50 protein-coding genes, 3 tRNA genes and 1 pseudogene (1 of these 54 running past the window's edge) are annotated in these 56,570 nt (G+C 70.0%); 32 read left to right on the top strand and 22 right to left on the bottom strand.

The window, feature by feature from the left end; all coding sequences use genetic code 11:
* The 6 genes and pseudogenes from KRR26_RS21760 to KRR26_RS21735 all read left to right on the top strand — a co-directional run.
* Positions 1–39 carry the 3' end of an MFS transporter gene (locus tag KRR26_RS21760; protein ID WP_120201036.1) on the top strand. Its footprint begins 1,419 nt before the window's first position, so only the last 39 of its 1,458 coding nucleotides appear in the window; its start codon lies beyond the left edge, outside the window; it ends in the stop codon at positions 37–39.
* 84 nt (positions 40–123) lie between these two features.
* Complete coding sequence (locus KRR26_RS21755) at positions 124–1,683, top strand: hypothetical protein (RefSeq protein ID WP_120202238.1); 1,560 nt, start codon at positions 124–126, stop codon at positions 1,681–1,683.
* A 52-nt stretch (positions 1,684–1,735) separates the two neighbouring features.
* Positions 1,736–2,485, top strand: a complete 750-nt coding sequence (locus tag KRR26_RS21750; protein WP_120202236.1) for an HAD family hydrolase — start codon at positions 1,736–1,738, stop codon at positions 2,483–2,485.
* Positions 2,486–2,625: 140 nt separating this feature from the next.
* On the top strand, positions 2,626–3,750 hold the full coding sequence (gene pdhA / locus KRR26_RS21745; RefSeq protein ID WP_217080709.1) for a pyruvate dehydrogenase (acetyl-transferring) E1 component subunit alpha: 1,125 nt from the start codon (positions 2,626–2,628) through the stop codon (positions 3,748–3,750).
* A gap of 33 nt (positions 3,751–3,783) precedes the next feature.
* Positions 3,784–4,788 (top strand): annotated as a pseudogene (locus KRR26_RS21740) (pyruvate dehydrogenase complex E1 component subunit beta); the annotation flags it as partial.
* A gap of 5 nt (positions 4,789–4,793) precedes the next feature.
* Positions 4,794–6,359 carry a pyruvate dehydrogenase complex dihydrolipoamide acetyltransferase gene (locus tag KRR26_RS21735; RefSeq protein ID WP_217080708.1) on the top strand — a complete coding sequence of 522 codons (1,566 nt, stop codon included), beginning with the start codon at positions 4,794–4,796 and terminating at the stop codon, positions 6,357–6,359.
* Between the two features lie 22 nt (positions 6,360–6,381).
* Here the strand turns inward: KRR26_RS21735 and KRR26_RS21730 are convergent, their stop codons facing one another.
* A complete protein-coding gene (locus tag KRR26_RS21730; RefSeq protein WP_120201029.1) occupies positions 6,382–6,600 on the bottom strand; it encodes a hypothetical protein in 219 nt (72 codons plus the stop codon).
* A gap of 181 nt (positions 6,601–6,781) precedes the next feature.
* On the opposite strand from KRR26_RS21730, the gene KRR26_RS21725 reads away from it, so the two are divergent.
* Positions 6,782–7,039: a DUF2795 domain-containing protein gene (locus tag KRR26_RS21725; RefSeq protein ID WP_120201027.1), complete on the top strand. Its 258-nt coding sequence runs from the start codon at positions 6,782–6,784 to the stop codon at positions 7,037–7,039.
* 159 nt (positions 7,040–7,198) lie between these two features.
* Positions 7,199–8,356, top strand: a complete 1,158-nt coding sequence (locus KRR26_RS21720) for a sensor histidine kinase (protein ID WP_120201025.1) — start codon at positions 7,199–7,201, stop codon at positions 8,354–8,356.
* Here the strand turns inward: KRR26_RS21720 and KRR26_RS21715 are convergent.
* Positions 8,328–8,903, bottom strand: coding sequence for a hypothetical protein (locus tag KRR26_RS21715; RefSeq protein ID WP_328707185.1), 576 nt, complete (start codon positions 8,901–8,903; stop codon positions 8,328–8,330). The two genes, KRR26_RS21720 and KRR26_RS21715, sit on opposite strands and share 29 nt — an antisense overlap.
* A gap of 72 nt (positions 8,904–8,975) precedes the next feature.
* Here KRR26_RS21715 and KRR26_RS21710 point away from each other — a divergent pair, with 72 nt between their 5' ends.
* Positions 8,976–9,944, top strand: a complete 969-nt coding sequence (locus KRR26_RS21710) for a response regulator (protein WP_199723632.1) — start codon at positions 8,976–8,978, stop codon at positions 9,942–9,944.
* Between the two features lie 67 nt (positions 9,945–10,011).
* Here KRR26_RS21710 and KRR26_RS21705 read toward each other — a convergent pair.
* The 5 genes from KRR26_RS21705 to gltX all read right to left on the bottom strand — a co-directional run bounded on the left by KRR26_RS21705 (position 10,012) and on the right by gltX (position 12,357).
* Positions 10,012–10,083: transfer RNA gene (locus tag KRR26_RS21705), tRNA-Glu, on the bottom strand.
* 72 nt (positions 10,084–10,155) lie between these two features.
* Positions 10,156–10,227 (bottom strand) — tRNA-Glu (locus tag KRR26_RS21700).
* A 75-nt stretch (positions 10,228–10,302) separates the two neighbouring features.
* Positions 10,303–10,373 (bottom strand) — tRNA-Gln (locus tag KRR26_RS21695).
* Between the two features lie 53 nt (positions 10,374–10,426).
* Positions 10,427–10,840: a hypothetical protein gene (locus KRR26_RS21690; protein ID WP_120201019.1), complete on the bottom strand. Its 414-nt coding sequence runs from the start codon at positions 10,838–10,840 to the stop codon at positions 10,427–10,429.
* Between the two features lie 77 nt (positions 10,841–10,917).
* A complete protein-coding gene (gene gltX, locus KRR26_RS21685) occupies positions 10,918–12,357 on the bottom strand; it encodes a glutamate--tRNA ligase (protein WP_217080706.1) in 1,440 nt (479 codons plus the stop codon).
* A gap of 111 nt (positions 12,358–12,468) precedes the next feature.
* On the opposite strand from gltX, the gene KRR26_RS21680 reads away from it, so the two are divergent.
* The 4 genes from KRR26_RS21680 to KRR26_RS21665 are packed head-to-tail and all read left to right on the top strand — an operon-like array spanning position 12,469 to position 15,603.
* Complete coding sequence (locus tag KRR26_RS21680) at positions 12,469–13,029, top strand: hypothetical protein (protein ID WP_120201017.1); 561 nt, start codon at positions 12,469–12,471, stop codon at positions 13,027–13,029.
* Entirely contained in the window at positions 13,029–13,907 is an 879-nt protein-coding gene (locus KRR26_RS21675; RefSeq protein WP_120201015.1) for a myxosortase-dependent metalloprotease, MXAN_2677/MXAN_2678 family, read from the top strand. The genes KRR26_RS21680 and KRR26_RS21675 overlap by 1 nt, the downstream gene beginning before the upstream one ends.
* On the top strand, positions 13,904–14,839 hold the full coding sequence (locus tag KRR26_RS21670) for a myxosortase-dependent metalloprotease, MXAN_2677/MXAN_2678 family (RefSeq protein ID WP_233576479.1): 936 nt from the start codon (positions 13,904–13,906) through the stop codon (positions 14,837–14,839). The genes KRR26_RS21675 and KRR26_RS21670 overlap by 4 nt, the downstream gene beginning before the upstream one ends.
* Positions 14,840–14,895: 56 nt before the next feature.
* Positions 14,896–15,603: an HAD family hydrolase gene (locus tag KRR26_RS21665; RefSeq protein WP_217080705.1), complete on the top strand. Its 708-nt coding sequence runs from the start codon at positions 14,896–14,898 to the stop codon at positions 15,601–15,603.
* 44 nt (positions 15,604–15,647) lie between these two features.
* Here the strand turns inward: KRR26_RS21665 and KRR26_RS21660 are convergent, their stop codons facing one another.
* A complete protein-coding gene (locus tag KRR26_RS21660) occupies positions 15,648–17,717 on the bottom strand; it encodes a protein kinase domain-containing protein (RefSeq protein ID WP_120201011.1) in 2,070 nt (689 codons plus the stop codon).
* A gap of 239 nt (positions 17,718–17,956) precedes the next feature.
* Between KRR26_RS21660 and KRR26_RS21655 the strand changes: the two genes are divergently transcribed.
* The 7 genes from KRR26_RS21655 to KRR26_RS21625 all read left to right on the top strand — a co-directional run bounded on the left by KRR26_RS21655 (position 17,957) and on the right by KRR26_RS21625 (position 25,760).
* Positions 17,957–18,520 (top strand): chemotaxis protein CheW, encoded by a 564-nt coding sequence (locus KRR26_RS21655; protein ID WP_120201009.1) that lies wholly within the window; start codon positions 17,957–17,959, stop codon positions 18,518–18,520.
* Positions 18,517–19,872: a CheR family methyltransferase gene (locus KRR26_RS21650; protein WP_217080704.1), complete on the top strand. Its 1,356-nt coding sequence runs from the start codon at positions 18,517–18,519 to the stop codon at positions 19,870–19,872. The genes KRR26_RS21655 and KRR26_RS21650 overlap by 4 nt, the downstream gene beginning before the upstream one ends.
* 33 nt (positions 19,873–19,905) lie before the next feature.
* Complete coding sequence (locus tag KRR26_RS21645; RefSeq protein ID WP_120201005.1) at positions 19,906–21,513, top strand: methyl-accepting chemotaxis protein; 1,608 nt, start codon at positions 19,906–19,908, stop codon at positions 21,511–21,513.
* The gene (locus KRR26_RS21640; protein WP_120201003.1) at positions 21,510–21,923 is read left to right on the top strand and encodes a response regulator; all 414 of its coding nucleotides are present in this window, start codon (positions 21,510–21,512) and stop codon (positions 21,921–21,923) included. Before KRR26_RS21645 ends, KRR26_RS21640 begins: the two co-directional genes overlap by 4 nt.
* Before the next feature lie 5 nt (positions 21,924–21,928).
* Positions 21,929–22,507, top strand: coding sequence for a chemotaxis protein CheW (locus KRR26_RS21635; RefSeq protein WP_199723631.1), 579 nt, complete (start codon positions 21,929–21,931; stop codon positions 22,505–22,507).
* A gap of 14 nt (positions 22,508–22,521) precedes the next feature.
* Positions 22,522–25,059, top strand: a complete 2,538-nt coding sequence (locus tag KRR26_RS21630) for a hybrid sensor histidine kinase/response regulator (protein WP_120201001.1) — start codon at positions 22,522–22,524, stop codon at positions 25,057–25,059.
* A 92-nt stretch (positions 25,060–25,151) separates the two neighbouring features.
* On the top strand, positions 25,152–25,760 hold the full coding sequence (locus KRR26_RS21625) for a DedA family protein (RefSeq protein ID WP_217080703.1): 609 nt from the start codon (positions 25,152–25,154) through the stop codon (positions 25,758–25,760).
* 18 nt (positions 25,761–25,778) lie between these two features.
* On the opposite strand, the gene KRR26_RS21620 is transcribed toward KRR26_RS21625, so the two are convergent.
* On the bottom strand, positions 25,779–27,377 hold the full coding sequence (locus tag KRR26_RS21620; RefSeq protein ID WP_217080702.1) for a patatin-like phospholipase family protein: 1,599 nt from the start codon (positions 27,375–27,377) through the stop codon (positions 25,779–25,781).
* A 182-nt stretch (positions 27,378–27,559) separates the two neighbouring features.
* On the opposite strand from KRR26_RS21620, the gene KRR26_RS21615 reads away from it, so the two are divergent.
* Positions 27,560–30,622 carry a poly(A) polymerase gene (locus KRR26_RS21615; RefSeq protein WP_217080701.1) on the top strand — a complete coding sequence of 1,021 codons (3,063 nt, stop codon included), beginning with the start codon at positions 27,560–27,562 and terminating at the stop codon, positions 30,620–30,622.
* A 7-nt stretch (positions 30,623–30,629) separates the two neighbouring features.
* On the opposite strand, the gene KRR26_RS21610 is transcribed toward KRR26_RS21615, so the two are convergent.
* Together KRR26_RS21610 and KRR26_RS21605 are read right to left on the bottom strand one after the other, a co-directional pair.
* Positions 30,630–31,160, bottom strand: a complete 531-nt coding sequence (locus tag KRR26_RS21610) for an FHA domain-containing protein (protein WP_120200993.1) — start codon at positions 31,158–31,160, stop codon at positions 30,630–30,632.
* 81 nt (positions 31,161–31,241) lie between these two features.
* Entirely contained in the window at positions 31,242–32,309 is a 1,068-nt protein-coding gene (locus KRR26_RS21605) for a histidine kinase dimerization/phospho-acceptor domain-containing protein (protein WP_217080700.1), read from the bottom strand.
* A gap of 201 nt (positions 32,310–32,510) precedes the next feature.
* On the opposite strand from KRR26_RS21605, the gene KRR26_RS21600 reads away from it, so the two are divergent.
* Positions 32,511–34,586, top strand: coding sequence for a heparinase II/III family protein (locus KRR26_RS21600; RefSeq protein ID WP_217080699.1), 2,076 nt, complete (start codon positions 32,511–32,513; stop codon positions 34,584–34,586).
* 70 nt (positions 34,587–34,656) lie between these two features.
* Complete coding sequence (locus KRR26_RS21595) at positions 34,657–35,976, top strand: nucleotide sugar dehydrogenase (RefSeq protein ID WP_120202226.1); 1,320 nt, start codon at positions 34,657–34,659, stop codon at positions 35,974–35,976.
* Here the strand turns inward: KRR26_RS21595 and KRR26_RS21590 are convergent, their stop codons facing one another.
* Together KRR26_RS21590 and KRR26_RS21585 are read right to left on the bottom strand one after the other, a co-directional pair.
* Positions 35,977–36,777, bottom strand: coding sequence for a peptidase MA family metallohydrolase (locus tag KRR26_RS21590; RefSeq protein WP_233576472.1), 801 nt, complete (start codon positions 36,775–36,777; stop codon positions 35,977–35,979).
* Between the two features lie 72 nt (positions 36,778–36,849).
* Positions 36,850–37,785: a metalloenzyme gene (locus KRR26_RS21585; RefSeq protein ID WP_120200985.1), complete on the bottom strand. Its 936-nt coding sequence runs from the start codon at positions 37,783–37,785 to the stop codon at positions 36,850–36,852.
* 31 nt (positions 37,786–37,816) lie between these two features.
* On the opposite strand from KRR26_RS21585, the gene KRR26_RS21580 reads away from it, so the two are divergent.
* Positions 37,817–38,902, top strand: coding sequence for a DUF4388 domain-containing protein (locus tag KRR26_RS21580; protein ID WP_120200983.1), 1,086 nt, complete (start codon positions 37,817–37,819; stop codon positions 38,900–38,902).
* 20 nt (positions 38,903–38,922) lie between these two features.
* On the opposite strand, the gene KRR26_RS21575 is transcribed toward KRR26_RS21580, so the two are convergent.
* The 6 genes from KRR26_RS21575 to KRR26_RS21550 form a co-directional block, all read right to left on the bottom strand.
* Positions 38,923–40,068, bottom strand: coding sequence for a GTP-binding protein (locus KRR26_RS21575; protein WP_217080698.1), 1,146 nt, complete (start codon positions 40,066–40,068; stop codon positions 38,923–38,925).
* Complete coding sequence (locus tag KRR26_RS21570; RefSeq protein WP_120200979.1) at positions 40,065–41,219, bottom strand: anhydro-N-acetylmuramic acid kinase; 1,155 nt, start codon at positions 41,217–41,219, stop codon at positions 40,065–40,067. The genes KRR26_RS21575 and KRR26_RS21570 overlap by 4 nt, the downstream gene beginning before the upstream one ends.
* Positions 41,220–41,394: 175 nt before the next feature.
* Positions 41,395–42,348 carry an N-acetylmuramic acid 6-phosphate etherase gene (locus tag KRR26_RS21565; protein ID WP_120200977.1) on the bottom strand — a complete coding sequence of 318 codons (954 nt, stop codon included), beginning with the start codon at positions 42,346–42,348 and terminating at the stop codon, positions 41,395–41,397.
* A gap of 16 nt (positions 42,349–42,364) precedes the next feature.
* Positions 42,365–42,556, bottom strand: a complete 192-nt coding sequence (gene rpmB / locus KRR26_RS21560) for a 50S ribosomal protein L28 (RefSeq protein WP_120200975.1) — start codon at positions 42,554–42,556, stop codon at positions 42,365–42,367.
* 103 nt (positions 42,557–42,659) lie between these two features.
* A complete protein-coding gene (locus KRR26_RS21555; RefSeq protein WP_120200973.1) occupies positions 42,660–44,189 on the bottom strand; it encodes an NAD(P)-binding protein in 1,530 nt (509 codons plus the stop codon).
* A gap of 93 nt (positions 44,190–44,282) precedes the next feature.
* Positions 44,283–44,969, bottom strand: a complete 687-nt coding sequence (locus KRR26_RS21550; RefSeq protein ID WP_120200971.1) for an HAD family hydrolase — start codon at positions 44,967–44,969, stop codon at positions 44,283–44,285.
* Positions 44,970–45,050: 81 nt separating this feature from the next.
* Here KRR26_RS21550 and KRR26_RS21545 point away from each other — a divergent pair, with 81 nt between their 5' ends.
* Positions 45,051–46,130: an enoyl-CoA hydratase/isomerase family protein gene (locus tag KRR26_RS21545; protein ID WP_120200969.1), complete on the top strand. Its 1,080-nt coding sequence runs from the start codon at positions 45,051–45,053 to the stop codon at positions 46,128–46,130.
* 3 nt (positions 46,131–46,133) lie between these two features.
* Here the strand turns inward: KRR26_RS21545 and KRR26_RS21540 are convergent, their stop codons facing one another.
* Genes KRR26_RS21540 through purM form a run of 3 tightly spaced genes read right to left on the bottom strand, consistent with a single transcriptional unit; the run spans position 46,134 to position 48,330 of the window.
* On the bottom strand, positions 46,134–46,634 hold the full coding sequence (locus KRR26_RS21540) for a DUF523 domain-containing protein (RefSeq protein ID WP_233576468.1): 501 nt from the start codon (positions 46,632–46,634) through the stop codon (positions 46,134–46,136).
* On the bottom strand, positions 46,631–47,296 hold the full coding sequence (purN, locus tag KRR26_RS21535) for a phosphoribosylglycinamide formyltransferase (protein WP_120200967.1): 666 nt from the start codon (positions 47,294–47,296) through the stop codon (positions 46,631–46,633). Before purN ends, KRR26_RS21540 begins: the two co-directional genes overlap by 4 nt.
* Positions 47,293–48,330, bottom strand: coding sequence for a phosphoribosylformylglycinamidine cyclo-ligase (gene purM / locus KRR26_RS21530; RefSeq protein ID WP_217080697.1), 1,038 nt, complete (start codon positions 48,328–48,330; stop codon positions 47,293–47,295). Before purM ends, purN begins: the two co-directional genes overlap by 4 nt.
* A 73-nt stretch (positions 48,331–48,403) precedes the next feature.
* Here purM and KRR26_RS21525 point away from each other — a divergent pair, with 73 nt between their 5' ends.
* The 7 genes from KRR26_RS21525 to KRR26_RS21495 all read left to right on the top strand — a co-directional run.
* Positions 48,404–50,788, top strand: coding sequence for a CHASE2 domain-containing protein (locus KRR26_RS21525; protein WP_217080696.1), 2,385 nt, complete (start codon positions 48,404–48,406; stop codon positions 50,786–50,788).
* Between the two features lie 79 nt (positions 50,789–50,867).
* Entirely contained in the window at positions 50,868–51,518 is a 651-nt protein-coding gene (locus KRR26_RS21520) for a Crp/Fnr family transcriptional regulator (protein ID WP_120200961.1), read from the top strand.
* 1 nt (position 51,519) lies between these two features.
* Entirely contained in the window at positions 51,520–52,275 is a 756-nt protein-coding gene (locus tag KRR26_RS21515) for an MBL fold metallo-hydrolase (RefSeq protein WP_120200959.1), read from the top strand.
* Positions 52,276–52,332: 57 nt separating this feature from the next.
* Positions 52,333–53,187, top strand: a complete 855-nt coding sequence (gene accD / locus KRR26_RS21510) for an acetyl-CoA carboxylase, carboxyltransferase subunit beta (RefSeq protein ID WP_120200957.1) — start codon at positions 52,333–52,335, stop codon at positions 53,185–53,187.
* Positions 53,188–53,202: 15 nt separating this feature from the next.
* Positions 53,203–54,510 (top strand): bifunctional folylpolyglutamate synthase/dihydrofolate synthase, encoded by a 1,308-nt coding sequence (locus KRR26_RS21505; RefSeq protein WP_217080695.1) that lies wholly within the window; start codon positions 53,203–53,205, stop codon positions 54,508–54,510.
* A gap of 9 nt (positions 54,511–54,519) precedes the next feature.
* On the top strand, positions 54,520–55,791 hold the full coding sequence (locus KRR26_RS21500) for an alpha/beta fold hydrolase (protein WP_120200955.1): 1,272 nt from the start codon (positions 54,520–54,522) through the stop codon (positions 55,789–55,791).
* A 91-nt stretch (positions 55,792–55,882) separates the two neighbouring features.
* A partial coding sequence (locus KRR26_RS21495) for an AMIN domain-containing protein (protein WP_217080694.1) occupies positions 55,883–56,570 on the top strand: 688 nt, incomplete at its 3' end.

Here is a 56,570-nt window from a genome sequence, read left to right as displayed (position 1 = left end):
GCCGCCGGGGCCCCGAAGCGGACTGGCACCGAGGGCTGAGGGCCGCGTGGTTTCTCCGACGTCCCCCGGCCTCGGGGGACAGGTGGCTCCCTATGTGACAGCCGCGTGACGTACAGTGGCGGCGTGTCCCAGGTCCCCGAAGCACTCATCAGCCGGTTCGACGTCCATGACCGGAAGCAGTTCGAGATCAAGCTCGAGTACCAGCCGGCGGGGACGGACGAGACCCGATATCTGGTGGAGTCGTATCTCTTCCTGCCGTCGAGTCTGAACATCGACGCGGAGACGTACCCGCGCGCGGACTTCTACGCGGACATCCACAACTACGTGCGGTTCAAGACGCCGGTGATGGGGCTGGCGGAGCTGCTGACGTCAGACGGCTCGCCGCTCGTGTGGCTGGAGGCGTGGCTGCGCACGGGGCTGGGCACCGAGGTGGACGTCGTCTACCACGCCAAGCTGTTCTCCTGCGTGCTGCGCGGGGCGCTGCGGCGCTTCGCCACCACGGTGGAGTCTCGCTGCGATGGGAAGAAGGACGTCGACGCCGCGCGCAGCGAGTTGGAGGAAGTGGTGCTCGTGGCGGGCGACGGCATGGCCCGCGTGCTGGAGCGCTTCCGCGCGTGGCTGCGCGCCGTGGGCGAGCTGCGGCTGACGGAGAAGACGCGCGCGTCGCTGCGGCTGGTGGACGAGTACGTGAGCCTGCTCGTGGAGCAGTTCTTCCGCCGCGCGGTGGCGGACATGGGGGCGCTGCCGCGCTCGAGTCAGTGGCTGACCTTGCGCAAGGGGTTGATGGACGCGGTGCTGCGCGAGGAGTCGTACCGCAAGGAGCACCGGCTGCGCAGCGTCCTCAGTCCCACCGGGGACAACGAGGAGTACATGCAGCGGCTGGGCTTCCTGAAGAAGTTCTGCATGAACGTCCTGTTCCTCTCCGCGCGTCGCAAGCAGAAGCGGCAGGGTTGGGAGGAGGTCCTCTTCGCGCTCGCGGCGGGCGTGGCCATGGCGTTCGCCACCGCGGTGGCCTTCTGGGCCCAGGTGCGCTTCACGCAGGCCAGCCTCAACTTCTTCCTCATCGCCGTCGTCGGCTACATGATGAAGGATCGCATCAAGGAAGGGCTGCGCCGCATCTTCAGCCGCGTGGCCGCGACCCACTTGTATGACCGCACCACGGACCTGGTGGATCCGGTGACGGCGCGGACCATTGGCACGTGCGAGGAGCGCGTGGACTACGGCGGCGCGGTGAAGGTTCCGCCGCAGGTGACGTCGCTGCGGCTGCACGACGACTTCACCACCGTGTCGCAGGGCGAGCTGTCGGAGATGGTCATCCGCTACCAGAAGCGCATCGTGCTGGATGCGCGCCTCCTGCCGCGCAGCGAGCGGGGACTGACGGGCGTGACGGACATCCTGCGCCTCAACGTGGAGCGCTTCCTGCGGGACATGGACGAGCCGGAGTTCGCGCTCGAGTACGTGGACCTGGAGGACTTCTCGGTGGGCCGCATCCGGGGCGCCAAGCGCTACGCGGTGGACCTGGTGTTCCGCTTCACGGTGGAGGAGGCCGGGGGCCGCAAGGAGTCCTCGCAGCTCGTGCGGCTGGTGCTGGATCGCAATGGCATCCAGCGCATGCAGACCTATCCGTCGCCGGGAGCGCCGGACGCGCCCGCCGGGACCGGGGCCTGTCAGCCGGCCGCCTGACGGGCACTTTCGGTGTCGAGCCCGTGACGCGCGCATGTATCTTCCGGCGCTCATGGCAGACGACGACTTCAAGAAGCGCGTGCGCGACGACTGGCGCGACTCCCTCCGGGCCATCCTCGAGCGCGCTCGCTCGCTGAGCAGCCAGGCGGTGCTCGCGTTCGACCTGGACTCCACCCTCTTCGACAATCGGCCCCGGCAGGCGCGCATCCTGCGCGAGTACGGCGCCGCGCGCGGGCTTGGCGCGCTCACCGCGTGCGCACCGCACCACTGGGACACCGGCTGGGACATGCGCGCCGCCATGCGGGCGTGTGGCCTGGGCGAAGCGGACATCGAGGCGCACTTCAGCGAGGCGCGTCGCTTCTGGCAGGAGCGCTTCTTCACCAGTGGCTACTGCGCGGACGACGAGGCCATCGAGGGCGCCGCGGAGTTCACCCACGCCGTCGTGGGCACCGGCGCGCAGCTCGCCTACGTCACCGGACGCCACGAGGGCATGCGCGAGGGCACCGTGGCGTGCATGACCCGTTGCGGGTTGGTGACACCCCGCGAGGCGCAAGGCATCCACCTGCTGATGAAGCCCACGTTGCAGGAGGACGATGACGCGTTCAAGCGCGAGGCCCACGCGCGACTGGGGCGGATGGGCACCGTGGTGGCCGCGTTCGACAACGAGCCAACCCATGCCAATGACTACCGGCGCAAGTTCCCCGACGCCTTGGTCATCCATCTGGCTACCGACCACTCGGGCAGGCCCGTGACGCTGCTGGATGGCATCGTGTCCGTGCCTCATTTCGCGCTCGGCGCGTGACGCACCGCGCCTGAATGACAGTCGCAGTGCGGCGAGGTTCTGAAAGGCTTTGAAGTCCCAGGTCCGCGCGCTATGAGGCGCTCGGCGTTTGCCGTCCAGAGCCCCCAAGGCGCGGACGGCCCAGACGGAGGCATGCCGCGGTGGCCAGCGCGTACTCGAAAGAGCAGCTGTTGACGATGTACCGGAAGATGTACCTTCTCCGCCGCTTCGAGGAGCGCGCGGGCCAGCAGTACGGCCTGGGGAAGATTGCCGGCTTCTGTCACCTCTACATCGGTCAGGAGGCGGTGGCGGTGGGCGCCAACGAAGCCATCCGATCGGATGACTACATGCTGTCCGCCTATCGCGATCACGGCCAGCCGCTGGCACGTGGCAGCGACGCGGGCATGGTGATGGCGGAGCTGTTCGGCCGGGGCACCGGCTACAGCAAGGGCAAGGGCGGCTCGATGCACATCTTCGACATCGAGCACCACTTCTACGGCGGCTACGGCATCGTGGGCGGGCAGATTCCGCTGGCGGCCGGCATGGCGTTCGCCAGCCGCTACCGCAACGAGGACCGCGTCACGGTGTGCTTCTTCGGGGACGCGGCGGCCAACCAGGGCGCCTTCCACGAGACGCTCAACATGGCGGCCAAGTGGAAGCTGCCGGTCATCTACATCTGCGAGAACAACCGCTACGGCATGGGCACGGCCATCGCGCGCACGTCCGCGGTGCCGGAGATCCACAAGCGCGCGAGCGCCTATGGCATCCGCGGCGCGGCCGTGGACGGCATGGACGTGCTGAAGATGTACGACGCGGTGAAGGACGCCGCCGCGTACTGCCGCGCGGGCAACGGCCCGGTGCTGCTCGAGGCGAACACGTACCGCTTCCGCGGCCACTCCATGGCGGATCCGGCCAACTACCGGACCAAGCAGGAGGTGGAGGACGAGCGGAAGAATGATCCGCTGCCCAAGCTGCGCGCGTACATCCTCGCGCAGAAGCTGGCGACGGACGCGGACTTCGAGGCCATCGAGGACGCGGAGAAGGCGGTGGTGGACGCGGCCGTGAAGTTCGCGGACGAGTCGCCCGAGCCGAGCCTGGATGAGCTGTGGCGCGACACCATCGTGGAGCCGGGGGAGGAGGACGTCCGCCCGCGTGAGCGCGTGCTGGGCGTGAAGGTCACCCAGTGGCCCTCGTACCCGAGCGGCCAGGAGCTCAAGGTGACGTGGGACCTCGAGCCGCGCGAGCAGGCCGAGCAGGCGGACCGGAAGGCCGGGCTGATTCGCTAGCGCCCGCGGACTTCCAAGCACAACCCTTTCGAGTTCGAGTCGGAGCCGACGATGCCCGAGTTGATGTATCGCGAGGCCCTGAATCAGGCCCTCGCCGAGGAGATGGAGCGCGACGCCAATGTCTTCCTGATTGGGGAAGAGGTGGGTCGCTACAACGGCGCCTTCAAGGTGTCGCAGGGATTGCTGGACCGGTTCGGGAGCGCGCGCATCATCGATGCGCCCATCTCCGAGCTGGGCTTCGCCGGAATGAGCGCGGGCGCCGCCATGGTGGGCCTGCGCCCGGTGGTGGAGATGATGACCTGGAACTTCGCCATCCTGGCGATGGATCAGATCGTCAACAACGCCGCGAAGCTGCGGCACATGAGCGGTGGCCAGCTGCGCTGCCCCATCGTGTTCCGCGGTCCGGGTGGCGCGGGCGGCCGGCTCTCCAGCCAGCACAGCCAGGCGCTCGAGGCCAACTACGCCCACTTCCCGGGCCTCAAGGTGATTGCGCCGGCCACGCCGGCGGACGCCAAGGGCCTGCTCAAGTCGGCCATCCGGGACGAGAACCCGGTCATCATGTTCGAGGGCGAGCGCCTGTACGCCGTGAAGGGCGAGGTGCCCGAGGGCGAGCACATCGTCCCGATTGGCAAGGCGGACGTGAAGCGTGAGGGCACGGATGTCACGCTCATCACGTGGAGCCGCATGTACTACTTCTGCATGGAGGCGGCCGAGGCGCTGGCGAAGGAGGGCATCAGCGTGGAGGTGCTCGACCTGCGCACGCTGCGTCCGCTGGACGAGGAGGCCATTCTCGCGAGCGTGCGCAAGACGAACCGCGCCGTCATCTGCGAGGAGGGCTGGGCCCTCGCCGGCATCGGAGCGTCCGTGGTGGACCTCATCCAGTCGAAGGCGTTCGACGACCTGGATGCGCCCGTCGCGCGCGTGACGGGGCTCGACGTGAACATGTCCTATGCGGCGAACCTGGAGAACGCGACCCAGCCGGACGCGCCCAAGATCATCGCGGCCGTGAAGAAGGTCCTGTACCGCGAGGGAGCCTGACGCTCATGGCCACACCCATCCAGATGCCCAGCCTGTCCCCGACCATGAAGGAGGGGAAGATCGTCAAGTGGCTGAAGAAGGTGGGAGACAAGATCTCCTCCGGCGACGCGATCGCCGAGGTCGAGACGGACAAGTCCAACCTCGAGATCGAGGCCTACGACGACGGCGTGCTTCAGCAGATCGTCGTGGGCGAGGGCGAGATGGCCACCGTGGGCGCGCCCATCGCGTACCTCGGGGCCAAGGGTGAGAAGGTCGCGGCCCCGAGCGCCGCGCCCGCCAAGCCCGCCGCTCCGGCTCCCGCTCCTGTCGCCGCGGCTCCCGCCGCGCCCGCCGCTTCGTCCGAGGGCATCGCGGTGCTCATGCCCTCGCTCTCCCCGACCATGAAGGAAGGGAAGATCGTCAAGTGGCTGAAGAAGGTGGGCGACAAGGTCTCCTCCGGCGACGCGTTGGCCGAGGTGGAGACGGACAAGTCCAACCTGGAGATCGAGGCGTACGACGACGGCACGCTCGCGCGCATCGTCGTGGGCGAGGGCGAGATGGCCACCGTGGGCGCGCCCATCGCGTACCTGGCGGGCAAGGGCGCTCCCGCGTCGGCTCCGAAGCCGGCCGTGGCTGCGGCACCGACCGCGGCGCAGACGCCGGCCCAGGCTCCCTCGGCTCCGAAGCCGGTGGTGGCCCCCGCCGCCACGGGAGGGCGCGTGCGCGCCAGCCCGCTGGCGAAGCGCATGGCTCAGGACCGTGGGCTGGACCTGTCGCGCGTCCGGGGCTCCGGTCCGCTCGGTCGCGTGGTCAAGCGCGACATCGAGCTGGCGCTGACGCAGGGCACGGCGCAGGCCGCCGCCCCCGCCGCGAAGAAGCCGGCCACGCCGGTGACGCGGTCCGTGGGCGCGCGCCCCGAGCCGGTGGCGATGCCCATCTCCACCATGCGCAAGGTCATCAGCCAGCGCCTGGGTGAGGTGAAGCCCGGCGTGCCGCACTTCTATCTCACCATCGAGGTGGAGATGGACGCGGCAACCAAGGTGCGCGAGGACGCGAAGGCCATCGACGTCAAGGTGTCCGTCAACGACATCATCGTGAAGGCGGCGGCCATCGCGCTGCGCCGCTCTCCGAAGATCAACGTCGCGCTGTCGGGAGATCAGATTCTCCAATACGGCACGGCGGATGTGGGCATCGCGGTGGCCATCGAGGACGGCCTCATCACCCCCGTCATCCGTGACGCGGACCTGAAGGGGCTCCAGGCCATCTCCGCCGAGTCTCGCGACCTGGCCGAGCGCGCGCGCAAGAAGGCGCTCAAGCCGGAGGAGTACAGCGGTGGCTCGCTCACGGTGAGCAACCTGGGCATGTACGGCATCGATCAGTTCATCGCCGTCATCAACCCGCCGCAGTCGGCCATCCTCGCGGTGGGCGCGGTGGCGGACAAGGTGGTGGTGCGCGAGGGACAGATGGTGATCCGCAAGATGATGACGGTGACGCTCTCGGGCGACCACCGCGTCATCGACGGTGCCACCGGCGCCGAGTACCTGCGCGAGCTGAAGGGCCTGCTCGAGCACCCGACGCGGCTGTTGTTCTAGTCGTCGTCTCGGCCGCCGCGCGTTAGTGGCGCGGCGGCTCGACGTCTTCCTCCAGCCGTCGCTGGGCCTGAGTGACGCGGGCCTGCTCATCGCGTGTCGTGCCGGTGGGCAGGTCCTCCTCGTGCTCGCGAGAGCGGCAGCGGATGCCGGGCCAGGGCTCGGGCCGCGTGGCCTCCACGTGCTCAATCCTCTCCGCGTAGCCGTTCTCACCGCCTGCCGCGTCCCGTCGCTGCTCCGCCATGGCCTGTCTCCTTCCAGACAGCCTCCGAGGGGTGTCCGTGGTTGTACGGTGGGCTGCCCCGGGGGAGCCGGTAACCCGGGGACGTAGGGGGCTCGTCCCCCCGGTTGTCCGACAGGCGCTGAAAAAAGGCCGGCAGGCCGGCGCTTTCGCTGCTTAACTTCACCACCAAATGAACGACGACATGTCACGCGAGCGGCTCGGCGGCACGGGTGCGCCGGAGCCGGAGTCTCGCGTCGGAAGCGCTCCCTCCCTCGCTTCCTCGCTGAAAGAGGCCCTGACTGGCGCGGTCTTCCCGCTCACCGCGGAGGAGCTGGCCTGGGTGGCCCGTGAGAACGAAGCCCCCGCGCCGCTGCTCACCCAATTGGGGACACTGCCGCGCGGCCGCTTCGACTCGGTGGATGCCGTGGCGCGCGCGCTGGAGCACGCCGCCACACCCTGACGGGGTGGAGTGCCCGCCGCGTCGGCACCGCCTTCCCTCTCTTGTCTCCGGACGGGGAGTGGGTGCGACACGCCCCGGGGGCGATGTCTGAGGGACGCGTTATTCTGGGCTCGACCAGCCTGACTTCCGGATATGGGAGCCACGGTCTGGAGGAGCACCATGAACGCCTCGGAACTGCCTGCCGTGCTGTACGTGGACGACGACGCCCTCAACCTGAGGGTGTTCGACGCCAACTTCGGGCAGCGCTTCCGCATCTTCCGTTGCTCGTCTCCCAATGAAGCGCTCGCGCTGCTGGAGCAGCGGCGCGGCGAGATTGGGGTGGTGCTCTCCGACCAGCGCATGCCGGGGATGAGCGGCGTGGAGCTCTTGGAGCGCGCCCGCACCATCGCGCCGGACGCCAAGCGCATGCTCGTCACGGCGTACGCGGACATGCAGGCCGTCATCGACGCGGTGAACCGCGGTCAGGTGACGCGCTACTTCGTGAAGCCGTGGGACCGCGCGGAGCTGCTCGCGGCGCTGGAGGACGCGCTCAAGATCGCGCGACTGGAGCTGCGCATCCGCGAGGTCGAAGGGCGGATGATGAAGTCGGAGCGTCTGGCGACGCTGGGCCAGGTGACGGCGGGCATCGCGCACGAGTTGATGGGGCCGGTGGGCTACCTCACGCAGAACGTGGCCTCGCTGCAGCGGGACATGGAGCGGGTGGTGCAATACGTGTCGCGCCACCTCGCGGAGGATCCAGACCCCGAGGTGTCCTCCACCGTCGAGGACCTGCCCGCGCTCATCAAGGACCTCTCGGACGGCGCTGACCACCTGCGCGGCGTGGCGCTGGGTCTCCGCGCTCAGGCGCGAGGCGAGGACCTGGAGGCGACCGCGGACGTCTCGGAGGTGGTGTCCTTCGCGGTGAAGCTCGCGCGCGCCGAGGTGCGAGACCGCGCGCGGCTGACGAGCAGCGGCGAGCCGGTGCGCATCGTGTTCGGCCCGGTGAAGCTGTGCCAGGTGCTGCTCAACCTCATCGTCAACGCCGCGCAGGCCATGGAGGGCACGGGCCGTCCGGGGCGCATCGAGGTGCGGTGGACGGTGCGCGCGGAGGACGTCGTCCTGTCCGTCGTCGACAACGGCTGCGGCATCCCGGGCGAGTTGCAGGAGCGCGTCTTCCAGCCGCTCTTCACCACCAAGCCGGTGGGCGTGGGCACCGGCCTGGGCCTCTCCATCTGCCGGGAGCTGGTGGCCCAGTTCGGCGGCGCGCTGCGCCTGGCCTCCACGCCCGGCGAGGGCACGGAGATCGAACTCACCCTCCGGCGAGCCCCGCTCCCCTGAGCCCGAAGGCGTTGTGCAGCATGCGCCACACGCGGTGCAGCGCCTCGGCCTCCGTGGGCCGCGCACCTTGCACGAGCACCGCGTTTCGGAGGCTCGCCTCGGGGCCATACTCCACGACGAGCGCGTAGCCTCGGCCGGAGCGCTCGACGATGCGCACCGCACGCACGTCATCGAAGGGCACGGTCTCCGCTCTCGTGCCGCCCGGTGCCCAGGTGAGCGTCTCCAGTCGCAGCGTCTCCGTGCGGAAGTGCAGCACGAAGCGCCGCCGACCCAGCCGTGACTCCAGTTGGAGCGCGAAACCCAGGAGCGCCGCGGCCAGGACCGTGAGCGCCAGGGCGCCCAGCCCGGGCAGGCTCTGGCCCCGGACGAACTGGGTGAGGGCGCCCAACGTGCATCCTCCCGCCAGGGCCACGCAGAAGGCGGGCAGCAGGTGGACCCAGGGGGCGGGACGCGACTCGCCCACCAGACGCGCTTCGTCGTAGCGCAGCGTCACATCGCCCACCGTGCGGGGCACCCGGTTGTCCCGGAGCGCGTCCTCGAAGCTCACGCCGCCCAGCATAGCGGACCCATGCAGTCTCACCCTCGAAGTTGGACCTGAGCTGTGCGATCCTCCGAATTCATGGAACTCCCGTTCGAGACCGGTGAGGGCGAAGGCGGTGGGGGAGGGACGCTCGCCTCGACGGTCATGGTGGTGGACGACGAGCCGGTGGTGCTCGACATCTGCTCGCGCCTGTTGGAGCGCGAGACGGACCTCGTCGTGGTGTTGGCGGGCAGCGCCGAGGAGGCGATGTCCATCCTGAAGGAGCAGCGTGTCGACGTCCTGGTGACGGACAAGAACCTGCCGGGGCTGGGCGGTGTGGAGCTCATCGCCGAGGCTCGGCGGCTGCAGCCCGCGCTGGAGGCGGTGATGATCACCGGCTACGCGAGCAGCGAGTCCGTCATCGCCGCGTTCGCCGCGGGCGCGAGCGACTACATCCTCAAGCCCTTCGATGACCTGCGGGTGCTGCGCGCCAAGGTGCGCGCGGCCCTGGAGCGGCGAGTCCAAGGCGTGCGCACGCGCGACGAGGCCCGGGAGGTGGCTCGGCAGGCGGCGACGTTGCTGCAAGCCGGACGCGACGCGCCCGAGCCCGCGCACGCCGCGCTCGAGGCCGAGCTGCGCGCCTACGAGGATGCGGTGCGAACCGGCCAGCGGGGCCACGTCGCGGTGGTGGGCAGCGAGCACGCGGTGTCGCTCCTCCAGGCCGCGGGTTTCGAGGCGGTGGGGCTGCCGCCGTACTCGCCGCAGCTCGCGGGCGCGGACGTCGTGGTGGTGGAGACGGGGGATCCGCAGTGGCGCACGCAGGCGGAGCGGCTCCACAACCAGCCACCGGATGTCCTCCTGCTGGCGGGCGCGGACGCGGACCTGAATGACTTGCTGGAGGCCATCACCCTGCGCATGGACCTGGTGGGCTTTGGCGCTGGAGACCAAGGCGCGAGGGTCCTGCCCGAGAAGGTGCGCATGCTCCTCTTGCGCCGCGGCATCCAGCACGCGCAGGAGCGGCTCGGCCGGGCGCTGGAGGCCTTCCGTCAGAGCATCCCCGCGCGCTGACGCGGGGCAGGGCGCCAAAAACGAACAGGGCCCCGAGGTTTCCCTCGGAGCCCTGTGTTCTTTCGAGTGACCCTGCCGGGATTCGAACCCGAGTTTGTGCCGTGAGAGGGCACCGTCCTAACCGCTAGACGACAGGGCCGATGTCCTGGCCTTACAACAAAAAAGGCCCCCAGATTCCTCTAGAGGCCTTCTTTCGCTCACGAACGGCGAGTGACCCTGCCGGGATTCGAACCCGAGTTTGTGCCGTGAGAGGGCACCGTCCTAACCGCTAGACGACAGGGCCGTTACGTTTGCAACACGCTCTGACTTCGAGCGCTTCCTACCGTCTCCACCTTCATGCGTCAATCGGAGACTTGAGCTGGGGAACTAGGATTCGAACCTAGATAAGCAGAGTCAGAGTCTGCTGTCCTGCCGTTAGACGATTCCCCAAGGACTGCGGCGGCGCTTCTACTACCAACTGGACTGCCGAACTTCAACTACTTCTACTTCGTTTTTCGTCCTGGCTTCGACTCCGGCTTCTTCACCGGCTTCGGGGCCTGCTGCAGCGGCACCACGTAGATGCGAACCTCTTCGTTGTTCGCCTCGTAAATATTCAGCCCCTCGAAGTTCTTCCCCGTGGGGTTGCTGATGTGGACCGCCTTCACGCCCGGCTGGTTGACGATCGACTTCCGAGGGTAGCTGGAAGCCGGATACACCGACTTGTAGTAATCCAGCGTCGCATCGAAGTCGCGTGGCGCCCGGTATCGATTCTCCCCGACCTTCTGAGAACCATCCGGAAGTTGGGCGCCGCTGACCACCTCGGCTCCCGCCACTGTCACCCAGAGGGCCAACAGCACCCCCCCGAGCGGGCGCGCTTTATAGGAATGCCGTCGCAGGGTGTCAAGCCGTCGCATCATTGCTCGCGAAGATAGGCGCCGGGCGGGCGCGCGTCCACCGGCTTCACGCGCCCGCTGGCTGAAGGATTCGCTCCGGCTCAGGCGGTGCGCGTCAGGGCCGAGTCGATCCGACGCAGGGCCTCATCGCGGCCCACGAGCATGAGCGTCTCACCGATGCCCGGGCTCGTGGTGTTGCCCGTGACGGCCACGCGCAGCGGCTGGGCGACCTTGCCCATGCCCACGGCCGCCTGCTCACTGACGGCCTTCACGACGGCGTCCACCGCGTCGGTGCTCCAGGCGGGCAGGGCCGCGAGCTGCTCACGCACCTGGGCCAGCAGCTTGAGCGAGTCCCCGGTGAGGTGCTTGGCCGCGGCCTTCTCGTCCAAGGTGACGCCCGAGCGGAAGTAGATGGTCGCGGTGGTGGCCATCTCCTCCAGCGTCCGCGCGCGCTCGCGCAGGGCCAACACCAGCGGCTCCAGGCGCGCGTCGCCCCTGGCCGAGATGCCCTTGGCCTCCAGGAAGGGCACGAGCCGCTCCGCGACGGTGGCCGGGGGTAGCAGCTTGAACCACTGCTGGTTGAGCCACAGCAGCTTCTCCGGATTCCACACGCCCGAGGTGCTGCCTACGTCCGCGAAGTCGAACCACTCGAGCATCTGCTCGCGCGAGATGACCTCGTCGTTGCCGTGGCCCCAGCCCAGCCGGATGACGAAGTTGAGGAGCGCCTCCGGCATGATGCCGTTGCGCTTGTGCAGCATCACATCCGCCTCGGGGTGCTTGCGCTTGGAGAGCTTCTCGCGATCCGGGCCGAGGATGAGCGGCAGGTGCGCGAACTCCGGCGGCGCCCACCCGAGCGCCTGGTACAGCATGAGCTGCGGGAAGGTGCTGTTGACGTGCTCCTGGCCACGCGAGACCAGGGTGATGTCCATCAGGTGGTCGTCGATGACGCAGCCGAAGTTGTAGAGCGGGATGCCGTCCGCGCGCAGCATGACCCAGTCATCCAGGTCCGAGTACGGCTTGGTGATGACGCCCAGCACCTTGTCGTTGAACGACACGGTGCCCTCCTCGCGGGGCATCTTGAAGCGAATCACCGCGTCCTCGACGCGCCGGCCCGCGGGCGGCGCCTTCAACTCGCGGCACGTGCCCTCGTACTTGTACGCGCGCTTCTCCTTTTCGGCCGCGGCGCGGCGCGCCTCCAGGTCCTCACGGGTGCAGTAGCACCGGAAGGCCTTGCCCTCGGCGATGAGGCGCTCGGAGTGGGTGCGGTACGTGTCCAGCCGCTGCGTCTGGAAATAGGGGCCGTACTTGCCCTCCTTGCCGGGCCCCTCGTCCCACTCCAATCCCAGCCACTTCAGTCCATCCAGGATGGCTTGCACCGACTCCGGGGTGGACCGCTCCTGATCCGTATCCTCCATGCGCAGCATGAAGTTGCCGCCGAAGCGGCGCGCGTAGAGGTAGTTGAAGAGGGCCGTCCGGGCGCCTCCGATGTGGAGGTATCCAGTAGGGGACGGGGCAAAGCGGACACGGGGAGCTTGGGCCATAGGCAAGCGCGCGGGATAGCAGTTGGACACCAGGGGGTCAACGCAAGCCACCCCTTGCTCGATGCGCGCGTGGGGCGGTGGGGATAGGCTGCGCCGCCAAGGAGACACTTCATGTCGATTCGTCACGTACTTTGCACGCTGCTGCTGGTGGGGCTGCTCGTGGGACGGCCGGCGGAGGCCACGACCTTGCTGCGCGCGGACCTCACCTCGCTGGCGCGGGGCTCGGATGCCGTGGTCCACGGCGTCGTCCATCGCGTGCAGAGCCGGTGGAGCGGGGACGGCATGCGGATCGTCACGGACGTGGAGGTGGAGGTGACGGAGTCCCTCAAGGGACAGCCGGGGGGCACGGTGCTCATCACCCAGCCGGGTGGACGGGTGGGGGACCTGGGGCAGGTGGTGAGTGGACTCGCGAGCTTCGCGCCGGGCGAGGAGGTGGTGCTCTTCCTGGAGAAGCAGGGCGCGTCCGCCTTCCGAGTGTCCGGCATGGCGCAGGGCAAGTATCAGGTGCAGCGTGGCGCGGGCGCGCGCTCGGCCATGGCCGTGCCCGCTTCGCTGGGGGACGCGGTGGTGTTGGATCCCCAGTCGCGTGAAGTCTCCCAGTCGAGTGCTCAGCCCATGACGCTGGAGGCGCTGAAGGCCGCCATTCGCGCGGCCCTGCAGGAGGCGAAGTGATGCTCGCGCTCGCCTCGTGGGTGGTGGCGCTCGCGCTGGGGCAGGCGTCGGATCCATATGTCCGCAGTCGCGTCGTCGCGGGCGACTCCTCCTCCCAGGCCTTGTTCTGGAATCAGCCCCGCATCGACTGGCAGCAGAGCAGCCTGGGCAATCCGAACATGAACCCGCACACCGAATTCGATGCGGTGCGCGAGGCCTTCAAGAGCTGGCAGACCCTCTTCACCCGTTGCGGCAATCTGGACTTCGCGGAGGGCCCGCTCGTGGACGCGCGCAAGGTGGGCTTCACGCGCGATGGAGACAACCAGAACCTCGTGCTCTTTCGGATGACCCGCTGCAAGAGCTTCGTGGATGCCTCGGATGCGTGCTGGAAGGCAGGGACGTGCGCCAACCTGTACGACTGCTGGGACGACGAGGACGGCACGCTCGCCGTGACGCTCACCACGTATGACGAGCGCTCGGGGATCATCCGCGACTCAGACATCTCCTTCAACGCGGCGACCTATACGTTCACGACGGGCAGCGGCGCGCCGTGCGTTCTCGTGCCCGGCCCGAACTGCGCCTCCACCGATGTGCAGAACACCGCCACGCACGAGATTGGCCACCTGGTGGGGTTGGACCACACGCGCGCGGCGGGCTCCATCATGAACCGGAGCTCGTCGCCCGGTGAGCTGTCCAAGCGGGTCATCGACAGCGGCTCGAGCGAGTTCGTCTGCGTCACCTATCCCAAGGGCGGCATGAGCCAGTCGTCGCCGCACCCCGTGGTCGACCTGGAGCTGGGGCCCAAGGCGGGGTGTGCCGCCGCGGGAGGCGGATTCTCGGCGCTGGCGCTGCTGGGGCTCGGCGTGCTCGCGCGTTCGCGCCGCAGGGGTGTCCGGTGAGGAAGAGGAGCCGCCTGCTCCTGCTCGTCGCCTGCGCGCTCGCTGGGGCCGCCGGCGCGCAGCAGGGGTTGTCCTTCCGGCGCACGACGATGCGCGGTCGTTCGCTGTGCTTGATGTGGCCCGGGCGCGACTACGTCTATCACCTGGACGCGGCGGGGACGGCGCGCACGCCTCGCGACGCGGCGGTCGCGGCCATCGAGGCGGCCTTCGACAGTTGGCGGGCCCTCTCCGCGTCGTGCAGCGACTACCGCTTCATTCGCGGCGATGACTGGACGCTGCCGGCGCTCGCTGGCTACGACAAGGAGCACCCCGCCGACAGCTACAACGTCATCCTCTTCCGCGACCGCGCCTGCCAGGACCTGGTCGCGATGGATGACCCCTGCTGGGACGCGGAGACGTGCGGCAACCTCTACGGGTGCTGGCAGCACGGCGCGGCGACCATCGGGCTCACCACGTCCACCTACAGCTTCACGGACGGTCGCGTGCTCGACGCGGACATCGAGCTGAACTCGTCCCAGCCGGGGGGCTCCACGGGGTTCCTCTTCACCACGGTGAATGCTCCGGTGTGCTCCGGCCCGGCGCAGCCCACCTGTGTGGCGACGGATCTGCAGAACACGCTGACGCATGAGATTGGCCACGTCGTGGGACTGGACCATGTGGATGACCGCGGCTCCACGATGGAGCCCACCGCGCCGCAAGGGGAGACCGCCAAGCGCGTCATCGACTCGGGCTCGGCGCGGGGCTTCTGCTCCACCTATCCGCGCGGGCTTCCGCCCACGCAGTGCGAGCCTCCGAAGGATGAGGGCATGAAGCTCGCGGTGGACGGGCGAGGCACGGGGTGCGCGAGCACCGGGTCTGGCTCGGCCCTGGCGAGTCTGGTGCTCGTGGCGGGCGCCCTCGTGCGTCGCCGGGCCCTCCGGGCGGGCGGTTGAGCGGACGGCCCCCCACGGGGCTGCCGATACCGGTTCGCGCGGTTTAAGGTAAGGGCGTGGCCGTCGCCTTCTTCGATCTCGACAAGACGCTGCTCGCGGCGAACTCCGGCTCGCTGTGGATCCGCCGGGAGCTCGCGCTCGGGCACATCACCCGGTGGCAGGCGGTGCGCGCGAGCCTGTGGATCGCCCGCTACCACCTGGGCTTCGTCTCCATGCAGGACGCGGTGCAACGGGCCATCGCGTTCCTCGCGGGCACGGACGCCGAGGCGCTCCATTCGCGCACGCGGGACTTCTACGCGGAGGAGGTTCGTCCTCTCTACCGGCCCGGCGCGCTGCGCGCGGTGGAGGCACACCGGAGCGAGGGAGATCGGCTGGTCCTCCTGACGTCCTCCTCGGGCTATCTGTCCGACCTGGTGGCCAAAGAGCTGCGCCTGGACGCGGTGCTCTGCAATCGCTTCGAGGTCGGGAGCGATGGCCTGCACACAGGGCGTCCCCTGGGGCCCATCTGCTTCGGTGACGGCAAGCGCACCCACGCTGAAGCCTACGCGCGCGCGGTGGACGTGCCGCTGTCCGCGTGTGCCTTCTACACGGACTCGTTTTCAGACATGTCCGTGCTGACGGTGGTGGGGCGGCCGGTGGTGGTGCACCCGGACCATCGCCTGCGGCGCGAGGCGCAGCGACGGGGTTGGCCCGTGGTGGATTGGGGCGTGCCGGGAGCGCGCAGCGCGCTCGGGTCTCCCGGCCTGCCCTCCGCCGGAACGTGAGCGGGGACCGGGCCGCCCGTGTGGACGGCCCGGAGCCTCGTGCTTCAGCGGCGCGGCATCACGAGGCGCATGGTGAACGTGTAGTCCACGTTCACCGCGCGGCCCTGGTACTGGATGGGCTTGTACGTGCGCGACTGCAGGGCGGCGAGGACGACCTGCTCCATGCCCGTCACCATCTTCAAGGGGCGACAGTTCTGCACCTTGCCCTTGGTGGTGAGGGTACAGCGCACGGCGACGAGCCCCTCGGCCTTGGCGGCCAGCGCCTCGCGCGTGTACGCGATGGGCTTGCCTTCATCCTCGGGGATGGGGCGCTCCATGTCGTTGTTGAACGGGATGACCGCGTCGGGGTCCTTGGCGACGAGGACGTGGGCGGGAATCACGGGCACCGCCAGGCTCCCCACGGCGCCAGCCTGCGCCGCCGCCGCGGTGCCCACGGCCGCAGCGGACTTGGTGTCCACGGGCGCGGGCGCGGGCGCCTGGGCCGTGGCGGGAGCCGCCGCCATCATCACGGGCGCTGCCATGCCACCGGCCGTCACGGGCGCCAGGTTCTCGAAGTCCTCGGGCGTGGTGGCATTGGCCAACTCCACGCGCCCGCCTCCACTGCCGCTACCGCCGCCTCGCTTGCGCGAGAGCTTCTGGGAGAGCACCACTTCGCCAGAGCCGCCGGTGATGACCGTCTCCGTCTGGTAGCCCTCGAGCTGGAAGGTCAGCTCCGCCGTCACGCTGCCCTCGGCGCCCAGCGGCACCTCCAGGGTGAACGGCGTGACGCCGCGCTCGTGTCCCTTGTAGTAGACGCGCGCGCCGTTCGGCTGGCTCATCAACTTGAAGCGCACCTTGCCGGCGCCCACGGGCGTGGTGGGCTCGGGCGCGGGGGCAGGGACCGCGGGCGCGGGGGCCTGGGCCACCTGCACCGGCTTCTTCTCTTCGGCCGAGCCGCGCATGAAGAACAGCGCGCCGGCGAGGACGCCCGCCACCACCACGCCGCCCACCAGGCCGCCCATCAAGAGCGTGCGCTGGCGGGCGCGCTGGACCGCGCGGGGCACCTCGACGCTGATGTCCACGGCGAGCGTGTCACCGCCCTCGGTGTTGCCCGCCACGTTGGAGAACAGCGGCGAGGCATATGGCCCCGTCGTAGGGGGAGAGGGGTAGGGGCCCGTCGTCGTCGAGCCACCGGGCCGCTTGAACACGCCGCTGCTTCCGCCCGCGGACATGGTGGCCTCGCGCAGGCCCTCCAAGAGCTCGTCCATGCTCTGGTAGCGGCGCGCGGGGTCCTTCTCCAGACAGCGCCGCACCACGAGCTCAATCTCGGGCGGCACGGAGATGTCCGGCCGCATCGCCTGGAACGTGGGGGGCGGCTCCTTGTAGTGCGCGAAGATGAGCTCGATGTGGTCGCGCGCGATGAACGGCGGGCGCGCCATCATCATCTGGAACAGCACGATGCCCAGCGAGTACACGTCACTGCGCGCGTCCGCGACGTTGCGCGCCTGCTCCGGCGCCATGTACTGCGGTGAGCCGAGGAACGTGCCGTTCTGGGTGATCTCCGGACTGACCGGCCCCTCCTGCGCCGGCGCCACCGACTTCACGAGCCCGAAGTCGAGCACCTTGACCAGATCCTGATCCTGCTCGTTCAGGATCATGATGTTGGCGGGCTTCAGGTCGCGGTGGATGATGCCCAGGCTGTGTGCCTCGCGCAGAGAGCGGCACACCTGCTGCGCGATGGAGATGGCGCGCTGCCACGGCAGCGGTCCCACCTGCCCGAGCACCTGGGCCAGCGTGCGACCCTCCAGGTACTCCATGGCGATGTAATAGATGCCATCATCCGTCTGCCCGTAGTCGATGACGGTGACCGTGTTCGGGTGGCGCAGCTTGGACGTCAGCGAGGCTTCGCGCAGGAAGCGCTTCTGGAAGCCCGGGTCCCGGCTGCTCGGGAAGTTCGGATTGAGGACCTTCAGGGCGACCATGCGGTCCAGCGGGGCCTGCAGGGCGCGGTAGACCTTGCCCATGCCGCCAAGGCCCAGGGGTTCCTGGATGCTGAAGCGACCGTTCAGTGTGCGACCGATGAGCGGATCTGGCCCCGGGGCTTCGGCAGGGTTTGGGGAATCACCCTTGATCATTCGTGCCCCCAGGAAGCAAGGAACATGGGTTCTCCGGAAATGCGACAGTCCGGCATCAAACCACAACTGAAAGGTGGGGCACACCCCAGGGGTCAACCCACCACCAGGTCCAGTCAGCGCAGACCCGGCGACAGCAGATGGAAAACGGTGGACGATCCGCCCTTGCCCGCATTGCGTTGCGTTGGAACCCGGATTACCGTTTTTTCACCCGCGGCCTCTACAAAGGCCGGAGTTCCCTGATGGCCGAACCCCCGAACAAGACCGCGGATGTGCATCTGCGCCGCGCCTCGGTGCAGGAGCGCCTGGGGGCGCTCGAGGCCGAGCAGGCGCAGCTGCGTCGCGAGCTGGCGCAGCTGGATGGCGAGGTGCGACTGCCGGGCATGTACCTGACGGTGGAGGCCGCGGGGACGTCCGCGCTCTTGCCGGCGGACTCGGTTCAGGAGGTGGTGCGGCTGGTGGCGCTGGACTCGCTGCCGGGGGCGCCCAAGCACGTGGTCGGCTCGTTCATGTACCGGGGGAGTCCCGCGGTGGTGGTGGACGTGGCGCGGCTGTTGGGTGTGCGACGCGAGCCCGACCTGGACTCGCACCTGGTGGTCTGCAAGGGCCAGCGGCTGGTGGCGCTGCTGGTGGATCGCGTGAAGGACCTGGTGGAGGCGCCGCTGTTGGTGGATGGCGCTCCGTCCGGGGACTCGGTGCTGCCGTGGGATGGCACTGGGATGATGGCGGGCCTGTGCCGCACGCCGGAGGGCATTCGCCCGCTGCTGCGAACCGCGTCCGTGCTGGCCGGGTCGGAGGGGTCGTGAGCGAAGGGCTCCTCGACGACGTGACGCTGGCCCAGGTGGAGGACGTGCTGCAGTCGGCGTGTGGACTGACGCTGGCGCGCAGCCTCCGTCGCTCGCTGGAGACCGCGCTCGCGCGGGCGGCGCAGGTGCGCGGCCTGTCCGCCCCGGTCTTCCTCCGGCAACTGCTCTTGCGCGAGCCCGCGGCGGTGGAGGTCTTCATCGAGCACGCGGTGATCGGCGAGACGTACTTCTTCCGTCACCCCGAGCACCTGCGCGCGCTGGCGAGGCTGGCCGTGGGCACGACGGGCACCTTCCACGTGTGGAGCGCGGGCTGCGCCAGTGGCGAGGAGCCCTACAGCATCGCCATGGCGTTGCGCTCGGCGGGGATGACCGAGGGCCGCTTCCGCGTGCTGGCCACCGACGTGTCCGGCCGTGCGCTGGAGCGCGCGCGGGCGGGCGTGTACGGGCCCTGGTCGCTGCGGCGCATCGAGCCCGACCTGGAGCGCCAGTTCCTCGCGGAGGACGCGGGCGACCTGCTGTCGGTGGTGCCCGAGGTGCGGCGCGCGGTGGACTTCCGCCGGCACAACCTGGCGATGGACCCGGTCCCGACCTCGGGGCTCAACGCCATCTTCTGCCGCAATGTCCTGATCTACTTCCCGCCGGAACTCGTGGCGCGGGTGCTGCAACGGCTGGTCGCGGCGCTGGCCCCGGGCGGGCTGCTCTTCGTGTCTCCCGCGGAGGTGCCGCTCACCAACGCGCTGGGGATGGAGACGCTGGACGCGGAGGGCTGCGTGGTGCTGCGCCTGCCGCCGCCGGGGTGGAAGCCCGCGGCGACCGCGGCGAGTGCGCCTCGCAAGGAGCGCACGCGCGCGGTGCCGTACCTGCGGCTCCTGGAGCGACCGCGCGCGCTGGAGTTCCTGGACGTGCCGCCGCCGCCCGTCGAAGTGGAAGACGCGCCCATCGAAGCGCCGGGCTCGGAGGCCATGTCACGGGCTCGTGATGCGGCGCGCGCGGGTCGCTTCGATGAGGCCGAGGCGCTGGCCCGCGAGGCAGCGCGCGCGCTGTCGCCCGAGGCGTACCTGCTGCTGGCGATGGTCGCGGAGTCGCGCGGAGACTTGGACGGCGCGGTGGCGGAAGTGCGCAAGGCGCTCTATCTGGAGCCGCAGCTCGCGCTCGGCCACGCCACGCTGGTGTCGCTCTACGGCCGGCTGGAGCGCCGCGAGGACGCGGAGCACGCGCGGCAGAACGCGCTGCGCGCGCTGGACGGGCTGGACGATGAGCAACCCCTGCGAGGGGTGGAGACGATGACGGCGGGAGGGCTGCGGCAAGCGCTCTCGCCGAGGACGCAGGCGGGTTGGCGGGGCGCGCGCTAGGCCGCCGCCGCACGCAGTCCGGAGGGAGGTCACGTGGATGTGAAGGGGAAGAAGCTGGCGCTGCCCGGACCGCTCAACGCGTCGCGGCTGGGCCTGCGGACGAAGATTCTCGTCGCGACGGCGGGCTTCGGGATGCTCGTGGCCGGCATCCTGATTGGTGCCTTCTGGGTCCAGACGCGCGGCGCGCTGCGCGACGAGTTGACCAAGCGCGTCCGCTCCGCGGCGATGGGCACGGCGTTCGCTCTGTCCGCACCCGCGGCGGGGCAGGACGTGGCGCGCTTGAAGTCCGGCGCGGACACCGCGCTCAAGGAGCAAGCGGACGCGGCCTACGTCGTCGTGCGCGACGCGGCCGGCGCGGTGGTGGCGCGCTCCGCGAGCGAGCGCTTCGCGGGGGCCGTGGCAGTGGATGCCGCGAGCGGCGATGGCGTGGCGGACCGAAGCCTGGAGGTCGCCGGGTTGCCCGTGGTGGAGACCACCGCGCCCATCATCGTCGTCGCGGCGGGTGGCGCGCGGCAGCGGGTGGGCACGGTGCAGCTCGCGCTGGAGGAGGCGGCCATCTCCGACGTGCTCGTCTCCAACACCGTGCGCATGGTCGTCGTGGGCGGAGTGGTGTGGCTCGCGTGCTTGCTGGCCGCGGCGGCCATGGCGCGGCTGCTCGTCATCCCCATGGAGCGACTGGCGCGCGCGGCGGTGGGCATCGCGGGTGGAGACCTGCGCCAGCAGCTCGACACAGAGGGCACGGACGAGATTGGCGATGTGGCGCGCAGCTTCGCCACCATGGCGGACGCGCTGACGCACCTGTTGCAGGACTTGCGCGGCGCGGCCTCGGACCTGGAGCGCGAGGCGGCGCACGTGCTGGCCACGTCCACGCAGCAGTCCGCCATGGCGCACCAGCAGGCCTCGGCCATCAACGAGACGAGCACCACCGTCGCGGAGATTGCCCAGACCTCGAAGCAGGCCACCTCCTACGCGGACTCGGTCATCACCCAGACGCAGCAGGCCGAGGCGCTGAGCACCGAGGGACAGACCATCGTCTCCGAGAGCGTGGAGGGCATGGAGAAGCTGGGCGCGCAGGTGAAGGCCATCGCGCTGGCCATCACCGACCTCAATGAGCGCACGCTGCAGATTGGCGACATCATCGGGCAGGTGAAGGACGTGGCCGAGCAGTCCAACCTGCTCGCGCTCAACGCCTCCATCGAGGCGGCCAAGGCGGGGGAGCACGGGCGCGGCTTCGCGGTGGTGGCCACCGAGATGCGCACCCTGGCCGAGCAGTCCCGCATGGCGGCGGATCAGGTCCGCGCGCTCTTGGGCGAAGTGCAGAAGGGCACGCGCGCCTCCGTGGCCGCGACCGACGAGGGCAGCCGTCGCGCCATGGCGGCCATGGATATGGCGCGCGCGTCCGGCGAGGCCATCGCGGGCTTGTCCGAGGTCATCCGCGAGTCCTCGGGCGCGGCGCGGCAGATCGCCGGCAACACCCGGCAGCAGACGATTGGCGTGGAGCAAATCGCCGCGGCGATGAGCGAGCTGACCTCCGCGATGGGCGACTCCGTCGAGGGAACGCGCCGTATCGAACAGGTCGCCAACAACCTCACCTCCCTTTCGAAGCGGTTCTCGGAGCTCGTCGGTAGGTACCAGCTATGAACGGCAACGTCATTGGCACGGCAAAGAAGTCGCCTCGGGTTCTCATCGTCGAGGACACGAAGACCATCACCAACTTGCTCCAGGTGTACCTGATGGGCTGGGGGTTGGATTTCTTCGACGCCCCCAACGGTGCGGTGGGCCTCAAGCGCGCCCGCGAGCTGCGGCCGGACCTCATCATCTCCGACGTGCAGATGCCGGAGATGGATGGGTTCGCGCTGTGCGCCGCGGTGCGCGCGGATACCAGCCTGCATGACACACCCCTCATGCTGCTCACGTCGCTCAAGGACGACGCGAGCCGGCAGAAGGGGAAGCTCGTGGGGGCCAGCGCCTTCCTGAACAAGCCGGTGTCGGTGGATGATCTGCGCTCGAAGGTGCGGGACATCCTGAAACTGCCGGTCACGAAGTACTGAGCCCGATGCCCATCGAAGACTCCGAACTGGAGATTGATTACGCCGCGCTGCGCGCGCAGCTCGACGAGGCGCAGGCCCTGCTGGAGGGCACGCAGGCCATCAGCCCGCAGCGGCGGCGCGAGGTGCTCAACTCGCGCGCGCGGGTGCTGGCGGCCTCGCGGCATGAGGTCCGGCAGGAGGTCATCACCGTGCTGGCCTTCCTCGTGGGCGGAGAGCGCTACGCGGTGGGCATCGAGCACGTGGACCACGTGCTGGAGGCGCGCGGCCTGTGCTCGTTGCCGGGGGCGCCACGCCATGTGCTGGGCGCGCTGGTGAGCCGCTCGCGCGTGGTGCCGGTGCTGGACCTGCGGCAGTTGCTGGGGTTGGAGGGCGGCGGCATGTCCGACCTCGGCAAGGTCGTGGTGGTGGAGGTGGGCGAGGAGGCCTTCGGGCTGGCGGCGGAGTTGGTGGACGGCCGGCGCGAGCTGCCTCGCTCCGAGCTGTCCCAGCCTCCGCCCGGGCCCTTCCTGTTTCTCACGCCGGATCGACTCACGGTGCTGGACCTCGAGCAGCTGGGCAACCCCGCTGCGGCGAGGCCGGGCTAGAGGGGCGGGGCGCAATGGATCCGCAGTTGCTGCGCAGCATCTGGCCGGTGTTCTCCGCGGAGACGCGTGAGCAGATCCAGGCCATCGGTTCGAAAGTGCTGGGGCTGGAGCAGTCGGCGTCCGACCGCGAGCCGGAGCTGTTGCCCTCGCTCAAGCGGACCGTGCACAGCTTGAAGGGCTCGGCGGCGAGCCTGGGGCTGGAGGACATCGAGCAGATCATCCACGCCATCGAGGATGGACTCGCGGGCCTCAAGCCCGACGAGACGCTGGCGCGCGGGATGGTGGAGGCGATGCTCCGGGGCCTGAGCGCCATCGAGACCGCGCTCGGGCGTGGCGACGCGGGTGAGACGCCGGCGGTGGACGGGGTGACGGCGCTCCTGGCGTCGTTGGGCCGGCAGGCGCCGAAGCCCCGCGTGGACGAGGACGGGCTGGGGGCGAACGGGCTGCGCGTGCTGGAGGCGCTGGAGGCGTCGCTGGGCCGGTTGGTGGCCCCCGCGGTGCCGGACCGGGCTGGCGCCGTGCGCACCGCCGTGGAGCGCGCGCAGGCGCTGAAGGCCGCCGCGGTGGTGGCGGGCGCCGAGCGGGTGGTGTCGCTCGCGGAGTCCACCGCGCTGGGCTTCATGCGGATGGAGGCCGGCGGTGACGCCGCGGGCGTGGCCGCGTCCGAGGTGGCGGGCGCGCTCGTGGATCTGCGCGCCGCGCTGGAGGCGGTCGAGGTCGTGAAGGAGCACCCCGCGGGCCGTCCGCTGGTGGCTCCCGCGCCGCGCGTGTCGAGTGAGAAGCCCGCGTCCACCGCGTCCAAGGTGGCGCCGGTGGACTCCAAGGGCGGCGCCGCGGACCGCACCGTGCGCGTGTCGGTGAAGACGTTGGACTCGCTGGCGCTTCAGGTAGAGCACCTGGTGGCGGGGCGGGCGCAGCAGGGACGGCGCATGGAGGGCTATCGCGCCATGACGGACCAGGCGCACGAGGTGCTGCTGCACCTGGAGCGCTCCGCGTCCCAGCTCGCGCTGTCTGGAGGCGGGAGCGCGCTGGAGCCGCTGCGCGCGGGCGTGGCGCTGATGCGCACGCTCCAGAAGCGACTGCTGGAGCAGGCCAAGGAGGCGCACCGCGACGGTGAGCAGCTCGCGCTGGTGGCCCAGGTGGTACGCGACGACCTGCGTGACCTGCGCATGGTGCCGGCGTCCCAGGTCCTGGAGCCGCTGCGGCGCACGGTGCGGGAGACCGCGTCGCGCCTGGGCAAGGACGTCAACCTGGACCTGTTCGGCGGCGATGTCCGGTTGGACCGCCGCATCCTGGACGCGCTGAAGGATCCGCTGCTGCACCTGGTGCGCAACGCCATCGACCATGGGCTGGAGACTGCGGAGGTCCGACGCGCGGCGGGCAAGCCCGCGGAGGGGCGGCTCTCGGTGCGGGTGGAGCCCCGGGGCACGCGCATCGGGGTGGTGGTCGAGGACGATGGCTCGGGGCTCGATCCCGCGCGCGTCCGGGCGACGGCGGTGCGCCGCGGCCTGATGACCCAGGACGCCGCCACGAAGCTGACGGATGCGCAGGCGGCGCGGCTGGTGTTCCAGCCTGGGTTCTCCACGCGCGACGAGGTGACGGCCACGTCGGGGCGCGGGGTGGGGTTGGACGTGGTGCAGTCCACCGCGCAGCGCCTCCAGGGCGCGGTGAACGTGGACTTCGTCCCGGGTGAGGGCACGCGGTTCACGGTGGATCTCCCGCTCACGCTCGCCGCGGCGCTGGGCCTGCTCGTGCGCACGGGGACGACCGTGACGGCCATCCCGTCCGACACCGTGAAGCGCGTGCTGCGGCTGAAGCCCGAGGACGTGGGGACCGTGGCGGGCCGGGTCGTCGCGCGCATGGATGGCGATCAGCTCACGTTCCTGTCGCTGGGCGAGGCCATCGGCCTGCCGCGACTGCCGTTGATGCTGGAGTCCGGGAAGCTGCAGACGGCCGTGCTGCTCGTGCTGGGCGACGAGCGCGTCCTCTTCGCCATCGACGAGGTGGTGGGCCAGCAGGAAATCGTGGTGCGCTCGCTGGGGCGCCACGTGCAGGGCGTGGCCCACCTGGCGGGCGCGGCGGTGTTGGACGACGGGCGCGTGGTGCCCGTGCTCAACGCGCCGGAGTTGCTGCGGGCCGCGAAGCCGGAGACGCGCGGCGCGGGGCCCGAGGCGCGGCGTCCGCGCATCCTCGTCTGCGACGACTCGCTGACCACGCGCTTCGCGATGAAGTCGCTGCTGGAGATCGCCGGCTATCCGGTGGTGACGGCGGCGGACGGCGAGGAGGCGTGGGGTGTGTTGGAGCGCTCGCCTTGTCAGTTGGTGGTGAGCGACTGGCAGATGCCGCGCCTCGATGGCGTGGGGCTGACGCGGCGGATCAAATCGCACGCGATGCTGCGGCGCACGCCCATCATCCTCGTGACGTCCCTGGACAGCCCGGAGGACCGGGCGGCCGGCCTGGAGGCTGGTGCGGATGGCTACCTGGTGAAGCGGGAGGTGGAGCGCGGCAAGCTCCTCGAACTCGTCCGCCAGTTGTTGCCCGCGTCGTCCTGAGTCGCGCTCAGGGGCGAGGCGACCAGGCGGGCGCGTCCTTCTCCTGCCCTCGGCGCATGGCCACCCTCGCTCTTGAGGAGCGGGGAGGCGCCGTGGACGAGCAGGTGGTGACGTGGATCGCGGCGTTCTCGTACCCGGCGGTGTTCCTGCTGCTGGTGCTGTGTGGCGTGGGCGCGCCCCTCAGCGAAGAGCTCGTGGTCATCAGTGGTGGTGTCATCGCGGCGCGCAGCGGCGCGAACCCCGTGCTCATGATGGCGGTGGCCTGGCTGGGCATCCTCGTGGGAGACAGCCTGCTCTTTCATCTGGGCCGCACGCTGGGCCCGCGAGTGCTCCAGCATCCCAAGCTGCGGCGGGTGCTCACCCCGCGACGCGTGCACACCGTGCAGCAGCGCTTCTCGCGCTTGGGCGCCGGGGCGGTGCTGCTGGCCCGTTTCCTCCCAGGATTCCGCGCGCCGTCCTTCCTGCTCTCGGGCGCGAGTGCCATCCCCTATCGCCGCTTCCTCCTCGCGGATGGCATTGGCGCCGTCTTCTCCGCGGGCGTCGTGACGTGGCTGGGCTATCGCTTTGGCGCGCGAATCCTCGCGGACTTGCGCGGAGGACTGCATTGGGTGCTGGGAGGCGTGCTGGTGCTCGGGGCGGGATGGCTCGTGGCGCGATGGTGGCGCCGGCGCGGAGGGTTGGGCGTGCCCGCGCCGCCGTGAGCTGGAATGTGTCTGGCTTCAGGCCGCGACGCGGGGCTGCTCGGGGACGGGGCTCGGGGCCTGGTTGAAGGTGGTCCACTGCGCCCGCAGGCGCGTGTAGAGGTCGTGCAGGGCGGTGCCCGGCTTCTCGCACGCGTCCGCGTGGTCCGCGAGCAGGTGGCGCAGCAAGGTGAAGCAGGTGGTGGCCTCGCCCGCGGTGACCAACATGTCGAACTGGGACGCTTGGGTGAACCACAGCGTGGTGGGCATGGCGCAGGCCTGCTGCGCAAGCGTGACCAGGTGCTCCTGGGGGCGCATCCACGGGTGCGCCGAGAATAGCTCGGGCCGATTCCGGGTGAGGTCGGCGATGAGGTTGGACATCCGCCGCCCCTGGTAGTCGGGGTCCTTGTACACGCGGTCGAAGATGAGCCCGCGCACGCGCTTCATGAAGACGCCCGAGGTGAGGGCCACCATCGACGACACTCGCAGCACCGCCATCTGCGCGAACTCGAGCACCGTCAACTCTCGGAACGGAGGCCATGCGTTCACGTCCACGTGCTCCCGGACGAGCGTGAACACGTCCAAGAGGCGACGGCGGATCCACCCGAGCGCCGTCGCGACCGAGGCGGTCAGCAGGCCGGGGATGAGGTAGAGGAAGGCGTCGCGCAGCGTCCATCCTGGGGCTCTTGCCGCGGAGATACCGCTGACCGCGAGGATGAGCGCGGAGACGATGCTGAGGATGAACAACGCCCAGCCCATCCACGACGCGGCACGGAGCGTCACCCAGCCGCGGCTCGTCGGGTTGGGAGGGACGGAGTAGATGGGCCCGTTCTCCACGCTGACGTCGGAGATGAGCAGCTTGACGTGGGACGAGGACTCGAAGGCCAGGAGCAGGCTGTCGATGCCCTGATTGTCATAGATGCCCCCGTCCATCAGCGGCAGGCCCTTGGCGAAACGCTCGCCCAATTGCTTGCGCGCTTCATCGAGTGGGAGCGCGGTGGGCCAATGGAACTGATCCGGGAAGACAAAGGGCTCGAAGCCACCCGGGAAGCAGGACGACGCGGCGGCGATGTCCGCGAGTCGGACCTGCCGAGCCACGGCCAACGGCATGGGGAAGCGGTTGTTGCCGTGGACGATGTTCGTGTTGGCGCTGCGGCGGAATCGGAAGTCGAGCCCCGAGGAGAACTCGGTCGAGTTGAAGATGGCCTCGTTCAGGCTGAGTCCGCGCGCGTCCATGACCTCGCCCAGGCGGCGGTCTCCGAACAAGTCGTCGCGCGCGTAGACGGTGGCGGCCGAGCGGATGAGGCTGGCCCAGTCATGACTCGTCGCCTCGCGCTGGAGGGTGAGCTGGGCGAGCGCCTCGCCAATGACATTCGTCCGCTTGAGGTAGGCCCCATACTTCTCGGAGAACTCCGGGAAGGACTTGCCATCGAGTTGACTCGACACCCAGGCGAGCCCCGTGAGGGTTCCGCCCGACACGGTGGACAATCCCACCACGTCCCCCAGCAATCCCACGCGGTGGAGGAAGCGAAGCGTTCCCAGGTGGTAGGTCGCCGCGCGATAGCCCCCGCCCGACAACGACAGCGCGAGGGGACCGAGTGGACCGTGTCCCTGGGGCTCGGTCGGAGTGTCAGTCATGTCAGGGCTCCGGAGGGCAGATTGAAAGCCCGCACTATAGTCACTCCCAGCAAGGCGCCCGAGGGCTGTCAGCTCTGTTATCGCGGTCACGTCCGGGCCGCGCGCTGAGGCCCCCGGTTGGGACTCGGCGTATCGTGCGCTCGGGCCCGCCCGCGCATTCCCTTCCACGCGGGTGATGAGCCATGTCCCAGACACGTTTTCCTACCAGCCGCGAGGTCTATCACCGCATCCGATGGGACCCTCGGCTCGACGCGCGTGAGTTCGTCATTGGCTATGACGCTCACGGTGACGTGCTGGAGGAGATGCCCTTCGGTGCCTTCGTTCCCGATGGGGAGATTCCCTGGCACCGTGTCTGGCTTTTCAAGCATGGGCGCCGGGTGGTGTGGGATCGCCGCGAGCGGCTCGACCTCCTGGATTCCCTCATCCCGCATCAGGAGGCGCCTCGGGCGCTGGATCCTCCTGCTGAGGGCTCGGACCTCTCCGCGGGGTTCTCTCCGCTCTTCGCCCATCGCTTCGATGTGAGGTCGGGCACCTGGCTGGCGGTGTCTCCGACCGGACTTCTCCCCGCCACGCCGACCTCTCGTGCGCGGTTATCGTTGGTGACCTTCAACGTCTTGTTCGACGTGTACGACGCGGAATGGCTCGCCACGGAGCGGCGGATCCCCGCCGCGCTCACGGCGCTCCGTGACTGTGACGCGGACGTGCTGGCCTTGCAGGAAGTCACGGCGGCATTCCTGGCGGCGCTGCTCGCGGAGCCTTGGGTTCGTGAGCGGTACTGGAGTTCGGATGCACCGGGCTCCGCGACGGTGAACTCTTCGGGGCAGGTGCTGTTGTCGCGCATCCCCTTCGCCACGCTCGCGCACCACGTCTTCAGTCGTGACAAGCGGTTGCTCGTGGGGCGGCTCGCGCTCGCGGAGGACGCGCCCTGGGTGGTGACCACGCACCTGACCAGCTCTCGGAGCGCGGAGGGGCCGGGGCTTCGGGGGCGCCAACTGCAGACCTTGTTGTCGTGGGCGCAGTCCTTGGGAGACGCTCCGCTGTTCCTCGCAGGGGACTTGAACGTCCCCGAGGATGCGCCCGAGACGGCGGCCTTGGCGCGTGCGGGCTTCGTGGATGCGTGGTTCGCACTGCGCCCCGGAGCGTCAGGGGAGACGTATGACCCGGCACGCAACGCGCTCGCGGCGCTGACCACGCGCTCGGGACGACGGCAGCGGTTGGACCGGGTGCTGGTGCGAGACCTCGCGGGGCGCTGGTCGCCCGATGCGGTGACACTCTTTGCGGAATCGCCGCTGCCTGGGCTTCCATCGCCCGGAGGGGAGCCGCTGTTCATCTCGGATCACTTCGGCGTGAGGTGCGAGGTGCGCCGAGGCCCGGTCGAGGAGCTGCCATCTGGCGCGCCCGAGGAGCCACTCGCGACCGCGTCGCTCACGCATCACACCGCGGTGGTGTTGATCCCTCCCGCGCGAGTCTGGCCGCCCATCCAGGCGCTGCGCGCGAAGCACGACGCGAAGTTCGAGCGGTGGATGCCGCACGTGACGCTGCTGTATCCGTTCGTGGAGGAGCAGCACTTCGACGCGGCGGAAGCGCGGCTGCGCGCGGCGCTCCAATCCCTCCAGCCATTCGAGGTGACGCTCGCCGACGCCGGGCACTTCGACCATCGTGCTTCGCGGACCGTCTGGCTTCGTCCTGAGGACAGCCCGCGCGGTGCGCTCCACGAACTCCACGCCGCGCTCCAGGCGGTGATGCCCGCGCGCCAGGAGTCCACGTCTCCGGGGCACACAGGCTTCACGCCGCACTTGAGCGTCGGCCAGTTGCAGAAGCGTGAGGACGTGGCGCAGGCCATCGCGCAATGGTTCCGACACTGGCGCCCGCTCTCGTTCGAAGTGACGGAGGTGTGCATCATCCGCCGAGTGGGAGACGCGCCGTTCGAGGTCGTGCGCCGTGTCCCGCTGGGCAATCCGGGGCCGGGGGGAAGGCCCGATGGCGAGGCGCTGCGGTCCGCATTGGACCTCGTGCGTGCGCCGGTCTCCGGGGAGGCGCGGGCCATCCGAGAGGCCGCGGTGCGCCGGCTGGCTTCAGCCTGCGTGTCCCTTGGCGCGGAGATGTTGCCCTATGGCTCCTTCCTCCTGGGAACGGATGACGGGGGGAGCGATGTGGATGCGGTGGCCATTGGCCCGGGAGACCTGTCACGCGAGGACTTCGCCCACGGGCTCAACGCCTGGCTCACAAGTCACGAGCCCGAGGCGCGGGCGCGCGATGTCTCAGATGCGGCCATTCCGCTCTTCAAGCTGCGCCTCCAGGGCGTGAGCTTCGACCTCGCGTACGCCCGCCGCCCCGAGGGCGTGGCGCCCTGTCCTCCAGAAGTGCTCCTGGCGCGACACGGCGCGGCGATGGACCCCGCGGGCTTTCGTGCGGTGAATGGCTGGGCGGACACGCGCGCCTTGCTCGACCGGGTCGCGGTGGATGGCGCAGGCTTGGAGCGCTTCCGAGAAGTGCTGCGAGGGGTGAAGGTGTGGGCACGGGCGCGTGGGCTGTACTCGCATGCGCTGGGGTATCTCGGGGGGATGTCCTGGGCCATCCTGGCGGCGTGGGCGTGTGTTCATGCACCGGGGGCGGGAACCGGCTCCACGGCGGAGGTGCTCGCGTACTTGTTCGAGACCTTCGCGCGTTGGCCCTGGCCCAGGCCCGTGACGCTCACCGAGTCGACCTCTCGCTACCGGGCCGAGGGCCGTCGAGACATCCTGCCTGTCATCGCGCCCGCGCTGCCGCCGCGCAACACCGCGCGGAACGTCTCCCGCTCGACGGCGCAGACGCTACGAGACGAGTTGGAGCGCGCCCAGGTCCTGGTCGCGCGAGCGCGAGACGCAGGCACGGTGGAGGCATGGCGCACGCTCTTCGAGCCCGCGATGCCCCGTCGCGAGCCACGGACGCGGCTCGCGGTTCGTGTGGAGGCCGCCACCGCCGAATCGCGCGAGCGCGCCTTGGGCTGGGTGCGGGGCCACATGACGGCGCTGGTGTATGGCTTGGAGTCGGAGCGCTCCCTCTTCGTGCGCCCATTCGAGGACTCCGCGACCGAGGGCTTTGTCCTCGGTCTGTCGTCGCGCGCGCCCGAAGGACTGGCCGCGAGCTTCGCGCGAAGGGACAGTGCGCTCGCGCGGACTCTGGCGGAGTTCCGAGCGGACTTCGAAGCGTGGCCTCAACGGCCGCCAGACGCTTCGCTCCACCTGGAGCCGCAGGTCGACTGAGGCACACTCACGGCGTCGCGCGCTGTTGCATGCGCGCATAGAAAGTAGGTGCGCGAAGGAACGCGAACGTCGCGTCACCGAAGCCCAGGAGGTCTCCGTCGCGGACATGGACCTCTCCGCCCGGGGGGACCTCCTTGGCGTTCACGAACGTGCCGTTGCTCGACTTGAGGTCCACGACGGTGCAGCCCACCGTCGGTCCGAACCAGCAGAGCTGTGCATGGCGCTTGGAGACCGAGGGGTCGTCCACCACGAGGTCGCAGTCCGGCAGTCGGCCCACCGACAGCACGTCCTGTCCGCGCACTGGGGGCAGCGTCACCACTCGCAGCGAGTCGAAGTGCAGCCAGAGGGCCACCTGCTGCCGCTCCAGGCTCGGGATGTCTTTGGCCATTGTCGTCTGCGCCGCGCCCATCCGCAGCGCGAGCTGGGCCATCACGGGGCTCGGCGGCTTCTGCACCAGCACGAACGGCCCGACCTGTCGGCAGAAGAAGACCTCCGTCAACTGGCGACTCAAGGCTCGCAGCTCTTGCACGGTCATCATGGCGTGCGGAGACTACAGCGAGTTCATTTCTGTCGCACGGAGCGTCTTGTCCCGCGCTGCGTCTTGGAATGTCCCCCGGCTTCAGCCGAGGCCACTCGACGCACCTGGCTCGGCGAGGGTGCCCAAGCCCAGACGGGCCTCGACGGGGTCGGTGGGAGGCAGGCGAAGGATGAACTCCAACCTGGGCTCGGCCTGGATGGAGAGGCCCCCCCCCAGGTGCCGCGCGAGCTGGTGAAGCTTCGCGGTCGAGCGCACCGATAACGCGCGTTGCGCCGTCGCGCTGACGATGAGCCGGCGAGGCGCGTCCTCTGCTCCGGCCTCCAGCGTCACCTCCACCGTGCCCACGCTCACCCCGCGCACGCTCCGACCGAGCGCGCGCAAGAGCAGGTCCACGCTGACGCTCGGGCCGCGAACCGCCACGGGCGGCCCCGGTGGGAGGCGCAGCCGGACCTCGTAGCGTCGCGTCCGAGGGGACGTGGCGAAGGCCTCGCATATCAGCGGGCGCAGGTCGTCCACGCTGTCTCGCATGGGCGCCAGTCGTTGATCGATGAGCGTGGCCTGCTCGGCGGCCACGCTCAGCAGTCGCTCCAGGTAGCGTCGCATCGCGGGGGTGAGGGGGCCGGCCTTCTCCTTCAGCATCATGTCCGCGTAGCCGCGCATGACCATCAACGGCGTGCGCAGGTCATGCGAGGCACGCGAGCGTCCCTGCTCGAGTCGCGAGAGGGCGCGCTGCTGCCGTCGCTGCTGCTCGAGCATCCGCGCCTGTCGTGCCCCGGCCGCCACCTCGCGCGCGCGGGCCTCCAGCAGCGCGGTGCCCAGTCGCGTCAGTTGCGCCAACTGCGCCTGTTCGCGGGGGCCTGGCGGCTCGGGCCACACCACCAGGGCCGAAGTCCGCTGGCGCACACCGTCACGGGGCCTGGGGGGTATGCCGACCATCGCCACGCGGGTGCTGCCGTCATAGACGGCAGCGCCCTCCGTGCCGGGTAGGCGCAAGGCCTCATGCAGTAACGCGGCGAGGCCCGCGCGTGCTCCCCGACGCAGCGCCTGCTCCGCGATTTCCGTCAGTGCCATGTCCACCTCGGCGGCGAGTTCATCCTCACCGCGCTCCCCACGCCACGCACCCGCAAGCACGACGACAGGAATGGGCATGCCCATCCAGGGGCGCAATGGTTCAGCGTCGGGGCAAATCCAGGAATCCTTGGGGAAGCGCTTTACCCAGCCGCCTCAGCCCGGCCGGGTGTTTTTACCGTCCCCGCGCTTCCCTTGATTGGCAATGCCTTGGAACTCCTCATGTTTGTCCTTGGCCGACCGATTGCTATCGAGCTGGGCGCCGAAGGGCGGAAGGGGGACATGAGCACTCTCGGACATTACGCGGCCATCGCGCGCATGGCACCGGGGGCGCTCGCGCGCAGCGCGGTGCGACGGGTGCAGGGCGCCGCGAGACACGCGCTCTATCACCGTCGCTCGCCCCTCGATGAGGCGCAGCTCCTGGAGGCGTTCGGCGCGAATCGCGCGGAAGAGCTCGCGGAGATGGCGTTGGGGCCTCGTGGCTCGCGCGTCTGGTGTGACGTGACCCAGCGGGCCTCGGTGCGAGAGGCCGTGGCGGCGATCCCCGGTGCCCTCGAACGCGCGAAGGCGCGCGCGGAGCAGGCGCTGCGCCAGGAGTGGGATGTCTTTGGGACGCGCGTCGTGTTTGGGGAAGGTCGGCCGGTGGACTGGTCGCTGGACCCCGTGAGCGGCCATCGTTATCCGCTGACTCCCGTGGAGCGCATGGCGCACCACGCGACAGGGAGAGACCCCAAGTACCCGTGGGTGCTCGGCCGGCTCGACAGTCTGGTGGCGCTGGCGCAGGGCGCGTGGCTGGAGTCGTCCGCGTCGGCGCGAGCGAGACTTGCGACGGCATTCGTCGCGCAGACGCTCGATTTCCTCCAGGCCAATCCCGTGGGCCAGGGCGTCCACTGGTTGAGCGCGATGGAGGTCTCCCTGCGCGCCGCCAATCTCGCGCAGGCGCTGGTGATGTTCGCGGACGCACCGGAGGTCCGCCGCGCCGCGTTCCTCGTGCCGGTGTTGAGCGCGCTCTGCGAGCACACCGCGTGGGTCGAGGCGCATCTCGAGGACCAGGGTGCGGTGCCCAACAACCACCTGGTGGCCAACCACGTGGGGCAGCTCGTGGTGGGCCTGCTGTTCCCCGAGCTGCCGAGGGCGCTCCACCAGGCCGCGCTCGCGGTGGGCGGGCTGCGCGCGCAGATGGAGGCGCAGGTCCATCCCGAGGGCACGTCGTTCGAGGGCTCCGTGCCCTATCACCGGCTCGCGGTGGAGTTGTTCACCCTGGCCTACGTGGTGGCGCGCGGCATGGGCGTGTCCCTGGGGCACGCGTACGAGGCCCGGCTGCGCCGCATGTTCGTCGTCGCGCAGGCGTGGACCTCGGAGGCGGGGCTCGCGCCGCAGGTGGGGGACAATGACTCGGGCCGCGCGTTCGCGGTGAGCACTCGGGGAGACTGCGAGCAGGGATACCTGTCCTCGCTGGGCGCGGCGTTGTGGAAGGACGCGGGACTGGGCGGAGGGCCCGTCGCGGACGAGGTGGCCTGGCTGCTCGGTGGCGCGGGCCTGGGGCGTCAGGCGGCGCAGCCCGCGTTGCCGTCGCCTGTCTCGTTGAGCTTGCCGCAAGGTGGCGTTCACATCTTGCGCGGCGCGGGGGCCGTGGTCACCGTCTGCGCCGGACGGCAGGGACAAGCCGGCGTGGGGGGACACAGTCACAACGACAAGCTTTCCTTCGAACTCCACTTGAACGGTCGCCCCGTCATCGTGGACCCCGGCACCGGCACGTACACGCGGGACCCCTCGCTCCGCAATGCGATGCGCGGCACGGCCGCCCACAACACGCTCCAGGTCGACGGCGCGGAGCAGGCCCCGTTGGATGCCGCTCGACTCTTCGCGCTGACGGGCGATGCGCGGGCACGGGTGGTGGTGTTCCAGCCCTCGGCCAAACACGACCGGCTCGTCGTGCGGCATGACGGGTACCGCGCGCTGCCGTCGCCCGTGGGCATCGAGCGGACGTTCGTCCTGGATCGCCACGCGCGCGCCTTGGTCGTGTCGGACCGGCTGGTGGGCACGGGGTGGCACGACGTGGTGGGACGGCTGCACCTGCCCGATGCGCAGGCGCGTTGGGTGGAGGTTGGCGTGGAGGTGCTCGCGCGGGCGCGTCTGGCTCGGGAAGGGCCCGCGGAGTTCGAGTCCCTCTCGGCGGAGCTGGGCCCGCCTGGGGCGCCGCTCGCGTGGGTGCTGCTGCAGCGAGGGTTGATCGCGAACCTCGCTCCGTCCCGGTTCTCACCGGGTTACGGGCGCGTGGAGGCCGCGTGCGCGGTGGAGTTCCGGAGGGGCGTGACGCCTCCGGTGTGTCTGAGGTGGGTGGTCGTTTTCCAGTGATGAGAACGGATGGTGACGTGACCGTCCTTGGCGGCACGCCGTAGCAGGAGAGGGCAAGACAATGCGCATGATGGTGGGCAGCCCGTTGCTGGAGCGGATCCGCAACCGGCAGGCGAAGGTGGGCGTGGTGGGGCTCGGGTATGTCGGTCTCCCGCTGGGGATGGCCTTCGCGGAGGCGGGCTTTCCGGTGACGGGGCTCGACATCGACCAGCGCAAGATCGACAAAATCGGCAAGGGCGAGAGCTACATCAAACACATCGCCAGCGAGCCGCTCGCGGAGCTGAGTCGCTCGGGACGACTCCTCGCGACGACGGACTTCTCGAAGGCGCGTGAGCTGGACTGTCTCATCATCTGTGTGCCCACGCCGCTGACGGCCTCTCGCGAACCGGACATGAGCTTCATCGTCCAGACGGGCGAGGCGCTGGGGCCCCACGTGCGTCGGGGCCAGCTCTTCATCCTGGAGTCGACCACGTATCCGGGAACGACCGAGGAGGTGCTCAAGCCCCTGCTGGAGAAGGGCGGCCTCAAGGCGGGCGTGGACTTCCACCTGGCCTTCAGTCCGGAGCGCGAGGACCCCGGTAACAAGAACTTCAACACCAAGACGATTCCGAAAATCGTCGGTGGCTACACGGCGGAGTGCTTGGAGGTGGCCCACGCGCTGTACAGCGGGGCGCTCCAGGAAGTGGTGCCGGTGTCGTCCACGCGCGTGGCGGAGCTGGCCAAGCTGCTGGAGAACATCTACCGCTGCGTGAACATCGCCATGGTCAACGAGATGAAGATGCTCTGCGACCGGATGAACGTGGACGTCTGGGAGGTCATCCAGGCGGCGAGCACCAAGCCGTTCGGCTTCCAGCCGTTCTTCCCGGGGCCGGGGCTCGGTGGGCACTGCATCCCCATTGATCCGTTCTACCTGACGTGGAAGGCGCGCGAGTACGAGTTCCACACGAAGTTCATCGAGCTGGCGGGCGAGGTGAACTGGCACATGCCGTACTACGTGGTGCAGCGCACGATGGAGGCGCTCAACCAGAATCGGAAGGTGCTCAACGGCGCGAAGGTGCTGTGCCTGGGCGCCGCGTACAAGAAGGACATCGACGACATGCGCGAGAGCCCGAGCCTGCGCGTGATGTCGCTGCTCAAGGAGAAGGGCGCGGACATCAGCTACCACGACCCGTTCGTCCCCGAGCTGCACAAGGGCCACGGCTTCCAGATGGAGATGAAGTCCGTGCCGCTTCAGCCGGAGGCCTTGTCTGACTACGACGCGGTCCTCATCCTCACGGACCACTCGAACATCGACTACGGCATGGTGGTGCAGCGCTCGCAGTGCGTCATCGACACGCGCAACGCCACGCGGAACATCACCAAGGGCCGCGAGAAGGTGACGAAGGCGTAGTCACGGGTCTGCGGTCACTGGCCGAGTGATGCGGCCACCCTTGAAGCCTCGCAGGTACACATAGCGGTGGAAGTCCCGGAGGAAGGCGTCGACCGGGATTCCCACTGCGTGCTCGAACGCTTCGGGGAACTGCGCGCCCTGGCGCATGCGCTGGAGCATGTCGCGCACCGCGTCTTCACCATACCGTCGCACCAGGAAGGTGAAGGCGTGGTACGCGGCGCTGTACACCACGGCGTTGTCTTCCCGGTAGATGCGGTCCGCCTGGGCGACGGGGTCCACGGTGGGATGCTCGTGAAGGTAGCGCGCCAGGTCCTCCAGGCTGAGGGCGCGGTAGCCTTGCTCGGCGGTGAAGTAGGCCATGCCCTCGCGGAACCAGAGGGGGATGGCTTTGTGCATCCTCGTGCGTGCATCCCCGACCCGCTGGAACATCAGGCTGTGGGTGAGTTCGTGCAGGAGCACCTCGTCCACCTGGGCCGGGGCGGCGCCGGAGGGCGTCCACGTTCGCGGGCTCTGGATTTCAATCTGCTCATCGCGAGCCCAGACGCGCAGGAAGTCGTAGCCGGAGCGGTTCGCGGCGACCTCCAGCGACTCATGGTCCGGGTGGATGACGAGCGTGACGGGGGCCTCGAAGGCGCCCCAGCGCGCGAGCCGGGGCATGGCGTGCTCCACGGCGAGCCGCACCATGCCCGCGGCCTCCGCCTCTCGTGGCGGGAAGGCGAGGCGGAACTGCCCGGCGGGCAGCACCAGTGTGTCATTCGTCGCCGGGAGCGTGAGCCGGGGAGCGGCGGCACAGGCGGACATGAGTCCGAGCACCAACACCAGTGCGTGACGCCTGCCTCGTCCGTCATGCCCACCACGACGCATCCGCGTTCCTCACTCCACCCCGAGCCAGCGCACCACCGCGCGCCCCACGTCCGCGACGGTGGAGAAGGTCTCCACGTCGGGCTCGGGAGGACCGAAGTAGAGCACGGGGACCGGGTGGATCGTGTGGCTTCGGGTGGACAGGTCCTCCACGTTGCCATGGTCGCTGCACACGAGCACGCGCGCATCGTCCGGCCGCGTGGCCACCAGGGCGCGCGCGAAGGCATCGAAGGTGTCCAGCGCGGCGAGCGCGGCCGCCATGTCCCGGGCGTGCCCCGCCTCGTCCGCGAGGTAATGCTCGAAGAAGGTGAAGTCGGCGCCAGCCGCGATGCGCCAGAACACCGCCGCGGCCTGCTCGGGCGTGCGCTCGGGCGCGTGCAGTCCGTAGGCGCGTGCGTGCTCACCGGTGATGTCGTGGGTGAGCCCGTCATCGGCGCGCGCGTCGTCGAGCGTGCGCAGCGGCTCCTCACCGGCCGCGAAGGCGAGCTTGGCCGCGGAGGGCTTCACCTTGCGCGCGGCGGGCGGCACCTCCATCCGCTCCGAGGGCTCAGAGGTGGCGCGGCGAGGAATGCCCAGGAGGTCCAGGTACGGCGCCGGATAGGCGTTCGCGAAGGTGGCGGAGCGCCCCGCGGCCTTGAGTCGGCGGACGATGGACCGGCGCGACATCAGGTCCCGCAGCGCCGCGTTGGGGTACCCCAACACATGGCTCCCGACGAGCACCGGCGCGGGGTCGCCGGTGAGGATGGCTGTCTGGTTGGACGCGGACTGCGGCCGGCCCGTCACGCCGAAGGTCGCGTCCACCGCCACGCCCCGCCCCGAGTCCGGCAGCGTGGGGCCAGGAGCGTCCTGGAACCAGGACAGCAGGTATTCGCGGTGCGCGAGCGGATTGGAGGCAGGCTCCTTCCGCCCAATCCCGACACCATCGATGAACAGGACCGCGACGCGCACGGCGGGTGACTGTATCCTCGAACGCGACACGATGGCCCTCCACGGCGACCTTTTCAGCTATCCGCTTCCTGAGTTTCTTCAATGGCTCGACAGCTCCCGCAAGACGGGAACGCTGCAGCTCTCCTGGGAGGCGGGTGAGCGCAAGCTCTTCCTCCTCTCTGGTCAGGTGGGCGCCACCGCGAGCGAGGGCCTTCGTGGGCGCGTGGCCCGACTGCTCGCGCTGGCGCGGCTGGCCTCGGGGACGCGCGTGTTGTCCGCATTCGACGAGCTGGCCCGCACGCCCGACGTGGACGCGGCCTTCGATGCGCACGGTGTTCAGGCGCGGTGGGTGCGCGACCTGGGTCGCGAGGAGTTGTTCGGGGCCATGACGGACCTGACCATCGCGGGGCGCGGCACGTTCCATTGGACCGAGGATGCGGACCGCACAGGGGAGGACTGGGTGCCCTCGGACGTGAGCATCCGCGAGCTGCTCTTCGAGTCCCTGCGCTGGGTGGACGAGCAGCCCGACGTGGACAAGGCGCTCCCCATCGACGCGCTGAGCGTGCGGGCGCTCGCGCCGCCGAGCCCGAGCCAGCCGTTGATGCATCGGATCATCCTGAGCCTGTGCACCCAGCCTCAGAACCTGGGCCGGCTGCGTCTGTCGATGGGCGTCTCGCGCTCCTCGGTGGCTCGCCGGGTCCACGAGCTGCTGCGCGGCAAGCTCGTGGAGGTGGAGGGCGCGCCGCAGGTGGAGGCAGACCCCGTGGCGGAGATGCTGGAGAAGGGCGCGGTGCTGATGCGCGAGGGCCAGTACGACGCCGCGGGCATCGTCTGCCACTCGCTGCTCGCGAGCGACCCCGCGGACCGCCGCGTGCGCGAGTTCGCGCGCCTGGTTCAGCGCGAGCACGTGGCGGCGCTCTACGCGGAGATGCCGCCGCTGGTGGTGCCGCACATGATCCACGACCCCGCGGCCATGGTGCTGCTCAAGCAGGAGGAGCGGCAGATCGCCGGGCTCGTGAACGGGACGTGGGACGTGTCCACGCTGGTGCTGGGCAGCCCGGCGCGCGAGCTGGACACGCTCAAGACGCTCGCCAAGCTGCACCGCATGGGGTTGCTGCAGCTCACCTATCCCCGCTAGGTCGCGAGCGGGGAGGGGGCTCAGCCTGCGTTCGGCAGGCCGATGGCGTTGAGCCGCACGAAGACCTGCATCAGCACGTAGAGCGCGAACGCGGCGTCATCCACGCGCAGGTGCGGCTGCGTGGACAGGCCCATCAAGCGCAGCAGATCCGCGCCGTGCACGTGGAGCAGGAACGCCTGCTGCGCCAGGGTGCCCTCGCCCGCGAAGGCCATGGCGCGGCGCACGGCGTCCGTGCACGCGGTGACGCAGGTGCTGTAGTCCCCGCCCGCGAACGCGGCCTCGGCGGCGCGGGCATGGTCGAACAGGTCTCCTGGCGCCAGCGCGCTGGTGGGGCCGAGCAGCTTGCCCGCGGGCGGAGGCGCCGCGGCGGGCACCGGCACGGGCTCGGGCCGAGGCGGCGGCATGGCCACCACGGGCGCCACGCGGGGCACGGGCGTGGGGCCAATCATGGGCGCCACGCTGCCGGTCGCGGCCATGACGGGCGGCGGTGCCGGAGGCGGCGTCTGGCGGTTCAGGTGCTGCGTGAGCTGGGCTTCCAGCCCCGCGGGCGCCGTCGGCATGGGGCGGGGCGGCGGGACGATGCGCTTGGCGCGCAGGTCCTTGATGACGAGCCGGGTGATGGTCTTCAGCGTGTCGAGCACGCCGCGTCCGCTGCTCGCGGCGGTCTCGAAATCCGGCACGCCGCGCGGGTTGAGCTCGTGGCGGAGCACGTCCACGGGGAGCACGTTCTCCAGGTCGCGCTTGTTCCACTGCATGACCAAGGGGAAGCGATCCAACCGGATGCCGTGCTCGAAGAGGTTCTCCTCGAGGTTGGCCAGCGACTCGCGGTTGGCGTCCATCGCCTCTTCTTGCGAGTCCGCCACGAACACGACGCCATCCGCGCCCTGGAGCACCAGCTTGCGGGTGGCGTTGTAGAAGACCTGGCCGGGCACGGTGTACAGCGCGAGTCGGACCGAGCAATCCCCGACGCGCTCCACCTTCACGGGCAGGAAGTCGAAGAAGAGTGTCCGGTCACCCTCGGTGGCGATGGACATCATCTCGCCACGGTGCGCGGGGCGCACCGTTTCGTAGACCTTCCGAAGGGTGGTCGTCTTCCCCGACAGGCCAGGTCCGTAGAAGACGATCTTCGCGGCCACTTCGCGGGCCATCAGGTTCACGCTGCTCACGGTGTCAGCTTACCTAGAACGACTTGACGCCTCGCGCCAGTTGCCGACTGGACATTCGCGGGGGTCCCCACCAGGTGCTCGGCCGCCAGCAGGGCGAACAGCGCCGCCTCCTTGGCGGCCTCCGGGAATCCCAGGACGTCCAGCCGCTCCACCGGCACCGGGGCCAGCCGGGCCTTGAGCCCCTCCATCAGCCCGGGATTCCGGCTTCCGCCCCCCGATACGTAGACGGCGTCCAGCATGGGGAAGCGCGGCAGGACGTAGGTCTCATAGGCCCGCGCGGTCGCCTCCACGGTGAACACGCGCGCGGTGGCCATGACGTCATAGGGCCGGGTGCCGTGGCGCTCCCACACGCGGGACAGCAGTGCCTCGCCGAAGTCCTCGCGGCCCGCACTGCGCGGTGGCGGCTTCGCGAGGAAGCGATGGCCGAGGAGCTCATCCAACAGCGCGGGGATGACCTGGCCTCGGGCGGACAAGGTGCCATCCACATCACAGGCACAGAGGCCGCCGGTGACGCGGCGTGCCAGCGCATCCAGGAGCATGTTGCCCGGCCCGGTGTCGAAGGCGAGGGTGTCCTCCACGCGCTCGGACACGATGCTCACGTTCGCGATGCCGCCGATGTTCTGGAACGCGCGTACCTTGCCTCGGCCGCGGAACACGGCCCAGTCGAGGTAGGGGATGAGCGGCGCGCCCTGGCCGCCCACGGCCATGTCTCGCGGGCGGAAGTCGCTGACCACGGGCAGGCCGGTGCGCTCGGCGATGACGGCGGCCTCGCCAATCTGGAGCGTGGAGGCGATGGGCCCCATGCCCGGTGGCAGGTGCGCCATCGTCTGGCCGTGTGAGCCGACGACATGCACCTCGCGGGGGCTCAATCCCGCGCGGGCGATGACGGCGAGGACGGCCTCGGCGAAGCGCTCGCCCAACTCGAAGTCCAGTGCGCAGAGCGACTGCGCATCGTGGAGACCGAGCACGCGCGCCACCAGCTCGGGCTCGAAGGGGCGGGACTCGTGGGCGAGGAGGGTCAGCTTCACGTCGCCGCCCGTGCCCTCCACCCTGCACAGCGCTGCCTCCGCCGCGTCCACGCTGGTGCCGGACAGGACGCCCACGCACAGGCGCGGCTGTCGGGGATCGAACGCGGCGGGGCGGAGGCTCATGCGCCGAGTCTAGGAAGTGCACCTGACAGCGGCCCGCGACGAGGCTCGCGTGAGCGCGGACGTGTTCACCGTCGGCGCAAAGGGCGAGTCCCCACGTTCGGACGGCGTCAGGCGGACGACGTCACGACGGCCCCCCTCGCCCGATGAGTCCTTCGCGGAGGGTGTTGGCCAGTAGTCAGTGCGCGCGGGGCTTGGCGCGCGGTGCCCGCCGCTTCGGTGCCGAGGCCCGTGAAGGCTCCAGGGCGCGCAGGCCCCGCGCCTCCAACTGCTTGCGGGCCGCGCGCGCCCCGAGCCCCGTGAAGTGCATGGCCATCGCGACCCGCACCTCGCCGCCGGCGGCATCGAGCAGGTGTTGGGCCTCGGGCGCGGGCAGGCCGCTCAGCTCGGCCACCATGCGCGCGGCGCGGGCTCGCAGCTTCGCGTTGGAGGGGCGAACGCCCACCATGCGCCCCCGGTAGACCCGGCCCAGCGAGACGAAGGCCGCCGTCGTCAGGGCATTCAGGATGAGCTTCGTGGCCGTGCCCGCTTTCAGCCGGGTCGATCCCGCCACCAGCTCAGGCCCGGTCAGGGCCACCACCACCTGGTCCACGCGGAGGGTGGGGGAGGGTGGGTTGCAGCAGACGAGGAGCGTGCGGGCGCCGCGTCGACGGGCCTCGGCCAACGCGCCCAGCACATAGGGCGTCGAGGCGCTCGCGGAGATGCCGCACACGACGTCGGAGGGTGACGCGCGGAAGGCCCGCACGGCACGTCCACCCGCCTCGGCGTCATCCTCGGCGCCTTCGACCGCGCGCAACAATGCCCGGCGACCGCCCGCGAGGGCCACCTGGACCTGAGAAGAGGGGCTGCCAAAGGTCGGCGGACATTCGCTGGCGTCCACGGCGCCCAGCCGTCCGCTGGTGCCCGCGCCCACGTAGAGAAGCCGGCCTCCTGCCCGCAAGGCATCCGCTACGGCCCGTGCCGCCGCCGAAACAGCAGGCAGCGCCGCACGAACCGCGCGGAGCGCGGTCAGGTCTTCCTGATGCAGACGGCGAACGACCGCCTCAACAGAGAGGAGGTCCAGGTCGTCCGCGCGTGGATGGATTCGTTCGGTGGGCGGAAGCGCTGACGATGCCGCGCGCGTCTTGCCCACCTACGAGTCCTCCGCGTCAGGCAGCCTTGACGACCTTGCCTGCCTTGATGCAGCGGGTGCACGCCAGGACGCGCTCATGGCGGCCCTCGACGTTCGCCCGAAGCTTCTGCAGGTTCGGCAGGGTCCGCTTCTTCGTCTTGTTGTTCGCGTGGCTGACGTTGTTACCCACCAGCGGACGCTTCCCACAGATGTCGCACTTCCACGCCATGACTGCTAACTCCTTGAAAACTGGGGCGTTCGACGCCTGCCCATAAAAGAGCGGCGGAACCTACCAGAAACAATCCGAAAATCCAGCCGGATCAGTCCCGCGATCAGCCCTTGAGGGGATCTTTCTTCTTGAGCATCTCCTGGACGAGCCTCGCCGCTCGCATGCCCGCGAGCAGTTCACCCTCCAGACCCAGGCCCGGCAGCACCTCGCGGCCCGCCAGGATCACATTCTTGGCCGGCGTGCGCTGCTTGAGGCCGGTGATTCCCAGGAACGCCTCGGTCTCGAAGGCGTAGAGGGGATGGGGCATGAGCCGGCTGCCGCGCACGCCTCCGGCATCCAGGTAGGGCGCCGAGCGCAGGGCCCGGTGCTGGACGGTGAAGGGCATCAGCCGCTCCAGATGCTCGTCGATGCGTGCGGCGAGCCCCTGGAGGTGCTCCTCGCCCAGGTCGCGGGCGGAGGCCGGGACGAACGCGCCCGCGCAGATGACGCGCACGCCGTCGACGTCCTTGCTCTCCTTCGTGGCGCCGCCGGGCGCGGTGCGTGCCGGGTGCTGCTGGACGAGCAGCGGCCCCAGCTCCGCGTCCTGCGTGTCCACCAGCGCGAGCTCGCCCAGGCCGCGCGGCAGGGCCGCCTCGGGGACGACCCAGTTCACGGCGAACAGGATGGACTTGGGCGTCGATTGGTCCAGGTGCTCGAGCAGCGCGCGGTGGTGCTTCTTGTCCGTCACCAGCCGCCGCAGCGCGCCCGTGTCCGTGGCCGCGACCAGGCACGAGGCGCGGTACAGCGTGTCCGAGCGCATCAGCTTCACGCCCGCGAACTTGCTGCCATCGAACGAGAGCTCCTCGACGATGAAGCCCGAGGCGTTGTCGCGCGAGAGCACGTCTCCGCCCAGCTCCGCCAGTCGCCGCGTCAGCGCATCGCGCAGCGCGTCCATGCCTCCCGGGTAAGTCGAAGGGGCGGTCAGCACCTGGGACAGCGGGCGGGACTGCGCCAGGGGCGAGCTGGGCTTGTCCAGGTGGACGAGGAAGGGCAGCAGCCCTCGCACGAGGGACACCGCCGGGTCATCTCCACCCAGGCGCGGCGTGGCCTCCAGGCCGGGATGGTTCTTGATGAGGCTCTTGAGTCCCCAGGACTCGAAGAATCCGTCGGGCGGCAGCTGGGGATTGGCCTTGAAGAAGGCGTCGGTGGCCTCGTGCTGCGCCGAGGCTCCCGCGAGCGCGCCGAGGACCCCCTCGGCCGCGTCTCCGAACTCGCGCGTCAGCTCGGCCCGGCGCCGGTTGGGTTCCGCGGACAGGTCCACGCGGTGCCGAGGCATGACGAGCTGAAGCTCGGGGACGTGCGGTCGCAGGGCTCGCCCGACGTGTGTGGCGAGGCCCAGCTCGGTGAGGGCCTCCTCCACGGCGGGCATGGCCTTGAGGGGCGGCGCGACGAAGGGGGCATACGGCAGGAGGAAGCCGTCGTGCTCGTAGCCTGGGCCCATGCCGTCATGCTCCACCAGCAGCACGCGGTGGTTGCGCTTGGCGAGGAGCGCGGCGGTGAGCGCGCCCCCCAACTGGCTGCCCAGCACGATGACGTCGTACACGTGCCGCGAGGGGCCCGAGGAAAGCTTGAGTTTGGCTGTGGACGTCGCCATGAGGCGGGCAACACTACACAACGTCCCGCGGTCTGGCGCCCTTTTGGCGCATCCCCGGGTGGATCCGCGCCCCGGGGACGGAAATCCGGGGCGTCAGCTTCGCGTGGCGAAGAGGCGCGCGAGCAGTGGCTCGGGCAGCGAGGCGAAGTCCGGCGCCGTGTATTCCGCCCCCGCGCGACGCAGCTGCTCGGCGGAGGTCGTGGTGGTGATGCCCACCGTCACCATCCCTGCGGCCCGGGCGGACAGCACGCCGTTGATGGCGTCCTCGAACGCGATGCACGACTCCGGGGGCACCGCGAGCGCCTTCGCCGCGGCGAGGAAGATGTCCGGCGCGGGCTTGCCCCGAGTGACCTCCTCGGCGCCCACCACCCGCTCGAAGCGGGCGCGGATGGAGAGCCCGTCCAGGACCAGCTCGCGGTTGCCCTGGGGCGCGGCGGTGGCCACGGCCAGACGGATCCCGGCTGCGCTCAGCCGCGCGAGGAACGCGTCCGCCCCGATGTGCAGCGCGAGGTGGGGCCGGTAGAGGGTGCGATAGTGGGACTCCTTCTCGTCGGCGAGCGAGGCCAGCTCCTCGGCCGTGAGCGGACGCCCGAGCAGCTCCGGGAGGATCTCCTCGTTCTTCTTGCCGGCGAACTCCGTCTGGAAGCGCTCGGCGGTGATGTCGAGCCCCAGCCGCCGGGAGAGGGCCACCCAGGCGCGGTTGTGGAAGTCCATGTTGTCGATGAGCGTGCCATCCATGTCGAAGACGGCGGCGCGCAAGGGGGCCGTGGCGAAGGTCATGGCCCTCCCATACCGCGTTCTCTCCCCGTGTCATCCCCGGAATGGCACACCCTTGAGGCCCGGGCCTGATATCCCCGCGCCATGAGCGAGGACGTGCTGCTGGAGACGCGAGGCCCGGTGGGACTCGTGACGCTGAACCGCCCCCAGGCGCTCAACGCGCTGAACCTGGGGATGTGCCGAGCGATGGACCCTCAGCTCCGCGCCTGGGCCGACGATGACCGGGTGCGCGCCGTGGTGATTCGTGGCGCGGGCGGGCGGGCGTTCTGCGCGGGAGGGGACGTGCGCGCGGTCGCCGCTTCGCTCTCGGGGCCGGCGACCGTGGGCAGCGAGCCGCTGTCGCGCGCGTTCTTCCGGGCCGAGTACGCCCTGAATCACCTCATCCACCACTACCCCAAGCCGTTCATCGCGCTGGTGGATGGCGTCTGCATGGGCGGAGGGCTGGGGCTGTCTGCGCATGGCGCGTTCCGCGTCGTGACGGAGCGGCTGATGCTGTCGATGCCCGAGACGGCGATCGGCCTGTTTCCCGACGTGGGCGGAGGCTGGTTCCTCCCGCGGTTCCCGGGCGAGATGGGGACGTACCTGGGGCTCACGGGCGCGCGGTGTGATGCGGCGGATGCGCGGTGGCTCGGCTATGCGACGCATCAGATTGCGGCCTCGCGGCTGGAGGATGTGCTCGCGGCGCTGGTGGACGCCGACTGGCAGGGCGCCGCGATGGATGTGGTGGCGCGAGTGCTGGCGGGCTCTGCCGCGGACTCGGGGGTGTCTCCCTTGCGCGCTCGGGTGGAGGACATCGCGCGCTGCTTCTCGGCGGACCGCGTGGAGGACATCCTGCGCGCGTTGGAGGCGGAGCGCTCCGAGTGGGCGGAGCAGACACGCGCGACGCTCATGCGCATGTGCCCGATGAGCCTGAAGGTCACGCTGCGGCAGCTTCGGATGGGCCGAGGTGGCGACTATGACGCGATGGTGCCCGTGGAGTACCGACTGAGTCAGGCGCTGACGGCGCGAGCGGACTTTCGCGAGGGCATCCGCGCGGTGCTCGTCGACAAAGATCAGAAGCCACGGTGGAGCCCGGCCTCGCTCGACGCCGTGTCGGAGGACGCAGTGGACGCTTGCTTCGCGCAGAACCCCTCGGACTCCTTCGCACCGGCCGCGGTGCGCTGAGGGCTACAAGTCCTCGTCGCTCACCACGACGAGGCCGTGCTCGCGGAGCAGCGCCGCCGTGATGCCCTCGCCTGGGCGCAGCACGCCGTCGGTGTAGACGCGCTGACTGCCGCACGAAGGGCTCTTTTCCTTGAGGAGCGCGACGGTGGCACCGAAGCGCTGCATCGCTTCCAGGGCCATGCGCGCTCCGAGTCGGAATGCCTCGGTCCGGTCCATCCGTGCCTCGCGCTCCACCGCGCGGGCTCTCCCGGCCCAGACGTCCACTCCCGTGCCGCCGCTCAGGTCCACGGGCGGACGCGGAATGCCCAGGCCCGCGCCAGTCTCCGGGCACATGGGGATGACCTCCTTGCCCTCCAGCGCTGCGAGCACCCGCTCGGAGCGCTGCGAGCGGCCGTCGTACCGACAGGCCTCTCCGAGCAGGCACGCGCTGACCAGTACCACCTTCGCGTCGCGCAGGGCCTGGAGCCTCGCCTCGTGCTCGGAAGGCTCCGAAGCCTTCGTCACCGAGGCATCCCCGGGCTGCGCAGCGCCAGCGTTCCCGTGGTGGCCTGGGCATCCACGCGCGTGCGCGCACCGTCTTGGGACACCTTGCCCGTGACGGCCAGTCGAACCGCGAGCGGGTACAGCTGGTGCTCCTCCACGAGGATGCGCGCCGCCAGCGCCTTCTCATCGTCGTCCGGCAGCACGGGCACCGCCGCCTGCGCGATGATGGGGCCCGAATCCGTTCCCGCATCCACGTAGTGCACCGTGCACCCGGCGACCTTCACGCCGCGCTCCAGCGCTTGCTTCGGCGCATGCAGGCCCGGGAAGGAGGGCAGGAGGGACGGGTGGATGTTGAGCACCCGCCCCGGGAAGTGCGCGAGGAAGTCCGCGCTCAACAGGCGCATGAAGCCAGCCAGGCACACCCATTCGACTCGGGCATCACGCAGCACCTCGCGCAGCGCGCCCTCGAAGTCCGCCTTGGCGCCGAAGGCCTTGTGGTCCACCACCTCGGCGCGCACGCCTGCCTTGCGCGCGCGCTCCAGCGCGAAGGCCGAGGGGACGTTGGACACCACGCACGCCACCTCGGCCGGGAAGTCCTCGCGCGCGCACGCGTCGAGCAGCGCCTGGAGGTTGCTGCCGCTTCCGCTGACGAGCACGCCCAGCCGGGCCCGCCCTTGGCTCATGGGTCGATGACCGCCGTCGCCTCGCCCTGTCCGGCCTCCACGCGCCCCACCTCGGACGCCTGGACGCCGCGCGCCTTGAGCACGGACAGCGCCTGGGCCACGTCCTCCTTCGCCACCACGACGATGAGGCCCAGGCCCATGTTGAACGTGCTGAACATCTCGTCGCGCGCCACCGCGCCCGTCTTGGCGATGAGGTCGAAGATGGGCGGCTTCACCCACGTATTCTCGCTCAGCACCGCGCGCGTCCCGTCCGGCAGGCACCGCGGCAGGTTGCCCGGGATGCCGCTGCCAGTGATGTGGGCCATGCCCTTCACCTTCACCGCCTGGGTGAGCGCGAGCGCGTCCTTCACGTAGATGCGCGTGGGCTCCAGGAGCGCGTCACCGAGCGGGCGGTCCAGCCCCGCGGGCACCGCGTCGAGCGCGAGCTTCGCGTCCTCGAGCAGCACCTTGCGCGCCAGCGAGTAGCCGTTGCTGTGCAGCCCCGATGACGTGAGCCCGATGAGCGCGTCGCCAGGACGCACGCTCTTGCCGTCGATGATGGCCGAGCGCTCCACCACGCCCACGCAGAAGCCCGCGACGTCGTACTCGCCGCGCGCGTAGAAGCCGGGCATCTCCGCCGTCTCGCCGCCCAGGAGCGTGCAGCCGGCCTGCTCGCAGCCTTGCGCGATGCCCTTCACCACCTCGGCCGCGGCGTCCACCTCCAGGCGCCCCGTCGCGAAGTAGTCGAGGAAGAAGAGCGGCTCGGCGCCGCAGGTGAGGATGTCGTTCACCGACATGGCCACCAGGTCGATGCCCACCGTGCCATGCCGCCCCGCGAGGAAGGCCACCTTCAGCTTGGTGCCCACGCCGTCAGTGCCCGCGACCAGCACCGGCTCGCGGTACTTGCCGGGCGGCAAGGCGAAGAGACCGCCGAATCCACCCACCCCGGCAACCACCTCGGGGCGCATGGTGCGCGCGGCATAGGGTTTGATGCGCTCGACGAACGCGTCGCCGGCCTCGATGTCTACTCCGGACTGCTTGTAGGTCGTCGCCACGGGGCGGCCTTCTACCCGGCCCGTGGGCCCTTGTCTCGGGCCTCGGCGCGCGGGTGTCGGGTTTACGGCTACCATGTCCGACGGGATGCACTCCTACCTCTCGCGCCGCCGCTTCGAGTTGCTCGCATTGGCCCTCGCGCTGGTGGCGTGTGGCCTGCACGCCTGGGTGGAGTCCACGCCCGCCATCGGCCTGCTCTCCGAGGGCTCGGACGCCATCCCCCTGGTCGCCCGGCTGGTGCACCAGGTGGAAGGTCGCATCACGGACGTCCAGTTCCACCTTCGCGGGGTGAGGCCCCCGCATCCGGACGTGCTCGTGGCCGCCGTGGATGAGAAGAGCGTGCAGGTCCACGGACGGTGGCCCTGGCCCCGCGAGAAGCTGGCCCTGGCCGTGGACCACCTGCGCGAGGCCGGCGCCGCCGCGGTGGGCCTGGACATGGCCTTCGCGGATGAGGACGCCAACGACGCGGCCCGCGCCTACGCCGAAGCGGGCCACTCGCTGGACAAGGTGCTCAGCGAGATGTCCCAGGGCGCCCCGGGGGTGAACCCCTTGCTCGTGGCCTACCGGACGGAATTGTCACGCCGAGGTGCCGCGCGCGGAGACGCCGCGCTGGCCGCCGCGCTCGCCCGTTCTCCGCGCGTCGTGCAGGGCGTCATCATCTACCCCTCCAAGGACCGGATCCGCTTCGCGGCGCAGGAGGAAGCGCGCGCGTCGCTGCTGGAGCCCCATCTGCTGCGGCGGTACTTCAGTCCGCTCACCCCGGGGGCCGCCATCGCGCGAGACTTCGAGCAGGTGCCGGGCTGGCGCAATCAGTCGGTCCAGCTCCCGCTCCCCGTGCTGGCCCGTGCGAGCCCCAGGCTCGGGTTCTTCAACACGGTTCCCGACGCGGACGGCCCGCTGCGCCGCCAGCCCATCCTGGCGAAGTTGGAGGGGCCGCGGGGCTTCCTCGCGTCGCTCGATGTGCAGACGGCCGCGGCCTACTTCGATGCCGAGGCGGTGGAGCCCGTGGTGGACACCGACACCGGGAGACTCGAGGGCGTGCGCCTGCGTCGCCGCGCCGGTGAGCACCTGCTCATCCCCATCTCCGAGTCCGAGCCCTTCACGCTCATCAACTACCCGGGCCCCGCGAGTGTCTTCCCCACGCTGAGCCTGGGCGACGTGGTGGATGGCACGTTCGATCCCGCCCTGGTGCGCGGCAAGGCCGTGCTGGTGGGCCTGACGCTGACGGGCAACTTCGATCAGCGCGTCACGCCGTTCAGCGAGTTCGAGCCCGGCGTCTTCGTGCGCGCCGCGTTCCTCTCCAACATCCTCGGGCGGGACTTCCTCGTGCGCCCGATGCTGGCGCGCTGGCTGGAGATGGGCTTCATGCTGGCCTCGGCGTGGTTGCTGGCCCGGCTGCTGCCGCGTGTGCGGTATGCGTGGAAGCTGGGGACGGTGGCGCTGCTGATGGGCGCGTACGCGGCGGTGGATCAGCTCCTCTTCGGCATGGGCGTGCAGGTGGCCACGGCCGTGCCGCTCGCGACGGTGGGCGCCTGCGCGTTCGCGGTGCTGTTCCTCGGCTATCGGTCCGTGGACCAGGAGAAGGCCCGCTTGCGCCACGCGTTCCAGCACTACCTGGATGCGAGCGTGATGGAGCAGGTGCTCGCGCACCCTGAACGCCTCAAGCTGGGCGGCGAGCGACGCGAACTCACGGTCCTCTTCAGCGACATCCGAGGCTTCACCACGCTGGCCGAGAAGCTGACGCCCGAGCGCCTGGTCTCGCTCGTCAACGAGTACCTCACGCCCATGACGGACGTGGTGTTCGCGCACGGGGGCACGCTCGATAAGTACATCGGGGATGCCCTCATGTGCTTCTGGGGCGCGCCCGTGACTCAGCCCGACCATGCCCTGCGCGCGTGCCGTGCCGCCCTGGGGTTCCTCGATGCGCTCCAGCACCTGAACGCGGGCTGGCGCGCGGCGGGGCTGCCCGAAGTGGACATCGGCGTGGGCCTCAGCACCGGCCTCATGAGCGTGGGCCACATGGGCACGCACGGGCGCTTCAGTTACACCGTGATGGGCGACGCGGTGAACCTGGGCTCGCGCCTGGAAGGACTCAACAAGGAGTACGGCACCCGCATCCTCATCTCCGAGCTCACGTGGCTTCAGGTGCGCGAGCACGTCACCGCGCGGCGCCTGGGCACGGTGCGCGTCAAGGGCAAGCACGAGCCCGTGGGCGTCTATGAGCTGCGCGCGCTCGGCCTCCCGACGGGGAAGGACGCCGAGGCCGTGGCCGCCTTCGAAGCCGGCGTGGAGCACTTCCTGGCTCGCGACTGGACGCGTGCCCAGGAGCGCTTCGCGCGCGTCCTCGCGCTCTGGGCCGATGACGCCGCCTCGCGCCGCTTCCTCGATGCCATCGCCACGTTCCAGCACCAACCCCCGGGCCCGGACTGGGATGGCGTCTTCACCGCCACGACCAAGTAAATTCGACGGCCTGACTCAGCGCGTTATCGCGCTGGGTTATTTGACCGAGGGGGAGGGGGCTGATTGACTCACGGGCCAGATGGGCGCCGAGGAAACCCTCTTTCAACGTTTCGGCAAGGAATTCCCGAAGGGCACCGAACTCTTCCGCGAGGGAGAGCCCGGCAAGGAGATGTTTGTCATCCAGTCCGGGAAGATTGCCATCTCCAAGCATGTGCGTGACGTGGAGAAGATTCTCGCGGTCCTAGGGCCGGGGGAGTTCTTCGGGGAGATGGCCATCATCTCCAACAAGCCGCGCAATGCCTCCGCCACGGTCAACGAGGACGCCAAGCTCCTCGTCATCGACCCGAAGACCTTCGAGGCGATGATCCGCGGCAACTCGGAGATCGCCGTTCGGATGATCAAGAAGCTCTCCGAGCGGCTGTCCGAGGCCGATGCGCAGATCGAAAACCTCCTGATGTCGGATCCGGCCAGCCGGGTCGTGCACCAGATCCTCCAGGCCTGCCAGACGCGCGGCCGTCCCATGGAGGAAGGAGTGGAGATCGATTTCATGGTGCGCGAGATGCCGCGCCTCATCGGCGTGGGCGAGCCCGCCGTGCGCAGCATGTTGGATCGCCTGGAGCGCGCCGGCCTCGTCGAGCGCAGCGGTGACAGACTGACCGTGTATGACTCGGCCAGACTTCACGACTTCCTCCATTACCTGGAAATGAAGTGGAAGTTCGGAGACCTCTAGCGTGAAGCTGAACGTCCTGGGTTGCCATGGAGGCGAGCTGCCCACGTGCAGGAGCACCTGCTTCCTGGTGGATGACGTGCTCGCGCTGGACGCGGGCGCGCTCACGGGGACGCTGTCGCTCGAGCAGCTCTGCAAGGTGGACCACATCCTCGTGGGCCACAGCCATTTCGACCACGTGAAGGACCTGCCGCTGCTCGCCGACCTGGTGATTGGCCGGCGGGACAAGCCCGTCACCATCCACGCGTCGCGCGAGTGCGCCAAGGCCCTGCGCGACAACATGTTCAACAACGCGCTGTGGCCGGACTTCACCCGCATCCCCACGCGGGCCAAGCCCGTCTTGCGGATCCAGTCCTTCCGCGCGGGGAGCACCTTCGAGGTGGGGCCGTACACGGTGCGCAGCGTGCCGGTGAGTCACCCGGTGGAGTCGTGCGGCTTCATCGTGTCCAAGGGCGGCGCGGCCCTGGCCATGAGCGGGGACACGGGCCCCACGGACAAGCTCTGGAAGGCGCTCAACGAGACGAAGAACCTCAAGGCGCTCTTGCTGGAGGCCAGCTTCCCCAACAGCCTCCAGCCGCTGGCGGACATCTCCGGACACCTGACGCCCCGCACGGTGGCGTCGGAACTCCAGAAGTTCGACCGCAAGGGCGCCTCGGTGCTGCTCTACCACCTGAAGCCGGCGTTCGTGTCCCAGCTCAAGAAGGAGCTGGCCGGACTGCCCGTGGAAGTCCTGGAGCTGGGGGACACCTTCGAGTTCTGAAGCGCGGGTTGCGAAGGTGTTGACGGGCGCGGGCGGCCGGACTAACCCGGCGCGTCCATGGCCTGGTTCTCCAAGAAGCCCCGCATCGCCGTCGTCCCCGAGCCCGCCACCGAGCCGCCGCAGCCCTCGCGCATGCAGGGCCTGTGGGCCAAGTGCGAGACCTGCGACGAAATCATCTACCGCCAGGAGCTCGAGAAGAACTGGATGGTGTGTCCGCACTGCGAGCACCACCACGCCTGGCCGGCGCGCGCTCGACTGGGCGCCTTGTTGGACGCGGACAGCTTCGAGGAGTTCGACAAGGAGCTGGAGCCGCAGGACCCGCTCGGGTTCAGCGACTCGAAGAAGTACAAGGACCGCCTGAAGTCCTCGCGCAAGAACCTGGGCGAGAACGACGCCTTCATCTCGGGCGTGGGCCGCATCGACGGGCACCAGGTCTCCGTGGGCTGCTTCGTGTTCGAGTTCATGGGCGGCTCCATGGGCTCGGTGGTGGGGGAGAAGGTGGCCCGCGTCTTCGAGCGCGCCCACGAACTGAAGTGCCCCGCGCTGGTGTTCTCCGCCTCGGGCGGCGCGCGCATGCAGGAGGGCATCTTCTCGCTGATGCAGATGGCGAAGACGTCCGCGGCCATCGCTCGCTTCCGCACCGGCAACAAGCCCTACGTCTCCGTGCTGCTCAACCCGACCACGGGTGGCGTGGCCGCGTCCTTCTCGTGGCTGGGCGACGTCATCCTCGCGGAGCCCAAGGCGCTCATCGGCTTCGCGGGTCCGCGCGTCATCGAGCAGACCATCCGCCAGAAGCTCCCGGAAGGCTTCCAGCGCTCCGAGTTCCTCCTGGAGCACGGCATGCTGGACGCCATCGTCCACCGCAAGGACATGCGCGCGAAGCTCGCGCAGCTCCTCGGGCTGGTGGGGTAGGGCGGCACGCCCCGCATGAGCGCGCCCCGCACTCCCGAGGAAGCGCTCGCCTTCCTCGCGCAGCTCAACCCCTCGGGCATCAAGCTGGGGTTGGAGCGGGTGCGCGAGGCGCTGGAGGCGCTGGGCCATCCCGAGCGTCAGGCGCCCGTGCTGCACGTGGCGGGCACCAACGGCAAGGGCAGCACGTGCGCCTTCGCCGCCGCCGCGCTCCAGGCCGCGGGCCACCGCGTGGGGCTCTACACGTCGCCGCACCTGGTGCGCGTGAACGAGCGGATCCGCGTCAACGGTGAGGACATCCCGGACGCGCGCTTCGGCCAGCGCATCCTGGAGGTGCTGGAGCGGTATCCGTCAGCGGTGTCGGAGCCGATGACGTACTTCGAGTTCGGCACGGTCGTGGCGCTCTGGCACTTCGCGCAGGAGCGCGTGGACGTGGTGGTGCTGGAGACGGGCCTGGGCGGGCGTCTGGACGCGACCAACGCGGCCGAGTCCACCGTCACGGCCGTGACGCCCATCTCGTTCGACCACATGGAGTACCTGGGCCACACGTTGGGGGCCATCGCGGGCGAGAAGGCCGGCATCTTCAAACCCGACGTGCCCGCGGTCGTCTCTCGCCAGGAGCCCGAGGCGCTGGAGGCCATCGCTCGGCGCGCGGGCGAAGTGGGCGCGCCGCTGCGGGTCGAGGGACGCGACTTCGCCATCGAGGGCGAGGCCAACGGCGCGCTGACGTATCGCGGGCTGTCGTGGCGCCTGTCCGGGTTGTCGCTCGCGCTGCGCGGGCCGTATCAACGGCAGAACGCGGCCATGGCGCTGGCGTGCCTGGAGTCGCTCGCCGCGCGCGGGGTGACGGTGTCACCCGAGGCGGCGCGGGAGGGACTGGCCACCGCCCGCTGGCCCGGTCGGCTGGAAGAGGTGGGCCAGTCGCCCACGGTCGTGGTGGATGGCGCGCACAACCCCGCGGGGGTGCAGGTGCTCCTGGAGGCGCTCAAGGCGCTGTACTCAGGGCGGCGGCTGCGGCTCGTGTTTGGCGTCGTGGCGGACAAGGACCGGGGGCCGATGCTGCGAGCGCTCTTTCCGCTCGCCACCTCGGTGGACCTCACGCCCTTGGACACGCCGCGCTCCCTGGCGCCCGAGCGCTATGTGGACGAGGCGCGCGCCCTCTGCCCCGAGGTTCGGGTCCATGGCTCGCTGGTGGACGCCTTGGCGTCTGCCCGCTCCCGAAGTGGCCCGGATGACGTCGTGCTCTGCACAGGTTCCCTGTTCTTGGTGGGTCGGGTGAAGGCCCTGCCCGAGCGAAACCTTGGCGCGCTGCATCAGGCGCCGTAGATTCCCACCATGCGCCTGCCGGACTGGAGATCGGCGATCCCCGGGCCTCCGATGCCCACCATCGACGAAGTCGATTTCCGGGCGCTCTACACCAAGACGAAATACGTCGTGGAGACCGCGGACGGGTGGTCGCTCGTCATCAGCCGCTATCGGCCGGTGAAGCAACCCTTTCCCCAGCCGCTATTCGGTGAGCCGCTCCTGCTCGTGCACGGCTTCTCGCAGAACCGGCACACGTGGACGAGCGGTCAGTTCGTCAAGAACCTGCTCTTCTTCGGCGTGGACATCCACATCCTGGAGCTGCGCGGGCACGGCAAGAGCTCCATCGCGTTCCAGAAGGAGCGCGCGGAGCGCTTCAAGCGCCCGCTGCCGCCGGACCTGGACTACGGCTGGGACCTGGACAGCTACTTCCTCTACGACCTGCCCGCGGCCGTCTCCGGTGTGAAGCGCATCACCCGGCGCGAGCGCATCTTCTACTGCGGCCACTCCATGGGCGGGATGCTGGGCTACGGCTACGCCGGCATCCATGACGACTTCGAGGGCCTCATCACCATCGGCTCGCCGGCGGACTTGGGCCGGGGCTTCATGTTGCTGCGGCTGCTGGCCTACAGCGCGCCCGCGGTGGCGAGCCTGGTGGACGTGGGGCTCGCGGGCTTCAACCTGGAGCGGCGCGCGACGGACTCGGGGCGGGCGCTCCTGTCGCGTGGCCTGTCGTGGGTCAGCCCCGCGCTGAGCCAGCGGCTGCGGCCCGACTCGCGCGAGGCGGTGCGCTTCAACTCGGTGCCGGTGGACGCGGTGCTGAAGTTCCTGGAGCGGCAGCTCGCGCAGGCCGAGGACTCACCGCTGTACAAGCGCCTCACGCAGCGGCTCAACCGGCTGGTGAACACGGAGCGGGTGAGCGGCGAGGACATCCGCTGGCTCTTGCGCGAGGGCGGCGAGCGCGAGCCTCGCAAGGTGCTGGAGCAGTTCGCGCGGTGGATCCGCCGCGGCGAGATGGTCTGCTACCGCACCGACTACGACTTCAAGCGCGGCTTCGAGAAGATCCAGGTTCCCATGGCCATCATCTTCGGGGATTTGGATCCGCTGGCCTCGGTGGAGTCCACGCGCAGCGTGTATCGCGCGGCGCAGAGCGAGTATCTGCTGTGGCGTCCGGTGAAGGGCAACAGCCACATCGAGCTGACGATGGGGCACGACATCCGGCAGATCTGCTACGACATCAAGAACCTCATCGAGTACGCCCGGACGCACCGGACGCGCTCGCCCGTTCTGCCGCGGATCCGCTGACGCAGCTTGTGGCTCGCGCCGCAAAAAGTTGGAGCCAGGGGAGCGCGTGTTAGCATTCGCCCCCTGTGAAGATTGTGAACGGGAGTGGTCGATGAAGGCCCTGGCGGTGTCGCTGCTCGGATGGGTGCTCGTGCCCGCGCTGGCGCTGGCGCAGCCGGCCGCTGACCTCAACAACATCACGAACGTGCGCGTCAATGGCGGCACGGTGGAGATCTCCGGCTCGAAGAAGCCGAACTTCACCACCTTCACCATGACGGATCCGCCGCGCCTCGTCATCGACATCGCCGAGGCGACCTTCTCGGGCGTGCCCGAGGAGCAGCAGGTGGGCAACGGCGTGGTGACGGGCATCCGCACCGCCAGCTACGGCTCGGACTCGTCGGCCATCGCCCGCGTGCTCATCGGCTATGAGCGCGAGGTGGAGACCGACATCCAGGCCTCCGGCAACCAGCTCATCGTCAAGGTGACGGGCGGCAATGCGGGCCCGGCGGTCGCCGCCGCGGAGAAGCCGGCCGCCGCCGAATCCTCGCCGGCGGCGGCTCCAGCCAACTCGCCCGCGGGGGTCAGCGCCGCGGAGGCCACGCGCGCCGCCAACGAGGAGCGCCAGCGCCAGGAGCAGGCCGCCGCTGCCGCCGCCGAGTCCGCCCGGGCCGAGCGCGCGGCGCAGGACAAGGCCGCCGCCGAGGCCACCGCCCGCGCCCAGGCGGACGCCGAGGCCGAGCGCAAGCGTCAGGATGAGTCGCGCGCCGCGGCCCAACACCAAAAAAAAAAAACTCACACCA

Source organism: Citreicoccus inhibens (assembly GCF_019039035.1).
Classification (GTDB): domain Bacteria; phylum Myxococcota; class Myxococcia; order Myxococcales; family Myxococcaceae; genus Citreicoccus; species Citreicoccus inhibens.
This window is presented reverse-complemented; position numbering and strand designations above follow the sequence as displayed.

Coding starts and splice junctions, on each gene's coding strand:
- KRR26_RS21580 (WP_120200983.1), top strand. CDS start 37,817: ATGGCCCTCCACGGCGACCTTTTCAGCTATCCGCTTCCTGAGTTTCTT.
- KRR26_RS21635 (WP_199723631.1), top strand. CDS start 21,929: ATGCCCATCGAAGACTCCGAACTGGAGATTGATTACGCCGCGCTGCGC.
- KRR26_RS21500 (WP_120200955.1), top strand. CDS start 54,520: ATGCGCCTGCCGGACTGGAGATCGGCGATCCCCGGGCCTCCGATGCCC.
- KRR26_RS21680 (WP_120201017.1), top strand. CDS start 12,469: ATGTCGATTCGTCACGTACTTTGCACGCTGCTGCTGGTGGGGCTGCTC.
- KRR26_RS21640 (WP_120201003.1), top strand. CDS start 21,510: ATGAACGGCAACGTCATTGGCACGGCAAAGAAGTCGCCTCGGGTTCTC.
- KRR26_RS21550 (WP_120200971.1), bottom strand. CDS start 44,969: ATGACCTTCGCCACGGCCCCCTTGCGCGCCGCCGTCTTCGACATGGAT.
- KRR26_RS21750 (WP_120202236.1), top strand. CDS start 1,736: ATGGCAGACGACGACTTCAAGAAGCGCGTGCGCGACGACTGGCGCGAC.
- KRR26_RS21520 (WP_120200961.1), top strand. CDS start 50,868: ATGGGCGCCGAGGAAACCCTCTTTCAACGTTTCGGCAAGGAATTCCCG.
- KRR26_RS21615 (WP_217080701.1), top strand. CDS start 27,560: ATGTCCCAGACACGTTTTCCTACCAGCCGCGAGGTCTATCACCGCATC.
- KRR26_RS21630 (WP_120201001.1), top strand. CDS start 22,522: ATGGATCCGCAGTTGCTGCGCAGCATCTGGCCGGTGTTCTCCGCGGAG.
- KRR26_RS21660 (WP_120201011.1), bottom strand. CDS start 17,717: ATGATCAAGGGTGATTCCCCAAACCCTGCCGAAGCCCCGGGGCCAGAT.
- KRR26_RS21710 (WP_199723632.1), top strand. CDS start 8,976: ATGGAACTCCCGTTCGAGACCGGTGAGGGCGAAGGCGGTGGGGGAGGG.
- KRR26_RS21525 (WP_217080696.1), top strand. CDS start 48,404: ATGTCCGACGGGATGCACTCCTACCTCTCGCGCCGCCGCTTCGAGTTG.
- KRR26_RS21720 (WP_120201025.1), top strand. CDS start 7,199: ATGAACGCCTCGGAACTGCCTGCCGTGCTGTACGTGGACGACGACGCC.
- KRR26_RS21725 (WP_120201027.1), top strand. CDS start 6,782: ATGTCACGCGAGCGGCTCGGCGGCACGGGTGCGCCGGAGCCGGAGTCT.
- KRR26_RS21590 (WP_233576472.1), bottom strand. CDS start 36,777: ATGTCCGCCTGTGCCGCCGCTCCCCGGCTCACGCTCCCGGCGACGAAT.
- KRR26_RS21730 (WP_120201029.1), bottom strand. CDS start 6,600: ATGGCGGAGCAGCGACGGGACGCGGCAGGCGGTGAGAACGGCTACGCG.
- KRR26_RS21735 (WP_217080708.1), top strand. CDS start 4,794: ATGGCCACACCCATCCAGATGCCCAGCCTGTCCCCGACCATGAAGGAG.
- KRR26_RS21690 (WP_120201019.1), bottom strand. CDS start 10,840: ATGATGCGACGGCTTGACACCCTGCGACGGCATTCCTATAAAGCGCGC.
- rpmB (WP_120200975.1), bottom strand. CDS start 42,556: ATGGCGTGGAAGTGCGACATCTGTGGGAAGCGTCCGCTGGTGGGTAAC.
- KRR26_RS21505 (WP_217080695.1), top strand. CDS start 53,203: ATGAGCGCGCCCCGCACTCCCGAGGAAGCGCTCGCCTTCCTCGCGCAG.
- KRR26_RS21675 (WP_120201015.1), top strand. CDS start 13,029: ATGCTCGCGCTCGCCTCGTGGGTGGTGGCGCTCGCGCTGGGGCAGGCG.
- KRR26_RS21595 (WP_120202226.1), top strand. CDS start 34,657: ATGGTGGGCAGCCCGTTGCTGGAGCGGATCCGCAACCGGCAGGCGAAG.
- KRR26_RS21555 (WP_120200973.1), bottom strand. CDS start 44,189: ATGGCGACGTCCACAGCCAAACTCAAGCTTTCCTCGGGCCCCTCGCGG.
- KRR26_RS21655 (WP_120201009.1), top strand. CDS start 17,957: ATGGCCGAACCCCCGAACAAGACCGCGGATGTGCATCTGCGCCGCGCC.
- KRR26_RS21605 (WP_217080700.1), bottom strand. CDS start 32,309: ATGCCCATTCCTGTCGTCGTGCTTGCGGGTGCGTGGCGTGGGGAGCGC.
- KRR26_RS21620 (WP_217080702.1), bottom strand. CDS start 27,377: ATGACTGACACTCCGACCGAGCCCCAGGGACACGGTCCACTCGGTCCC.
- KRR26_RS21610 (WP_120200993.1), bottom strand. CDS start 31,160: ATGATGACCGTGCAAGAGCTGCGAGCCTTGAGTCGCCAGTTGACGGAG.
- gltX (WP_217080706.1), bottom strand. CDS start 12,357: ATGGCCCAAGCTCCCCGTGTCCGCTTTGCCCCGTCCCCTACTGGATAC.
- KRR26_RS21600 (WP_217080699.1), top strand. CDS start 32,511: ATGAGCACTCTCGGACATTACGCGGCCATCGCGCGCATGGCACCGGGG.
- KRR26_RS21545 (WP_120200969.1), top strand. CDS start 45,051: ATGAGCGAGGACGTGCTGCTGGAGACGCGAGGCCCGGTGGGACTCGTG.
- purN (WP_120200967.1), bottom strand. CDS start 47,296: ATGAGCCAAGGGCGGGCCCGGCTGGGCGTGCTCGTCAGCGGAAGCGGC.
- KRR26_RS21570 (WP_120200979.1), bottom strand. CDS start 41,219: ATGAGCCTCCGCCCCGCCGCGTTCGATCCCCGACAGCCGCGCCTGTGC.
- accD (WP_120200957.1), top strand. CDS start 52,333: ATGGCCTGGTTCTCCAAGAAGCCCCGCATCGCCGTCGTCCCCGAGCCC.